The sequence below is a fragment of the Maribacter sp. 6B07 genome (assembly GCF_002700155.1).
Classification (GTDB): domain Bacteria; phylum Bacteroidota; class Bacteroidia; order Flavobacteriales; family Flavobacteriaceae; genus Maribacter; species Maribacter dokdonensis.
This window is the reverse complement of the sequence record NZ_PDUT01000001.1, coordinates 1239493-1297163: the sequence shown is the minus strand read 5'-3', so window position 1 is coordinate 1297163 and position 57671 is coordinate 1239493. Positions and strand designations below refer to the sequence as shown.

Sequence of the window (57671 nt, the reverse complement as noted above, 5' to 3'; positions counted from 1 at the left end):
AAATGGTAACCTCTCATCCAATCAAATCGTTTGGTTTCGTTATACGGATGTTTAAGGTCATTAACGAACCACATGTGACTGGCTTGGTTTGTAGTGTAGCCGGTTCTGTTTTGTTTTGGTTGTTGTGCTATGATTTCCTTAGTAGGTTCCCCAGCATTCGGGAAATCCCATGGGTCCATATTGGCGGTCTCATAGTCTTCAATATGTTTTACCATTCGACCTCTTTCCAAAACTAGTGTTTTAAGGCCGGCTTCACATAATTCTTTTGCGGCCCAACCACCACTAATTCCTGTTCCTACAACTATAGCGTCATAGGACTCCTGCTCTTCATTGTAATAAAATTTGCTCATAAAAGTTGTTTAATCTCTAAATTTATTAAATATTAAATTAATTCTATACATTTATTGTCCATTCTTCTTGCGAAATTCGCTAAAATATGCATCTTGCATATGCATAAAATCTAGACACGGTTTTACGCAAACGATTGAGATTATTATTCAAACAACAACAAACAACCAAAAATGAGAACAAACAAGTTTATTAAGATTACTACAGCAGTATGTGTTGGACTATTTGTATTAGGTACTTACTCCTGTAAAGACGCCAAGAAAGAAAAAGTGGCAGAACCTGAAGTAGTAGAAGAAACACGTAATGCCGAACCATTTTTTGATTTATCACTCGCGCAGTGGTCTATGCATAAAATGATTAGGGAAGATGGCGTAGATCCGTATTCTTTTGCCGAAAAAGCTAAAAATTGGGGTTTTACCGGATTAGAGTATGTTAGCCAATTGTACAATCCGGAACTTGAAAAAGCAAATTACTCTGAAGAGGCTATGGCAAATTTTGTTGCCAAATCTAATGCCGAAGCTGAAAAGCACGGAATGAAAAATGTGTTGATCATGATCGATGGCCAAGGTAATTTGGCGGTCAATGATGAAGCAGAAAGAAATGAAACCGTGGAAAAACATAAAAAATGGGTAGATGCAGCTGCAGCAATGGGTTGCCATGCCATTAGAGTAAATCTTAATGGTAGTACCGTGCCAGAAGAATGGATAAAAAATTCGGTAGACGGATTAACAAAATTAGCTACCTATGCAAAAACCAAGAATATTAATATTTTGGTAGAAAATCATGGCGGACTCTCTTCTAACGGTGAACTTCATGCGGAGGTAATGAAAACCGTAAATATGGATAATTGTGGAAGTCTACCTGATTTTGGTAATTTCTGCATAGAACGTAAGCCAGATAGTTGGGATTGCCTTAAAGAGTATGATAAATACAAGGGGGTTAAAGAACTTATGCCTTACGCAAAGGCAGTTAGTGCCAAATCAAATAATTTTGATACCGATGGGTATGATACTGGTATAGACTATGTACAAATGTTGCAGATTGTTAAAGACGCAGGTTATACAGGTTTTATTGGTGTAGAATATGAAGGTTCTGAAATTAGTGAAGAAGCTGGTATTATTGCTACTAGAGACTTATTGATAAAAGCCTCAAATGAAATAGAATAATTTTTATGGAATGATGTATGGAAGCTTTTTTTAATGAAATTTTCGACTATAATTTTCACTGTAATAAAAAATTGATCGAGCAATGTTCAGAGCTAGACGACGTACCGGCAAACGCGGTACGTTTGTTTAGCCATATTCTGAACGCGCACCATATATGGAATGCTAGATTGGTGGATAAGCCTAGCAAATTGCAGATTTGGCAAGAGCATGAGATAAAGGACTGGTCAGATATTCATTATGATAATCAGCGTACATCTTTTGAGATTATCTCCAATGCAGATAATTTTGAAAAGCGCATAGATTATGAGAATACGGAGGGTAGACTTTTTACAAATACCGTTCAGGATATTCTATTCCATATCATAAATCATTCTACCAATCACCGCGGTCAAATTGCTGTGGATTTTAGAAATAATGAGAAGAAGCCAATAGGTTTTGATTATGTTTATTATAGAAGATAGATGAAAAGTTTAGTTAGGGCACAGCTTTGCTTCATGATGTTTTTAGAGTTTTTTATTTGGGGTGCATGGTTTGTAACATTGGGCACTTTTTTAGGGAATAACTTAAAAGCAACAGATGGGGAAATAGCATTGGCATTTTCAACACAATCTTGGGGGGCTATTATAGCTCCCTTTGTTATAGGAATTATTGCGGACAGATATTTCAATGCGGAAAGAATCTTGGGAGTTTTACATATTCTAGGCGGGGTACTTATGTATTTCATGTACGGAACAACCGAATTTGATGATTTTTATATTTTGGTTTTAGGATATATGATTTTGTACATGCCTACATTGGCATTGGTGAACTCGGTCTCTTTCAATCAAATGAAAAACCCTGCCAAGGAATTCTCTTTGGTTCGTGTGTTTGGAACATTGGGTTGGGTAATAGCCGGCCTATCGATCAGCTATGTGTTTAATTGGGACCAAGGCATCAATATTGGAGATGGTCTGCTTAGAAATACATTTTTGATGACCGCAATTGCATCGGCCATACTAGGTGTTTTTAGTTTTACATTACCTAAAACACCACCAAGAGCGGCAACTACGGGTAAGATTAGTTTCAAAGAAATACTGGGTTTAGATTCCTTAACTCTGTTTAAGGACAAGAACTTCTTGATATTTTTTGTGTCATCGGTCTTAATATGTATTCCTTTGGCATTCTACTATCAGAACGCCAATCCTTTTTTGGTAGAGATAGGAATGAACAATCCTACCGGTAAAATGACATTGGGGCAAGTTTCTGAAATTGCCTTTATGCTTTTATTGCCCTATTTTTTCACCAAGTTCGGTTTTAAGAAAACTATTCTTGTTGCTATGGCCGCTTGGGTAGTACGTTATTTGCTCTTTGCCTTTGGAGATGTAAACGAGCTAAGCTTTATGCTGATAATCGGAATTGCATTACACGGAATCTGTTATGATTTTTTCTTTGTTTCAGGACAGATTTATACGGATAGCAAAGCTGGTGAAAAATTTAAAAGCTCTGCCCAAGGTCTAATTACATTGGCAACTTATGGGGTAGGTATGCTCATAGGTTTTTGGGTAGCAGGTAAAATATCTACTGCGTATGTAATAAATGATAAGGAACATATATGGCAAACCATTTGGATGTATCCGGCTGGTTTTGCATTAGTTGTTTTTATTTTGTTCGCTATTTTTTTCAAAACGGAGAAAATAGATTATCAATCTTAGATAAATTCTTTAATTTAAGCGCCAGAAATCAATAGCCCATTAGTACAAATAGCCTTTATTTTATAGATAAATGGCTTCAATATTTCAAAATAGATAATAGTAATCCAACAAATTTTAGTAAATATTATTTTCAATTTAAACAACAACAAAAATGCCAAAGAAAATACGATTAGGAATATTAGGTGGAGGAGGAGATTCACTTATAGGAGTTTTACATAGAGTAGCTTCTTTTATTAATGACAATTACCAAATTACAGGTGCTGTGTTCAATCCAGATCATGATGCCAGTATTGCATTTGCAAAGGAAATAGATGTACCCTTAAATAGAATATACAAAGATTTTGACACCCTTATAGAAGAGGAGTTGAAATTGCCTGAAGATGAGCGTATACAGGTATGCTCTGTTCTAACACCAAATTTCTTGCATTACCCAATGGCAAAGAAGTTATTGGACAATGGTTTTAGCGTTATTTGCGAAAAGCCAATGACCACAACGTTAGAAGAAGCAAAGGATTTACAAAAAGCACATGCCAAAGCAGGTACTGTTTTTGCTTTGACACATACGTATACCGGATACCCAATGGTACGTCAAATGCGTGAAATGATCAAAGCAGGTGCTTTGGGTAAAATACATAAGGTTGATGCCGTTTATTACCAAGGGTGGATCAATACCATTATACATGATAAAGAGAAAAGATCTTCAGTTTGGAGATTGGATCCTAAAAAAGCAGGTATTAGTTCTTGTATGGGTGATATAGGTGTTCATGCTTTTAATATGGTAGAATATACTACCGGATTAAAAGTTAAAGAGCTACTTTGTGATTTCAATTACCTATACGAAGACAATCAAATGGATGTTGATGGTACCGTACTTATTCGTATGGGAGATCATGTAAAAGGTGTTATTAGAGGTAGCCAGGTGGCCACAGGTGAGGAAAATGGTTTGGCTATTGCTATTTATGGTGAAAAAGGAGCATTTAGATGGGAGCAAGAACGACCTAATTTTTTATATAAATTAAGTGATACGGAACCTACGCAAGTTTATAAGCCTGGTCATGCCTATAACTCTGAATTATCATTAGACGGAACAAAATTGCCAGCAGGTCATCCTGAAGGTATATTTGATTCTATGGCAAATATTTACAAAGGTGTTGCAAAGGCCATTAGAGGAGAAGATTACAATGATGGCGAGTTCCCCACCATGGCAGATGGTGTTCGCGGTATGAATTTCATAGAAGCCACTGTAGAATCGCACAAAAGCGGTAATAATTGGGTAGCTCTAGAAAACTAATCCATTATATAGTAGAAAATAAAAGAGCCGCATTTTGCGGCTCTTTTTTATGTTGTAAAATGAAAAACTAGGAATGTACCATTTTAAATTCTTGACAGACAACGATCATACTTTCCTTAGGTTCCCTATTGAATTTTTGCAACTCTCTACTGAAAAGATCCCAATGGTATTTTTTCCAGTACTCTAACGTTTTATCCCCGTTTGCTTCAAGTTGGGCGTAAGCCGAATCAATACTAAAATAAGGTTTAATTGTAACTGCCGTGGTAGCAACTATGCATTGTGCTTCACCACTATAATTGGTTACCACAATGTAGTCTCCTATTTTAGGTAAGGGTTCATGACGGTTTTGTAGGCCTAACAAAGAATGTGTAATCGCTTTTTTAACACCGGTTTTAATTAAATTGGCATTCTCATTGGCGTTGGTTTCATTGTCGCCAAAATACATAGTTTTAGGCGTTTCGTGAAAAACGTCTTCCAAGTGGTTTTTTAAATAACTTCCCCACATGTTTCTTGCCGATGCATTCTCCATAGATTAATATTTTCTGTAATGTATAGTTTGTAGTAAACGCTATTCTTTATAATAAATTTCAGTATCAAGAAAATTTACCTTCTTTTAATTGTTCGGCTGCATGGTTTGCAGCTCTGGCAGTAAATGCCATATAGGTCAAAGATGGGTTTACACAACTAGACGAAGACATAAAAGCGCCATCCGTTACATACACATTAGGTACTAAATGTACTTGGTTGTTCTTGTTGATTATGGAGGTCTTTGCGCTGTGCCCCATTCTGGCGCCACCCATTTCGTGAATGCCCAAACCTGGTCCGCTAGACTCTTCATAAGAAGCTACATCTTTAAAGCCTGCAGCTTTGAACATGGTAACAATCTCTTTTTTGATGTCTTCACGCATATTATACTCGTTTTCTTTAAACTCTACATCAAAAGCTAGTTGAGGTAAACCCCATTTGTCCTTTTCGGTAGGGCTTAGGGTTACTCTATTATCATCATAGGGTAAAAATTCACCAAATCCCGTTACGCCAATGGTCCAGCGACCTGGTTTCAATACAGACTCCTTTAAGTCTTTACCATATGAAAGTTCTCCAATTTCTTTTGACCAATCTCCCCTGCTGGCCGTGCCTTGGTAGCCAAAACCTCGTAAATATCCATTCCGTTTTGTTTTTTCGTTCAAGTTTACAAAACGTGGTATGTAAAACCCGTTGGCTCGCCTTCCTTTATAGTATTTGTCTAGGTAGCCATCAACTTTTGCCGTAGCACCTAATTTATAATGGTGGTCCATGATTCCTCTTCCCAAAGCATCAGAATCGTTTCCTAATCCGTTCGGGAAGCGCTTGGATTTGGATTGTAATAGAATACCGACCGATGCCATTGCAGATGCGCATAGAAAAATCACCTTTGCCTTAAATTCAATTTTCTCATTTGTTTCTGCATCTATAATTTTTACGCCTGTTGCTTTTTTTGTATTATCATCATAGATAACCTCATACACTATAGAGTTTGGTCTAAGGGTCATATTTCCGGTTCGTTCCGCTGCCGGTAATGTTGATGAGTTACTACTGAAATAACCGCCAAATGGGCAGCCGCGCCAACAACGATCTCTGTTTTGGCAAGTACCACGACCTTCAAAAGTGGCATTGGGATCGGTAATGTGTGCAGCCCTACCTATGGTAATCAATCTTCCGTCTTCGAATTTTTCTGCAACGTTGTTTTTAAAATCCTCTTCTACACAATTTAATTTCATGGCAGGTTGAAAAATTCCGTCAGGTAACACATCTAACCCTAAGGCCTCACCGCTTACACCTATATATTCTTCAACTTTATCGTACCAAGGAGCAATATCCTTATATCTTACGGGCCAGTCTACGCCAATACCTTCTTTTTTGTTGGCTTCAAAATCAATATCGCTCCAACGGTAACTTTGTCGACCCCAGGTAAGTGATCTGCCGCCTACTTGATATCCACGTATCCAATCAAAACGTTTGGTCTCTACATAAGGGTGTTCCAGGTCATTGACAAAAAAATGTTTAGAATCTTCTGTAGGTGCCCAATTTACCCGTTTTTGAACATGGTATTTTTCTTCATCTTCTTTAGAAAGTTGACCTTTTAACGGGTAATCCCAAGGGTCATCATGCATGGTAGGATAGTCTTCAATATGCTTCACCATAGGGCCACGTTCCAAGACAAGTGTTTTTAAGCCCTTCTCTGTTAATTCCTTAGCGGCCCAGCCACCACTTATTCCTGTGCCGACCACGATTGCGTCGAATATTTCATCTTGATTCATGCTTCAATTTTTATCTTTTTCTGATGGTATTCCCTATATTTATAGCAAATCTTTAAAGTATTGAGAAGAACACTATTCAATTCTTAAATATAAGATAAATTGATGCATTTAATGTGTCTTTTTCAACAACTAAATCAAACAACAGACAGTAAATTTTTATGAAAACAATCAAAGGACCAGCCGTATTTTTGGCACAGTTTGTAGACAGCAAAGCCCCTTTCAACACCCTTGACGGAATGTGTAAATGGGCATCTGACCTTGGTTACAAAGGCATTCAGATTCCTACATGGGAAAGTTTCCTAATCGATTTGGACAAGGCGGCCGAAAGTCAGACCTATTGCGATGAGCTAAAGGGAAAAGTAAACTCATATGGCTTAGAAATCACAGAACTTTCAACACACCTGCAAGGTCAATTGGTAGCGGTACACCCTGCGTATGACCTTATGTTCGATTCTTTTGCGCCCGATAATGTACGTGGCAATGCAAAGGCAAGAACAGAGTGGGCAGTAGAAACGGTTAAAAAAGCCGCTACGGCCAGTAGAAGATTAGGGTTGAACGCACACGCAACTTTTTCTGGGTCGTTACTATGGCATACTATGCACCCATGGCCACAAAGACCAGCCGGTTTAGTGGAAATGGGTTTTGAAGAATTGGCAAATAGATGGTTGCCGATCTTAAATCATTTTGATAAAGAAGGTGTAGATGTATGTTATGAAATTCACCCGGGAGAAGATTTACACGATGGCGATACTTTTGAACGTTTTTTAGAGGCTACAGGAAATCATAAAAGGGTTAATATTCTTTATGATCCAAGCCATTTTGTATTGCAGCAGTTAGATTACATCACCTATATAGATCATTACCATGAATTTATAAAATCTTTTCATGTAAAGGATTCAGAATTTAACCCAACAGGTAAGAAAGGTGCGTTTGGTGGATTTAATGATTGGGGAGATAGAGCTGGTAGATATCGCTCTTTGGGTGATGGACAGATAGATTTCAAGACCATCTTTTCTAAGTTGACGCAATACGGATGTGATGTTTGGGCAGTAATGGAATGGGAATGCTGTATTAAGAGTCCGGAGCAAGGTGCTCGTGAAGGGGCTAAATTTATTTCGGACCATATTATTGAGGCTACTGAGAAGACCTTTGATGATTTTGCCGGTGCGGAAATAGATAAGGAAATGTTGAAGAAAATGTTAGGACTTTAAAAAAGAGGATAAATGAAGAAGTTATTGGTAAGTGCCACTTGTTTATTGGCAATGATGTCGTGTAAGCAAGAAAAGAAAGAAACGGTAAACGCTACAGTAGTAGAAGAAGTTGAAGTCGTTGAAAATGAATGGGAAGTACTGTTCGACGGTACTTCGCTAGATCAGTGGAAAGAGTTTAAGACTGACGGCGTAAGTGATGCATGGAAAATTGAAGGTGATGCCTTGGTATATACGCCACCAGCGGAAGGTGAAGAACAACAAAACCATGATTTGGTTACCAGAAAAGAGTATACCGATTTTGTTTTGACACTTAATTGGAAAATATCGGAAGCAGGTAATAGTGGTGTATTTTGGGGTGTAAGCGAAGATGAGAAATTTGGTACGGGTTATCAAACCGGTCCCGAAATTCAAATTTTAGATAACGATAAGCATCCAGATGCCAAAGCGGGTACAACGCACCAAGCATCAGCTTTGTATGATATGGTAGCCCCTGCCAAAGATGCAACCAAACCAGTAGGTGAATGGAATACGATGGTCATTACGGTGAACCATAAAGAGCATAAGGGTAGTGTTACTTTGAACGGTGAAGAAATGGTAACTTTTCCGGTAGCTAACGATGAATGGGACGCTATGGTTGCAAAATCTAAATTTGCCGGATGGGACGGATTTGGAAAGTATACCACTGGTAAAATTGGTTTGCAAGACCACCACAATGTAGTGTCTTTTAGAAATATTAAAATTAAACAACTTTAATAGCATTAGGTTATGAGAAAGAATAACACTTTAATGATGTTGGGGGCTATTTTGGTTTTGGTGTCTTGCCAAGAAAAAGTATCTACCGATGTTGTAGAAACTATGCAGGCTAAAGATAGTGTGATCGTTTATGATGAGTATATGGGCGAGGAGCCTACAAAACCCGAAGAAACTGAATTCTATGAACCCAAAGTGCCTGTTGTTAAACCTGGCGGGGTTGGGTCTGCCCCAAGTGATGCCATTGTGCTTTTTAATGGTACTGACTTAAATAATTGGATAAGTACAAATGATAGTACGGCTGCTAAATGGCACTTGAACAAAGATGGCAGTATGACGGTAAATGATAAGACCGGAAACATACAGACCAAGCAAAATTTTGGAGATGTACAATTGCATATAGAATGGAAATCTCCATTACCCGTACAGAGAGAAGGGCAAAATAGAGCCAATAGCGGTGTGTTTTTAAATGGTATTTATGAAGTACAGGTATTGGATCAAAATGATAACCCAACCTATGTAAATGGGCAAGTAGCTTCTATATACAAACAACACGTGCCATTGGCTATGGCTTCTGTGCCAACAGGGGAATGGAATACTTATGATATTATTTATCACGCACCGGTATTCAATAAAGATGGCGGTAAAATAAAATCTGGCGATATCACGGTAATACATAATGGCGTGTTGGTTCAAGACCATGTTGAACTAAAAGGTACTACGCCATATATTGGATGGCCAAAAAACCCACCACATGGCAAGGGACCTTTAATGTTACAAGATCATGGCGACGATAGTCGCGTAAGTTTCCGTAATATTTGGGTTAGGGAGCTATAAAACAAATAATTTATTATTGAGGAGTAAACAAGAGTTCGCTTTTGTTTACTCCTTCTTTACGTATGTATGGTAATAGGTTTTACATTAGATTTTTCAATTACCTTACCTTTGTCTTAATCTTAAAATGAATTTATGATTCAATCCATGACCGGTTTCGGTAAGCATGTAGTTCAGTTACCTAATAAAAAGATTACCGTTGAAATCAAATCACTTAACAGTAAGAGTATTGATTTAAATGCGCGTATGCCCTCCAGTTATCGTGAAAAAGAGTTAGAACTTAGAAAGTTGGTAGCTAATTCTTTGTTACGTGGAAAGGTGGATTTTAACTTGTACGTGGAACTTACCGGTAATGAAACCTCTACTCAGGTAAATGAAATAGCGGTTAAGCAATACATGAATCAATTAAAGAATATAGCTTCTGGTGATGATCTTAGATTATTGGAAATGGCATTGCGTTTTCCCGATGCCATGAAGACAGATAAGGAAGATATTGATGAAGAGGAGTATAAAGCCATAAAGGAAGCTTTAATAGGTGCTTTAAAAGAGATCAATGAATTTAGATCCGAAGAAGGCAGTGTTTTAGAAAAGGATTTTTTAGATAGAATAGCTTCTTTGGAAAAATTGTTGGAAGAGGTGATCGCAATTGACCCAGATAGACAGGCAACAATACGTGAGCGATTAGAAAAGGCGGTACAAGATATAAAAGCTGATGTTGATGCAAATAGGTTTGAGCAAGAGCTTATTTATTACCTAGAAAAATACGACATCACCGAAGAAAAAGTTCGGCTAGCCAATCACTTGGATTATTTTAGTAAAACATTACGTTCAAATGATAGTAATGGTAAAAAATTAGGGTTTATTTCTCAGGAAATAGGTCGTGAGATCAATACTATTGGGTCTAAGGCCAACTTTGCCCCAATGCAACAGCTTGTGGTGCAAATGAAAGATGAGCTAGAGAAAATCAAAGAACAAATGTTAAACGTATTATAGATGAAAGGCGGTAAACTAATCATTTTTTCTGCGCCATCGGGTAGTGGCAAAACTACCATTGTTCGGCATTTATTGGCGCAACCAGAGCTGAATTTGGCTTTTTCGGTCTCTGCGACGTCACGCCCAAGAAGGGGGAAAGAAAAAAATAAGGAGCATTATTATTTTATGTCGGTTTCAGAATTTAAGAATCATATTAAAAATGATGATTTTCTGGAGTGGGAAGAAGTTTACAGGGATAATTTCTATGGTACGCTTAAAAGTGAGGTAGAACGTTTATGGGCAGAAGGCAAGAACGTTATTTTTGATATTGATGTTGTTGGCGGATTACGTATTAAAAAGAAATTTCCTGAACAGACCTTGGCGGTTTTTGTAAAACCCCCTAGTGTTGATGAGCTTAAAATAAGGCTTAAGAAACGCAGTACCGAGAGTGAAGACAAAATTAACATGCGTATTGCAAAGGCATCGGTAGAATTGGCGACGGCACCTCAATTTGATAAGATTATTAAAAATTATGATCTTGATGTGGCTCTAAAAGAAGCGGTGGATCTAGTAGCAGATTTTGTTTCTGAAGACAAAGACTAGTATGTTATGAAGAAGGTAGGATTATACTTTGGTACCTTTAACCCTATTCATATTGGTCATTTAGTCATTGCGAACCATATGGTGGAGTTTTCTGATTTGGATGAGGTTTGGTTCGTAGTAACCCCACAAAGTCCGTTTAAGACCAAGAAAACGCTTTTAGATAACCATCAAAGATTCGAGATGGTATATGAAGCCACAAAAGAGTACGATAGGTTAAAACCTAGTAATATTGAATTTAACTTACCCCAACCGAATTACACGATAAATACACTTGTTCATTTGGGAGAAAAGTATCCAAATGGATATGAATTCTCGTTGATAATGGGTGAGGATAATTTAAAAGGGCTGCATAAATGGAAGAATTATGAGGCTATTTTAGATCTGCATAACATTTATGTGTACCCTAGAATTTCAGAAGGTGCTATAGAGCATCAATTTCAAGACCATGAAAAGATACATCGGGTAAATGCTCCTATTATGGAAATCTCTTCCACGTTTATACGAAAGGAACATAAAAACGGTAAAAACATTAAGCCATTATTACCACTAGAGGTTTGGAAATATATGGATGAAATGAATTTTTATAGATAGTACCCCAAGAATCCCAATTATTAACTCGCTGGCGCTATGTTTGCTGGAATTATATTTTTGGTTTTGGCGAATGCTAGGGAAAGTTGCCCGTCCTGAATATCGTCCAGTACCCATTGTCCATTAGTATATTCCATTACCCAAATTTTTTCTTCTTCATCAAATTTACTACTACCCTGAACAATCTTATGGGTGTCAATATCTTTTAGATAATCCATAATATTGGCAGTAATTAGAAAGGCAATTCTTGATCCTTCTAGACCTTCATCTTCTGAAATCTCAAGATATAATGGTTTAACAGATTTTATACCATCTACTTTACAAACATTCCTTAGGTTTTCTTTTTTCCATTCGTCCAAATGCACCAATTGCTGATTTTGCCAGTACCAATGACTAATGTAGCTAGAGGCTTCTTTTAAGTCTTGATTATTCCATGCGATATACACCCTATTGAAAATATTACGTACATTCTTATCTAAATTGAGCCAAGAGAAATCTTTATTTCTTTTGCCTAATTCCAATAATTCTTTTTTACAGTTTTTAACGGCAAAATATTCCCTGAAATAAACGTAGATAGTAAGAGGAAAAAATATAATTCCAATAATGCTTAAAAGTACTTTTCCCCACCAGGTCTTAAAAATTGCCTTCACCACAGTTCCGCCAGGTCCGGCATACATAGGGTCAATATCAAAAAGAACTAGGGTAATAACCAGTATCAGTAGTATATAATGACTTTTTCTCATGCTAAGAATGAATTAGGGTTCATTCAATAACTGAGAATATACTGAATTTAGTATATCACTATATAATTATAGTGAATTCGCTTTACGTAGGTTATCGGTAGCTAGGTATACATCACCTTTATTATAATACCATGCACGTACTTTAGGAATTTTAATGCCGTTTACCGTAATCATCTCTGAAAGTAGAATGTACTCGCCATCATTTTTACTTTCATCATGAAAGAACTGATATACCTCCATGGCGTAGGTTTTAGGGTCAAAGTAAAAATACCAAGTATCATTACCTACTTCTTTTTCATACGTGGCTTTTAATACTAAATACTCCTTTCCCTTAAAAGTCTTCTTAACTACGTTATTATCTATTATAGTACCCGGATCTTTCAATTTCATAGGAAGACCATATAGATAGGTATAATAGTTTTTCATCATCTTAGCGCGATCACAGCTAATATTCAAGCTATCCTTAATCTTTGGGAATATAGAAGTACTGCCGTTCAATTTCAATGTACATTCACCATTGTCCAATTCAGATTCAATAGTGTAATTGTCTTTTTTAACTGTAGATTTAAAATAGTTGTGAGGCAGCTTCATTTCAATAACAGTGCTACGTGGACTGCTTTTAGGGTTTTCCATTTCAATGAGCATTTTACCTTTAAAACTAGACCAGTTATTTTCTGGGTCATGATAGGCAATGGCGCGTTCTAATAACTGAGTTCCTGTAATTTCTTGAGCATAATTTAATACCCCGTGTAGCAAGAAAACGGATAGCAAAACATATTTCATAAAACGTGTTGTTTAAAGTGTATCTCCTTTAGTCTAATGTTGCCGGTTTAACATCGGCATCATGTTCCTTGTAATATAGCTCTAGAAGGTTCATGGTCGCCGTCATCAAATCTTTAGTCTCTAGTAAGATAGTAAAATATAGCGTAGTGTTTTTAGGACTGGATTCTTCTGACCTGGTGCGCTCAACCTGAAGGCTTATCTTTTGGGATACCAAATCATATAATTCTTGTTTGTTATTAAGAATGTTACCTATTTTCTCAAATGATCTTTCGTCAAAAGCATGATAGGTATTATCCAGAATTTCGGCAAGTTTAATATCTATTTGCTTCAGTTCCTTGATTTGATTATACTTTAATTTTTTATGGTTATTGTTAACGTGCTTGTGACTTACCTTACCAATATATTCCAATGATTGTGAAATATCTGTCAAGTGACCCATGGCATTTATATAGAAATTACTGGCACCTATATGTGCTTCTTCCAAATTTTTAATAAAATAGAAGGTGTGGTTTCTTAGATCTTCAATTTCGTTGGCCAATTTGGCGCCTTGCTTTTTGTTTTTATGAAGAGAGCTTAAGTCTTGTTTCGCAAGTCCGTTAATGGAGTTCGAGTATATTTTGTTGGCTCTTTTAACAACGTTTGCAATATTCTTGGCGCTTTCCTCAATAACCCCTTGAATAGAACTGCTTTCTGCACGTTGTAAGATTTCCTCTTCTTTGGTTTCCTTTAATTTTTTAGTGTGTGATAAGTAGTTCTTGCCAATTAAGATAAAGGCAAAAATCAATAAGGCTCCTATTGCCCAAATACCTCCTAAATGTATAACATAAGCAATGATCGCAGCCGCAACAAAAGCTACAATGGCGGTAAAGAACCATCCGCCTATAACATTAAGCACACCCGCAACTCTATATACCGCACTTTCCGATCCCCAAGCCCTATCTGCCAAAGATGTACCCATAGCAACCATAAACGTTACGTAGGTTGTAGATAATGGTAGTTTTAACGATGTAGCCAAAGAGATCAATACACTGGCAACCATTAGATTTACCGAAGCTCTAATTAGATCAAAAGCAGGCTGGTCTTTAGCTTTTGCTTTTTGGGCATATGAAGTTGGCTTAATAAATTGTTCGTTGATTCTATTTTGAATTGCTACGGGAATTAATCCGTTTAAATTTTCTGAAGCTTTAATGGAGAATTTAACAATTTGCCTAGACAGGTAATTGGGCTCAAAACGCTCTTCCCCTTCATCTTGTCTAGAAAGATCCACGCTAGTCTTTACAACATTTTTTGCTTTAGATGAAAACCATAGCGTAACCACCATTATTATACCAGATGCCAGTAAAAGATACGTTGGTGTCTGTACAGCGACCGCAAGTCCTTTCATATTGTATTCTGAAGCTAATTGACCAGATTCTGACCAACTTAAAAAAGATTCATAAGCAGCCAATGGAACCCCAATAAAGTTTACCAAATCGTTACCTGCAAACGCCATGGCCAGGGCAAAAGTTCCTAAAATGATAATTACAGTATAAATATTCCACTTCAGAAAAGTGGTTGCTGCCCAAGACAGTACAAACCATAAAGCGAAATTTCCTAAGAGAAATAATTCTGGATTTTCGGCAATGAACATAGCTGCCTCAGGACTAATGATCGAAGTGCCTTTAAGACCTTTGATCAATATGAAATATATAATCGCAGTGATGGCCATACCACCAAAGATTGCACCTACCCACTTTGGCTTTTCGTTGAATTTAAAGGATATTAAAACCCTTGTAAAAAATTGAACAATGGCACCAATGGTAAAAGCAATGACGACCGATAATAGGATTCCAATGATAATTTCGGTGGCCTTATCTGTATTTATATAGTCGGTTAAATGTGTAATATTACCATCGCCAGAATATATTTTAACAAGCGATATTGCTACGGCCGCACCCAATAGTTCAAAAACAATGGAAACTGTTGTTGATGTGGGCATACCAAGGGTATTGAAAAAATCCAATAATAATATATCCGTAATCATAACGGCCATAAAGACGATCATGATTTCTGCAAACACAAATTCTGACGGATTAAAGATTCCTTTTCTGGCAACTTCCATCATGCCACTAGATGATATTGCGCCAAAGGCTATACCAACACTGGCAACGATCATTATAGTTTTAAAGGAAATTGCTTTTGAACCTATTGCTGAATTTAAAAAGTTGACGGCATCATTACTAACACCTACAATTAAATCGGTTATGGCCAGTACGGCCAATGCAATAATCATGAATAAATATATGTTCTCGCCCATCAAAAAATTAAATAAGGAACAAAAATGATACTATAAATTATCATTCAGGTTAACATAAGGTTATGAAGTTAAAATCGTATTTCATGCAATGATGATTAATACTTTCAAAGAAACCAAGTTTTGTTGATGAAAATACTACTTTTCTTTTGAAATGGATTTTTAAAAGCACGTATTGGTCAATTTTTAAAGAATAAAAATCGATTAGAAAAATGTGCTAATATTACTTGGTCTTATTTACTGCCAACTCCAATGCGGTTTCCGTCTCGGCAGATGCGGAACTTACTTTAGTAGAAGAAGGCATTGGTAAACTTTTGGCATAAAGTGTTTCTAAAATTGTAGCCTGTTCCCCTTCTTTTACCAAAATCTCTAGACGCATAGGTTCGTATCCCATGAATTGAACAAGAATATTGTGCTTGCCAGGGGCAATATCATTGAATTCAAAGTTACCTCTAAAGTTGGTTTGTGTAGAAATAGTGGTATCGTCCAAAGATACGGAAGCCATTAATAAAGGCTCGTTATAGAACTCACCGTCCAAAATTTTACCTTTAATAGAGCTGGTCTCTTGTGCAAATGACAAGGAAGTTATCACTAGGGCAAATAGAACAAATACTTTTTTCATCGGTTGTTTAGATTCTCGCGCAAAGAAAGGCACTCAAGGTTAAGAAAATGTTACCTAAGAATTATGAATACGTATTTTAAAGGTTAAGATTCTAGTATATAATGACTTAGTTGTGTCATAATTCAAAAGCTAAAAAGTAGTAAATGCCGTATCTTGCGGCTTGTAAATAATGGGTTAAAATGAATTGGGAGCAATTACTTTCTTTACGCAGACAAGGCGATAAAAATAAACGATTAAGAAATGAACAAGATGAAACTAGGTTAGGGTTCGATGTTGATTATGATCGTATCATCTTTTCATCCGCTTTTAGAAGTCTTCAAGATAAGACCCAAGTTATTCCGCTATCTAAAACTGATTTCGTTCATACAAGACTGACCCATAGTTTAGAAGTATCTGTTGTTGGAAGAAGCTTAGGTAGGTTAGCGGGGAAAAAAATCATAGAGAAACATCCGCATTTAAAAGAAGTGCATGGTTACCAATTCAATGATTTTGGAGCTATAGTCGCTGCGGCCGCCTTGGCACATGATATTGGAAATCCTCCCTTTGGCCATAGTGGGGAAAAAGCAATAGGAGAATATTTTAAGACTGGAAACGGACTAAAATTTAAAGAACAGTTTACGGCGGTAGAATACCAAGATATTATCGACTTTGAAGGTAACGCAAACGGATTTAGATTATTGACCCAAGATAGGGCAGGAGTGTCCGGGGGTCTGCGTTTAAGCTATGCCACTTTAGGGGCATTTATGAAGTACCCTAAAGAATCTTTGCCCAAGAAACCTTCCAAACACATTTGCGATAAGAAATTTGGATTTTTTCAAAGTGAGAAAAGCATATTTGATGAAGTTGCCAAAGATTTAGGTTTACCTGCCAGAAGTCTAAACGGTTCCGTTGCTTATGGTAGGCACCCTTTAACCTTTTTGGTAGAAGCCGCAGATGACATTTGTTACACGATAATTGATTTTGAAGACGGTATTAATTTAGGTTTGATTTCTGAAGATTATGCTTTGGAATACCTGATAAAATTGGTTAAGGATACTATAAATACCAAGAAGTATAATTCATTGGAGTATATGGAAGATAGGCTTAGTTATCTGCGGGCCTTGGCTATAAACACCTTAATACAAGATGCTGTCTCTATATTCATAGAACATGAAGATAGTATTATGAACGGTACTTTTGAAGTATCCTTATTGGACAAAAGTAAATTTAAGGCCCAAATTGAAGATATCATTAGCTTAAGCGTTCAAAAAATATATCAATCGCAAGAAGTGGTAGAGAAAGAGATTGCCGGCTATACCATTATTTCAGATATTTTAGATGTGTATATTGATGCGCTTATCGGTAAAAAGTACAATACGGCATCTAATTATCACAAACTCATTTTAAGGACCTTACCGGGTTTTTACCAGCAAACAGACGCATCATTATATCAAATTGTTTTAAATACTTGTTGCTACGTGGCTAGTCTTTCTGATAGTGCCGCAGTGCATATGCATAATAAAATAAAAGGCAAGACTCTTTAGAAGCCGTATAGTAAACCTACGCCCAATACTTGCTTAAACTGTATTTTGGGTGTTCCAGGGTCAACAATGGTTCCGTTATCATTTTTGACTACGTCAAAAAGAATATCGTCATCATAGATCATTTGGGTGCCTAAGCTTGTACTAATAAATTTGTTCACCTTCATGTTCAGGGTTAATTCCCAATCAACATCAACGTTTCCAAAACTCTTAATATAATCGGTATAGAGGTTCAGCCTACTTTTCAACTCAATATTGTCGGCAATATTATAATTGAAATTATTGGTAATAAGAATACCAATTTCCAATAAGTGATTTTCCCCAGGAGTAATAACGTTGCCATCAGCATCTAATTCTGCTTCTTCCACACCAAAGGCACCATTATCTGCCAAGTCTTGATCTAAAACAAAAGTTGATTTTTGGGTTAAAGGAGATAGATACAGGTTAAATTTTTCGTCTTTGGTAATATATGATGTACCCGCACCAAATAGTAAGTAACCCGGAGCCATAAATCTTGATATAGGCGTATCTCTATCTGGGTACTTGTAACCGTTGGAAAATTGGGTATTAAAGTTTAATTGTACCGAGTAGAACCACCTGCTGGTATTGTCTTTTTTAAAGCCTAGATTAGAGGTTAATCTTATGACATCTTCGGTTTTTCTTAGTTTTTGCCCTTCTTGTGCATTTAAACCGTAGCGTAATTCTAAATTGTTTTCCCATTGAAAGTTACTGAACTTGTATTTTCTGGCAAATTTTAGAAATCCTAGACCACTTATGGCGTTATCACCACCGGCATTCCAATTCACAAAGGCTACTTCACTGATATTGATACCAAAACTATTTTCAGTTTCCCAGAAAGAAGGTACTCTAAAACGTTGAAATCCCTTTTGAAGTGTTTTGGTTTTTTTAAAATCTATGTTGGGTATCTGTAGGTTTACATCTTTTCTTGGAGAGTAAATTTTATCTACGGTCCTTCTGATTACAATGGTGTCTACCGCAATACTATCAATGGTTACACTGTCAACAATAATAGGTGCCGGTATAGTATCTTGACCATGAGAAAATTGGATCAACAAAAGAAATGCGGGTAGTAAAAGGTAATAAGGTTTAAAAGCGATTCTTTTCATAGAAACTGTTGTACATATTGTTTTACGGACATCTTATCTATTCCTGCTTCCTTGTAGAGTTTTTCTGTAGCTCCATGGGTGATATAGAAATCAGGAACTCCAAATATCTTAATTATTTTATGGATTCCAATATTATTTGCAAATTCTAACACTGCACTGCCAAATCCGCCAATCGCCGCGCCGTCCTCTAAGGTGATGATATGTTCAAATTTTGAAATTATTTCTTTTAATAACTTGTTGTCCAGAGGCTTTATAAAAGGAAAGTTGTAATGCGCTATAGCATCGGGTTGATTCAATTCTTCTATCATTTCAGATATCATATTGCCTATAGGTCCGGTGCTTAGAATAGCAATTTTATGTCCTTTCTTTAATGCTACGGCTTTACCTATGGGAAGTTTTTTCATAGGTAATTGCCAGTTCAACATTTTTCCCCTACCTCGTGGATATCTAATGGCAATTGGGTGGTCTAACCCTAACTGAGCGGTATACATTATATTTCTTAGCTCTTCTTCGTTCAATGGGGAAAAAATAGCAAGGTTAGGTATGCATCTTAAATAAGAGATATCATAAACACCATGGTGTGTTGGTCCGTCTTCGCCCACTAAACCTGCGCGATCCAAACAGAAAATTACAGGTAAATTTTGCAAGGCCACATCATGGATTACCTGGTCATATGCACGTTGTAAAAAGGTAGAGTAGATATTGCAGAAAACAACCATACCATCAGTGGCCATACCGGCAGCCAGGGTAACGGCATGCTGTTCGGCTATACCTACGTCGTAGGCTCTTTCTGGAATTGTGGCCATCATATATTTTAAAGAACTACCTGTTGGCATGGCAGGCGTAATACCCACAATTTTTTCATTTTTTAATGCCAGTTCCACTATGGTCTTTCCAAAAACATCTTGAAATTTTGGAGGTTCAAGAGCGGCATTTTTCCTTTGCAACTCTCCCGTTTGCTTGTTGAACTTACCAGGTGCATGGTAGGTTACTTGATTTTCCTCTGCTTTTTGCAGCCCTTTGCCCTTTGTAGTAATAACATGTAAAAGTTTAGGACCATCAACATGCTTTAAAATTTCCAATTCTTTGATTAAGGATGGCAAATCATGACCGTCTACCGGACCGGTATAATGGAAATTAAGGCATTCAAAAATGTTCTCTTCTTTAGCAGATCCGGTTTTTACATTGGTCAAGTATTTCTTCAATGCACCAACGCTTGGATCGATTCCCATGGCATTATCATTTAAAACAATCAACATATTGGCTTTGGTTTCTCCTGCATGGTTTAACCCCTCAAATGCCATGCCACTTGCAATGGATGCATCGCCAATTACTGCAATATGTTGCCTTTCTGGTTTTCCTTGTAGTTGTGCCGCCAATGCCATTCCCAATAATGCTGAAATAGAAGTTGAGCTATGTCCTGTACCAAAAGCATCAAACTCACTTTCTTTCATTTTTGGAAATCCACTAATACCACCAAATTGACGGTTGGTGTCAAAAATATCTTTTCTACCGGTCAGTATTTTATGTCCATATGCTTGGTGACCAACATCCCAGATAAGCTTGTCTATAGGGGTGTTGAATACATAGTGTAGTGCAATGGTCAATTCCACAACGCCTAAACTGGCACCTAAATGTCCTTCTTTTACAGAAACAATATCTATAATAAATTCACGTAGCTCAGTAGCCAATTGCCTTAAATTTTCCTGATTTAAAGGTTTTAGGTCTTTCGGTGAATTGATATGTTCTAGTATCGATTTCAAACTGTGGGTATAATGGACAAAAATACTTTTTTAAAAATGAAACTATCGTATTTTTGACCTTATGGTTTTACCTTACGATGATACTTATTTTATGAAAAGAGCCCTTCAAGAGGCCGAATATGCTCTTGAAGCTGGTGAAGTGCCCGTAGGTGCTGTAATTGTGGTGCAAGATAGAATTATTGCCAGAGCACATAATCTCACTGAAAAATTAAACGATGTTACCGCACATGCGGAAATGCAGGCAATAACATCTGCCGCTAATTTTCTTGGGGGAAAATACTTGAAAGATTGTACTTTATATGTAACCTTAGAGCCATGCCAAATGTGTGCAGGAGCCCTATATTGGAGCCAGATAGGTAGAATAGTTTATGGGGCTAAAGATATAGAGCGTGGTTGTGGTGCAATGGGTACTACCTTACACCCCAAAACCAAGATCATAGGTGGTATTTTAGAGGTGGAGTCGGCTAGTTTGTTGCAAGAGTTCTTTGCTAAAAAGAGAAAGTAAAACCTAGGTGCAAATTGAAAAACCACGCAAAAGCGTGGTTTATTGATGTTTTTGATAAAAAAGAAAATAAATTATAGTACCTGAACTTGTCCGGCAACCGTACCTTTTCTTCCTTCTTCTTCTTCATAGCTCACTCTATCACCTTCTCTAATTTCAGTGCCATGTAATGCGGTGGCATGAACAAAAATATCTTTTCCAGTTTCTTCATTGGTTATAAACCCATAACCTTTAGATTCGTTGTAAAATTTGACGGTACCAATCATTGTATTGAAATTTTAATATTATGATTCTAATTTAATATAATTTTGCGTTGATTGGTAGCGAATTGCCCTATTAATTTTTTGGAGAGTCTTGATTATCAGTGTTTCTAGGCTCTTTTCCTTGCATTTTTCTTACATTTTCATCTGTGAGCATATAATCTTTGAATTTTTTCCCTTTGCTCTCTTTGATTAAGAAGAGTGGCATTGCCAATAAAAACAATCCTAAGGTACCAGAGCCTATATATTTATGGGATAAAGCTTCTTGACTGTTATCTAAGGTGAATCCGTAAATAATCAATCCAAAGGAGATTACAACTATAAGGGAAATAAGGTATTTCATTTTATTACTTTTATCTTGAGCGACTGCTATTCTTTATTTGGTAAATCTTATTAATTCTCTTCTGTAGGCGGTCAATAGTTTAGATTTGGATACAAAGCCCATGTATTTTCCATTCTTTACAACGGGTAAATTCCACGCCCCACTATCCTGAAATTTTTGCATTACGATCTGCATGGTATCAATGCCGTAATAAATATGGTCCGGTGCTTTATGCGTAAAGGTTTCTACTTTTGTAGTGTTGTACAGTTTAGTATCGAACATGAACTCCCTAATATCGTCCAATAGGATAATACCTAAAAATTTTTGATGGGCATCTACCACGGGGAATATATTTCGGGTAGATTTTGCAACGGAATCATGTAACATTTCTCCCAATGTCATTTCTGGATGTACCGTTTTGAAATTGGTCTCTATCACGGTGTCTAGATCCATAAGGGTAAGTACGGCTTGATCTTTGTTATGGGTCAATAGTTCACCACTTTCTGCCAGCTCTCTGGTGTAAATGGTATAATCTACCGTGTTTTTTGTAATAATGTATGAGATAGATGCAGTAATCATTAACGGAACAAACAAGGCATAACCACCGGTTATTTCTGCAATAAGGAAAATAGCCGTTAAGGGTGCATGTTGTACACCGGCAATTAAGCCTGCCATGCCTATTAAGGTGAAATTACTTTCTGATACCGAAAAGCCCAAGCCTGAATTGTTGATCAGTTTAGCTACTACATTTCCTAAAGCGCTACCCATGACCATGGTGGGAATGAAAATTCCACCTGCCCCACCGGCCGCTAACGTAGTGGTCATTGCTACAGCTTTAAAAATGGTGATACCGAACAGTAATGCAATAACGATCCAAATATTATCAATGTAAGCGTCAAAAGGGGTTTTTCCCAAGGCATTAATATGGTCTCCTTTTAGCAAGTCGTTTATAAAGGAAAAACCTTCACCATATAACGGAGGTATAAAATAAAGCATAATTCCAATAGCCAAACCGCCTACTAAAAGTCTGTACTTTGGACTCTTTAATGGTTTAAACAAGTTGATAATGCCAAAATACATTTTAGTAAAATAGATCGATGCAATGGCGGTACCAACGCCTAAAACGATGTAGAATAGGGTGTCTTTTACTTGGAACGGTTCATTGATCGAGAAATTGAACAATACTTCATTGCCCATAAAGAAGTATGAGGTAAGTACGCCACTTATGGATGCCAGTAATAATGGTAACATTGATATCATCGTAAGATCTAGGCTAAATACTTCTACCGCAAAAATAATAGCCGCAATGGGCGATTGAAAAATAGATGATATTGCACCGGCCGATGCACAGGCAATTAGTAAGGACCTTGTCTTAGAGTTGATATGAAACAATCGGCCAAGGTTAGAACTTATTGCAGCGCCGGTTGCCACTGCAGGACCTAATAACCCCACCGAACCACCAAAACCAACAGTTAAAGGTGCAATGATCAATTGAGTGTATACTTGTTTAACATCTATATGACCTTTGTTTTTTGATAAGGAGAAAAGAATGGAAGAAACCGCATGTTTCAACTTCTCTTTGTGGACATATTTTACGTAGAGAAACACCAAGGTTAAACCTACGATTGGTAAAATGAAATATAATTGATTGCTAGAGAAAATAATTCCTTTCTCTAAGGATGCCTCAATAAAATAAGTAATATTCTTAAGTGTTACCGATGCTAAACCGGCCAATAAGCCAACAACAACACTTAAAATGTAAATAAAGGTCTTTTGTGAGATGTTCTTATATCTCCACTTATAAATACGCCTTAAGAAATTGTTTGTTTGTATGGGCATTGTATAACCATATCGTTAGTAGCCATCAAAGGTATTTAATTACTTGCTATGATTTTTGATTTAAGTTCTTCTAAATCTAATAAGTAAATTTGACGAAGTGTTTCAACATATGCTCTATTGTTATAATAGCCGTTGTTAAAATCTACAATGGCATCTTCGATCATGTTTAGAGCTGCCTTTTTATGACCTTCATTTAATAATAGTTTTGCTTTATAATACTTGGCATCTGCAGAGTTGGTGAAGTATTGTATGACTTTGTCAAAATTCTCATTTGCTTTTTCTTTGTTATCAGATTCGTAATAGGCTATACCTCTATAAAGAAACGCTTCTAATTCTACCCAATCTTCACCAGAATCTTCAGTTTCTTTGGTAATATGTTTATCCCAATAAGCAACTGAGTTATCATAGTCTTTTGCGCCTAAATATGCAATGCCACGCCAATAATCTACACTATGCCCTTGTGGATAATCTAAATATGGGGTTATCGTATCTGATGCATTAAAATCTGCGATAGCCTTTTCATAATCTCTATAAAACCATAAGTAGAGGTAACCTCGCCATGGAATTCGTTGTTCAGGATTTAATACTACCGCTTTGTTATATTGTGGAAGCCATTCATTGGGTAGACCTCGTTTTAAATCGGCTACAGAAAGTTCATAAACCCCAGGTTCAAAGGTTGGGTCTATTGAAACAGCTTCAGCAATACCATTTTGAAAAGCAACTGAGCCTTGCATATAGAAAGTAGCATCTTTAAACCTTTCTTCGGCTAGGGTTCTTGGTTCTTTTGCGTTGTCACTCTTTCCACAGGAAATAAATAACAAGAACGTAAAACTACTAAGGAATAATTTCGACCACTTTTCCATTTTCTATTCGGTATGAAACGTACATGTAATAATTACTAGAATCTTCTTGAAATTCAAGAGCATTCCAGTTTTGGGGCATTGCAGTAAAATTTAAAAGAGAATCTACCATTTTTGTATTTAATTCTTCTTCCTCTAAATCTAAATTCATTTGAATGATTTCAAACCAACCTGGATTTCCTTCGCAATTCACTAAAAAACGAAAATTTAAATACCCTGAATCATCAAAAGTATCTCCTAGGTAATATTTTGCCAAGTTTTTTCTGAACTGACTTTTGGTATTTGCGTAAGCATTTAAACCCGCTCCACTATACGTATGATAAATATTGCCATCATCACATAAAGAATAGACATCATTTAGTAATGCTTTCTCCTGATCAATATACCCTATATAGTTTTTATAAGGTTTGTCGGTGGTATCATAAGCTTTTTCGAACTTGTAGTAAAAATACCCAGCAAAAACACTTAATATGAGCAGAATGCCCAATAAACTAAACAATAAAATTTTTATCCATTTTTTCACAAAGTGAATTTAACAAAAAATACCTTACATGGATATTACTTCTTTTATTGTAAAAATTGAAGCCAGTGAAGAACAAAAAATCCTGCACTTGGGCAGGATTTTTAATTATGTAGGGAAATCAAGTACGGTTATTCTTGTATATCTAACTTTAAGTTCAATTCTTTTAATTGTTCGTCGTCAATTGCTGCAGGGGCATCAATCATGACATCTCTACCACTATTGTTCTTAGGGAATGCAATGAAATCACGTATGGTCTCCTGTCCGCCTAAAATAGCAACGAGTCTATCTAAACCAAATGCCAATCCGCCATGAGGTGGTGCTCCGTATTGGAATGCATCCATTAAGAATCCAAATTGTGCTTTTGCCTCCTCGGGAGTAAAACCTAAGTGCTTGAACATGGTTGCCTGTGTTTCTTTATCATGAATACGAATAGAACCACCGCCTATTTCATTACCATTCAATACTAAATCATAAGCATTGGCGCGAACAGCACCTGGATCGGTATCCAATAATTCTAATTGACCTGGTTTTGGCGATGTAAATGGGTGGTGCATGGCGTGGTAGTGACCCGTTTCTTCATCAAGTTCCAATAATGGGAAATCAACTACCCATAATGGAGCAAACTCGTTTGGCTTTCTCAACCCCAATCTGGTGGCTATTTCCATACGTAGCGCACTTAACTGTGTTCTTGTTTTATTGGCGTCGCCAGAAAGTACACAAATAAGGTCGCCTGGTTTAGCACCGGTTACCGCTGCCCATTTTGCTAAATCATCTTGGTCGTAAAATTTATCTACGGTAGATTTAAAGCTTCCGTCTTCATTACATTTTACGTACACCATTCCGTTAGCACCCACTTGTGGGCGTTTTACCCAATTTACCAAGGCATCTAATTCTTTTCTAGTGTAAGATGCTGCACCAGGTACCGCAATACCCACAACCAATTCAGCAGAATTGAATACGCCAAATTCTTTATGTTGTGTTACAGTATTTAATTCCCCGAACTCCATTCCAAAACGAATATCTGGCTTGTCGTTCCCATATTTAGACATGGCTTCATCATAGGTCATTCTTGGGAAAGAGTCTATTTCAACACCATTAACTTCTTTTAAAAGGTATTTGGTTAAGTTCTCAAATACATTAAGAATATCTTCTTGCTCTACAAATGCCATTTCGCAATCTATCTGTGTAAACTCCGGTTGCCTGTCTGCACGTAAATCTTCATCCCTGAAACACTTTACAATTTGAAAGTATTTATCTAAACCACCAACCATCAATAATTGTTTAAAGGTTTGCGGCGATTGTGGTAATGCATAGAACTGCCCTTCATTCATACGGCTAGGTACTACGAAATCCCTTGCACCTTCTGGAGTGGATTTTATTAAATACGGAGTTTCCACTTCTATAAAGCCTTCGCCAGATAAAAACTTACGAACTTCCATAGTTACCTTACTTCTAAAAATAAGGTTGTTTTGTACCGGTTTTCTACGGATGTCCAAATACCTGTACTTCATTCGCAGGTCTTCCCCACCATCGGTTTCGTTCTCAATGGTGAATGGTGGGGTCTTAGATTCGTTTAAAATGGTCAATTCAGAAACTAAAACTTCTATATTCCCTGTTGGAATGTTTGTATTTTTTGATGCTCTTTCAATAACCTCACCTTTTATTTGAATAACAAACTCTCTACCTAAGTTTCTTGCTTGCTCCAATAATTCTTTAGAAGTACGATCTTCATCAAGCACTAATTGTGTTATACCATAGCGATCACGAATATCTACCCAAACAACAAAACCTTTATCTCTTGTTTTGGAAACCCACCCAGAAAGGGTAACTGTGGTACCAATATGTGATTCTCTTAATTCCCCGCAGGAATGGCTTCTATACATAATACTTGCTTTAATGAAAGGGCAAATTTAAGAAGTCTATTTCATAGTAGGTCTATATTAAATGCAGGTTTTACTCGATGACCGGTTTTACGAAACAACCTTTGTAAATAAGGTTAATGTACTGATAAATAGTATTTTGTGGCTTCAATGTTAATTTAATGTTATGTAAAAGTTACCTAAACATTGATTAATTGCAAAATAATTGTATCTTTATACCGTTATCATACAAGAAATCAGTAATCAAAAAAAATATATAATTATGAAAAAGATACTAATTATTGCCGTAATGGCATTGTCGTTTGGAGCATACGCTCAAATTGATCCAGTTTTTGAAAAAGAAGGAGATAAAGTGAAAGCAACATACTTTCATGCTAATGGAGAGAAATCCCAAGAAGGTTATTTTGTAAATGAAAAGCTAGATGGGCAATGGAAAATGTTCAATGAAAAGGGAGAGAAAATAGCCATGGGTAACTATGATAGCGGTGTTAGAACCGGTAAGTGGTTGTTTTGGGAAGGTGATGTAAGAAGTGAAGTTAATTTTGACAACAATAGAATTGCAAGTGTTTCTAAAGCAAGCAAAAAAGACCCTGTTGTAAGCAACAAGTAAATCAACTAATTCAAATATAAAAGCCCGTATTCATTTGAATACGGGCTTTTTTTATATCAATTTTTAGAGATGCTTAAGCAGCACTTTCCAATTGCTCATTGTTATCTGTACTGTTACTTCCCCAGTTTCTAAATTTTATTTTTATACGGTATACAATATTGAATAACACCGGTACTATAATTAAGGTTAAGAAAGTGGCAACTAATAAACCAAAGATAACCGTCCACGCTAATGGCCCCCAGAATATTACGTTGTCTCCACCCATATAGATCTTAGGGTTAAATTCTGAGAACAGTGAAAAGAAATCTATATTTAGTCCTATTGCCAAAGGGATCAGACCAAGCACAGTTGTAATTGCCGTAAGAATTACAGGTCTTAATCTTGCCTTACCACCAACGATCATAGAATCTGTAGCATCTTCAATAGTCAATAGGTCGCTGTCGTCCATATCTAATCTAATCTTTTTACGGTCTATCAGTATCTGTGTGTAATCTAGGAGTACCACTCCATTGTTCACAACAATACCTGCCAGTGAGATAATACCCATCATGGTCATCATAATAACAAAAGACCATCCGGTGATCATTAACCCTCCAAATACACCAATAAAACTCAAGAAAATGGCGATCATAATGATCAATGGTTTGGAAATACCACCAAACTGGAATATTAAAATAAGCATGATCAATCCTAATCCTGAGAAAAAGGCACCTACTAAGAAGGCTTGTTGTTTTGCTTGTTCTTCCAGTTGACCGGTGTAATCTATTTTAACGGTTGACGGAGTACCATCAAAACTTTCCATTTCTCTTTGTATTTCCGCTACAATAGCACCAGCATCGGTAAAGCCAGGTTTTAATCCGGAGTAAATGGTAACTACACGTTTACCATCACGATGTTTAATGGCGCTAAAGCCCGAGGTATTTTTCTCTTTGGCTACGGCAGAAATTGGTATTTCTTTGATTTGACCATTAGATGGGTCCCTAAAAATGATGTTTTGATTGAACAAGGCACTTTTATTATATCTAAGATCTTCGTTGAATCTAACGTTGATGTCATAATCTTCGCCATCTTCTTTATATACGCCTGCTTTTTCACCAAAAATGGAACGTCTTAATTGATTACCTACCTGACCAACGGCCACACCAAGTTCACCGGCTTTTTCACGATCAACTATTACTTGCATGGCAGGTTTGCCCTTGTTCACATCAATTTTTAACTCCTCTATACCTGCAATATTTTTGGTGTTGATGAAGTTTTTAATGTCTTCGGCAGTATTAATGAGCTCATCATAATCGCTACCCTCAAGCTCAATATTAATAGGGAAACCAGCTGGCGGACCATTGGCATCTTTTTCTACGGAAATGGCAACACCAGGGTAAATACCTTGTAATGCTGCTTGTACACGAGCCCTGATGTCTTCTGTATTCAGACCTTCCCTATATTTGTACTCACTAAAGTTTACGGTTACTTTACCCTTATGTGGCATTTCTGCCGAAGAACCACCATCTGTTAATGGGTTACCGGCACCTTCACCAACGACCGATACCGCTGAGGCCATCATAAAGTTTTCCCCGTTCTTTTTGTATTTAGGGTCATCCATTATGGCGTATACTTGATCTTCTACCTCTTTGGTAATTTCATTGGTTTTTTCAATAGAGGTTCCTTCAGGATACTCTACATACACATAGATTTCATTCGGTTTGTTGTCCGGAAAAAACTCAATTTTAGTACGTCCACTACCAACCGACATGCCAAATAACATAAATACACCGATTAACATAAAAAAGGTAATACCAAAATACCAGTATACATTACTACCTCTAAGGGCGTGCTTTAGACGTTTTTCATACCAATTTTCAAAACGAACCATGGTTTTACGCTGAAATTGTATGGCCGCACCTTTAATTACATATTTATATACCCAGAACATGATACCGGTTAAGATCAATACAGATCCTAAGCCTCTCATAGCACCACCAAATATTAAGATCAAAGCTCCCAATACCCCCAAAATAATACTCATACGAATAAGCTGCTTTAGGGTCAGTTCTTTTTCATCGGTACTCATAAATTTAGAAACCAACATAGAGTTCATGAAAATGGCAACGAACAATGAGGATCCCAATACAACAGAAAGTGTGATAGGGAAATAAATCATAAACTGCCCAAAAATACCTGGCCATAATCCTAACGGTACAAATGCCGCTACTGTTGTTGCGGTAGAAATGATAATAGGGTAGGCTATTTCACCAATTCCCTTTTTAGCAGCTTCGGTTCTAGAAAGACCTTCGTCCATTAATCGGTAAACATTTTCTACCACTACAATACCGTTATCTACCAACATACCAAGCCCCATGATCATACCAAATAAGATCATGGTATTTAGCGTATAACCAAGCCATGACAATATTACGAAAGACATGAACATTGACATAGGTATGGCAAAACCAACGAATAGGGCATTTCTAAATCCTAAGAAGAACATTAAAACGGTTACAACTAAAATGATCCCGAATATGATGTTGTTCACTAAATCGTCTACCTGGTTCAAAGTTCTAGTAGAAGAATCATTGGCAATAGAAATATTAAGATCTGGCGGAAAATAATCAGCTTCTTCCTTCTTGACCAATTCTTTGATTTTGTCTGCGGCAGATATCGCATTTCTACCAGCTCTCTTCTTTACATCGAGCATGACTACATTCTTACCAAACTCACGGGCGTAGGTGGTTTTATCCTTAGCATGAAAATTAACGGATGCAATATCCTTAAGGTACACGGCGCCATTCTCAGACTTGACCACAAAATTGTTCAATTCTTTTGGATCTTCTACTTCGCCTAAAATACGAATGGTACGTCTTTGACCAACTGTTTTCAGGTTACCAGCCGACATTGTCATATTACCATTGCTAATGGCATTGATAACATCTTGAAAACTAATTTTAGCGGCCATCATCTTATATATGTCCACGCCAATTTCTACTTCTAGATCTTGGGCACCACGTATATCGGCCTGTTTAATTTCTGGAAGGTCTTCAACTTCATCTTGTAGGTATTCTGCAAATTCCTTCAGTTTTTCTACAGGATAATCTCCCGTAAAATTGATGTTCATGATGGGAACTTCTTCAGAGAAATTTAAATCGAAAACATTTGGTTCTACCTTAGCTCCGTTGAATGTTGGCCAGTCTTCACTAGCCTTTTCACTATCAACTTCGTCCTTAACCTTTTGTTTGGCTTGTTCTACGGTTATATCCTCATCGAATTCTACGGTTAAAATAGCGTAATCTTCTTGAGAGGTTGACGTAATCTCTACTACGTTACTTACGTTCTTTAATCTATCTTCTAAAGGGTCTGTAATCAGTTTTTCAATATCCTCGGCAGTGTTGCCAGGGTAGGGTGTACTAATATAAATTTTGGTTTCTATGATTTCAGGAAAATCTTCTCTGGGCATAGCCATATAAGCACTGAAACCTAACCAAAGAAAAATGGCGATCATGACATAAATAACCGAGGGGTTATCTATGGACCATGATGAAAGACCGAATTCCTTATCGGCGTTCTTTTTTACTTTACTCATCGATCTTTATTTTTTAATTTTAACTTTTTGACCATCCTTGACGCTTCTTGCGCCTTCTTTGATAATATGGTCTCCGTCGTTTAATCCTGTTAAGACCTCTATAGCTGCACCTTGGGTTTTACCTGTGGTGATTATGGTTCTTTTTACGATTGATTCTCCATCTGCATTTGGTTCATCTGCAACAAATACATACTGTTCTCCATCGGCATTTTCAGAGATTATACTTGTTGGTATCAAAATTGCATCTTCGCTGGTGTAATCATTAATGTTCACTTTTGCCGAAAGATTAGGTTTAATTTTACCTTCTTTGTTCGGTACCGGTATTTCAGCTTCAAAAGAACGGTTAGACGGATTGATGAAATTACCCGTTTCCCTGATCTTAGTAACAACGCTATCACCTAGTATAGGAAAATAGACCAAAGCTTCCTTTCCTTTTGTAACATTGCCTAAATAGGCTTCTGGCACTTCTACTTCAATATACATATCAGACAAGTTAACTATGCGAAATACCTCAGATCCCTGTCCTGGTGCAACCACAGTACCTTGGTCTTTAATTACATTGTCTATGATTCCTGAAAATGGAGCTCTGATCGTAGACTTGCCTAACTGGCTTTGCGCTTGTGATACCATGTTTTCGGCCGCTTCATAATTCGTTTTTGCCTGTAGGTACTGAATTTCCGATCCAATATTCTGATTCCAAAGACGTTCTTGACGTTCAAAAGTTGTTTTGGCTAAAGATGCCTGTGTCTTTAATTGGTTTAATTGACTTGACATTCCGCCATCATCTATGGTTGCAAGAACTTGTCCCTTGCTTACACGGTCCCCTTCTTTAACGTATACCCTTTGTAAGGTACCTGCCATTTCTGGGTAGATCAGTACATTCTGTTTGGTACTTACATCTCCTTGCAATTCCAGATAGTGATTAAATATTTCCTTTTTGGCTGTTAATGTATTTACTAAAGGTAACTTCTCTTCATTGCCCAAAATGGCAATTGCAGAGTCCAAAGATTTTAGTTGGGCATCTATCAGTTTTTGCTGGGTAGTTATTTCATTTTTTTTGGCTCTTATGGCCTCAAGGTTTTGTCCCGAAATAATTTCAGCTACCGATTGATCTTCACCACCACATGAGTAAAGGCTTATGACGGCTATTAATAAAATAGGTAATTTCTTCATGATCGTTTTTTTTATGATTGATTATTTAGGATTTTGTATTTAGTATAATTTCTAGATCCGTTTTTTTATTGATAACCTCAACCATTGACTGTAAAAACTCTTGTTGAGTGGTATATAGTTGGGTTTGTGCTTGGCGCAACTCAAAACTGGTAGCCAATCCTTCTTTGTATTTAATTTGATTTTTGTTTTCTATACGCTCAGAAAGTAATAGGTTTTGTTTTGCCGTTTCATAATTGTTAATGGCTAACGTATAGTCGTTCTTGGCGTTCTCTAACTGCAATCTAATCTGTTGTTCTGCTTCCGTTAATTGTGTTTTTGCCTTTTCTAACGCAATTTTTGCACGTTGTGTACTGGCACTACGCTTTAAAGAACTGAATATTGGTATGTTTAGATCAAAGCCCAATATGGAAGAATCAAACCATTCTGGGTCTCCACTAAAGAAATCAAAACTTTCTGAATAGGAAGAACTACCGTAGTTTACAAAAGCGTTTAAAGTGGGTAGGGCTCTACTTCTAGATAATTTCCATTCGTAATAACGTTGCTCGTTTAAGTTTTCGGCAAGTTTATAATCTACATTGTCGCTGATATTAAAAGCTGTACTTAGTATGCTAAGATCCATTTTAGAAACGGTAAGGTCTTCTAGTTTTTCTTGTAATTGCGTTGGTGCATTTAAGTCTAAACCTAAACTAACATTGAGCATTTGTAAGGTAATCTCTTTTAGTCTAAGTGCATTCTGTAATCGATTTTCAATAGAAGATAACGTAATTTGCAATTGATCAACACTTTCCTCATCTCCTAACCCGTTTTCGTACAATTTGGTTGTTTCATAAAGGTTTTTTTCAAGGTTCGCCTTATTCTTTTCTAAAATCTTTACCGATTCTTCTGCCAATAAAACGTTGCCGTAGGCTTCAACTACTTGTTTTCTAACATCTAGCTCTGTTTTTTCTTTATTATTGGCACTATAGCTCAAAAAGGCTTTTGTTGCCTGAACACCAACGATGTATGACCCATCAAAAATTTGTTGGGTTAAGGTTGCCGTAGCAGTCAAAGATTGGGGTTGGGAAAATACTACCGGAATAAACTCACCTGCCGCACCCCCAACAAGCTCTGCTGGCAAAAGGGTAACGGGTTGTTTTAACTGGTTTTGATACCCAACTGATCCGTTTATTTGAGGTAAGCCACCCGCAATAGTTTCCCATTTTTGCTTTTGGGCATCTATGATGTCCCTATTGGCGTTTATAGCGGCGTAGTTGTTTTCTAAAGCAAATTGAATTGCCTCATCTAAGGTAAAAGAATACGTCTGTTCTTGTGATAGACCTAAGTTTAGACTTAGAACAGTGATTAAGATTACTAATTGATTTCGCATTTATTCTTGATTTGAATTGATGATGTTATTTAATATGGTTTTCCCTTTAGGAGTAACTATACCTCGTATATGATATTCCAAAAATGAATCCATAAGTTCAGATATAGGAAAAAGGTCTAAAGGAAAAATGTTCTGATCTTTAATGGTATTCATTCCGCTAAAATATATTCGGGCTACAAATTCAGGATTTACATTATCTCTAAAAAGCCCTTGAGCTAACCCTCTTTCTACATTTAAAAGCACACACTTATGCATTTTTTCAAATTGCATAAGTTTTAGCGATTTATGGATTTTAGGGTAGTATTTCATTAATTGGTATTGAGGAGAGCTTTTTTCGTTGTTCAAATGGGACATTACAAATCTTTTGATCTCATATAATTCTTCAATAGCATTCTTTTCCATAGCTATTATTAGATCTATACCCTCACTTAAAACACAAAACTTAGTCATAACGCAATCTTCAACAAGCGAAGTCTTATTTTCATATTCGCTGTAGATCGTTTTTTTGGACATGCCTATTTCATTGGCAATATCATCCATTGTTATACTTTTAAAACCGCGTTCCAAGAATAGCTGTGATGCCGTATTCCGTATTTTTTCTTTCATAACGAGTGCAAATATACATCAGGAAACTTTAGAAACTGTAAAAGTTTCCAAAGTTTTACAATTTGTTAATGTCGTTTAGAAACTTCATCCGTTGTTTATAGATTCATTACGTGCCACGTATTCTTTATAAGCTTGTTCGCCTTCATTCTTCCAGAATTCATCATAGTGTTTCCACTTGGAAAAATCTGTTCTCATAGGTTTGCATGGATCAAATTTTGAAAATCTCTTGTGTTTATCCTTTTTCTTTTTTTTGTTGTTAGGACCATCACCACCACCAAAACCAAAGATTATTTTAGATAATAGTAGTATGCCAAGAGCTTTCCAGTAATCTATTTGCGGTAATCCAAAAATATCTGGCATAAGCCAATTCCATAAACGCATAACAATGTAGCCTACTAAAAAGACTATAATGATCCCTAGTAAAATATACATGAGAATTTTGAACGCTTTATAAACATAATATTGAGCTGATTTTTCCATGGTTTTTTCCAAATTAGATTTCATAATGCTATTTTTTAATTTTCTATTTTTTTAAGAAGTATTGAAAGTGCCCTATGTCTTCTAGACATTAGTGTGCCTTGAGGTATACCGGTTTCCATTGAAATTTCTTTGTAGCTGTAATTTTCAAAATCAACTGCAACTATGATATCCCTATAGACAGGCTTTAATTCTTCTATGGCAATCTTTAGTTTTTCTTGTATTAGTGCAGGGTATTCATTTGAAGATTGATCATAGAATAAATAGGTAAAATCTGTCCAGAGTTGCTCCAGTTGCTCTTGGTCATCAAACCGTGTTCTTTTGGTACGTAATATATCTGTAATCTTATTTTTGACGGCATTATACACATAACCACCAATGTTATGTATTGGTAAGGCGTCTATAGGTCTAGAGAAAATACGTAAAGCAACATCTTGTATAATATCTTCGGCATCACTTTCTGATGTTTGTTTAATTTTAGATTGAATGTAGCGCTTGATCGAGCTATATTCTTCTTCAAAAAAACTATTCAGGTTTGTGTTATCTTTTTGGTCAGATGCCATTCAAGAGCTTTTTCAATTGGTCTTCACTTATAAAGACGCAGAATTTGAAACCTATTGCATTTTTAAGGAATTTTTTTAAAAATTAATTTTGTAAAATGTGTAAAGATAATATAATCAGCTGTTTAACTTCTCTTGTTGCGGTATAGATATAGGACTGTAATTATTAAAAATAGAGCACCAATGAAGTACCAAAAATTGAATAAGGGCTTTTTGGGTTGGGCTGTTTCTACAATTTCTAATAATTGATTGGCTTTAATATTGGTAATAATTTGAGTGTTGCCACCAGACCAGTTTACTATGACGGAATCTATTTTGGTGGTTGTACCCAGGCCAACATGTGCAATGACCGAGTTTTGAGAAATATGACTAGACCCACCGCCATCTATTTCCCTAATGAATTTTTTACCGTTCGCAATTACCGTTACCCTAGAACCAATACCATTGCTTTCTGCTTGTACGCCCTTTAAAGCTATTTTTAACCAATTTCCTCTTGCAGTGTCGTTTCTAAATAAGCGGGTGGTTGACGCAATAGGATAGTTTAGAATAGGTTTTTGATTTACGACCAGTAAATCCATGTCTCCATCATTGTCCATATCAAAAATTACCGAACCTCTACCAATACCATAATCGTTAATAGTAAGTTCACGTCCCTTTTCGGTATACGTATTGGCATTGTTCTCAAAATAGAAATTGCCCATTGGGGTGCAGTTGGGGTTTAAATCACCATTGGAAACAAAAAGGTCTAAATCTTCGTCATGATCAAAATCGGCAAAATTGGCGCCCCAGCTTATGGCTAAATTGTAGGTGCCCAATTCTTTAGCCTTATCTACAAACGGATTACCATTGCCTTGGTTTTCCATAAGCATATTGAATTTAATGTTGGTAACATAATAGTCCATCCATCCATCCCCATTGTAATCACCAACAGCCGCTCCCATAGCGTTGATCTTTAAATCCATTTTGGTTTGCTGGCTTACGTCCTCAAAGCGATCATTAGGATATTCATTTTGGTACAGGAAGTTGGGCACTGCTTTGTAACCAAAATCTTGGTTCACCAATAAGTCTTGGTCTTGATCATTGTCGAAGTCGGTGAAAACACCACCAAACCCAAAACCTTTATGACCTAAGCCATAGTCATCATACACATTTTTAAAGCTTTTACCTTCATTGTTTTTTAGTAAATAACTTCTTGCGGTTTGGTTTGCACTAACTATAGTTGCGTCTTTTATAATACCTAGTTTTCCGGTAAATTCTTGGAAGTAATTGCCAACAAAAAGATCTGGGTATCCGTCGGCATCTATGTCTCCAAAACTTGGACCTGTACTAAAAGAGTTGAATTCTTCTAAACCATATGCTTTTGTAACGTCGGTAAACGTGGCATTTCCATTATTTAGAAACAATAGATTTTTTGCCCTAGGTATTACATTTTTACCATCTGTAGTTGTGATTGTTGTAATGAACAAATCTCTAAACCCATCTTTATTGATGTCTGCACTGACCACACCTTGGGTAACATACTCATTGGTAACCTCTAGACCAGAGCCTTTAAAAACGTCTTCAAACGTACCATTTCCTTTATTTAGATATAATCTGTCCGCTTGTATACCGCTAGTGATATAAAGATCTTCAAAGCCATCGTTATTAAAGTCGAAAACGGTTACACCGCCACCAAATGTTCCTTCATATACTTCGTATTGGTGTTCAATACCTGCATGCTCTGTAACATCAACAAAAGTTTCTTGTGCGTTAATTAGGCATCCGCAGAAAAAAAGTACTGCCAAAAAATATGTGGGCGTTATAGTGGTGTTATTTTTCATTTGTATTCTTCCATTGAAGGGTGTAAACATTTTTTGCGATTTCCACTCCTTTTTCTAATCCTACCTCGTTGTCAAGTTGAGTATGTATACCGCCATAAAATCTAGAATCTGCAGTTTCTTGTGCAGCTTCCCAAAAGGTGTCAAAAGAACGAACGACAAAATCGGTTTCTTTTAACTCATCTCGTTCTCTTCCTTCGTGTGCCCTATCGGTAAAAGTGAATTCCTTGCCAAAATTATGTTCTAATATAGTTGCGGCAGCGGCGGCTTGTATTGCATGTCCAGATGGAAATGAAGGAAATGGCGGGTCTGGCCAAAAAGATTCCCATTCTTCATCAATGTACTTTGGGATAAAGGTATTAGGTCTTTCCGTAAAGAAAAGATATTTCCATTTCCAACAATTAATAAAAGCGTCTGCCACGGCCATGCCTACTTGGGCATACACTTGGGTGCTTTCTATAAGTGAAAGATCATGCCCATCTACTGCCAACGTAGCAAAATAGTACGAGTGACCAGGCGGTGTAAAGCTAACGTCAGGGTCATCTCCCCACCAAATGGCAGCTTCCTTTTCTAATTGGGTCAATTCTAAATCTTTTAGATAAACATTTTCAAATTGTTGGTAGTAGGCAGACCCTGGAAGTGTGTCATAAGGTATCATTTGTGGATCCTCAATTGTTTTATTGATAGGAGCAAAGGTTCTATTTTCGCCCCAATGTGGGTGTAATGGATGATGGCTAAAAGACTGTGCGAACAATGGTGGTTTCCATGCTCCCGGTCTGTCTGGATGAACCATAGATTTGTCAAAATTGTATAAGTATCCTCTATGACCTCCATCTGTTTTACTCCATTCAAAAATTACTTTTGCAACAGATTTGCCATATTCTATAGAGCGCTTCACCGTTTCTGGAGCAACACTTGTTTTAAATTGATCGTAAACAACCTGTTCAAGGGAATCTATTTTTTGGATATTTTCATCTGATGTTTGAACATAAATATTCTTCAATATTTCTGACTGACCTGCATTAAGAGATAGTATCCAATTATATTCTTTGTCCGTATCTATTGTTGGTAACATGGTTAGACCAGTAACCTGATTGTTCATTGTACTATATTCTTTATAACCTGGTACTATAGATTCATACATGGTTAAACCGGTGTAACCAAATGCTCTTGAGGCAAATGTAGGGGAGTTAGATGGGGTATATTGGGTAATGTACAAAGTCATATTGGCCCATTCCGTAGCAACATCTTTTTCACTCATATTTGGTTGTTCTTCTGTAGAACAAGCTGTAATCATTAAAAGTAGTGATAGTAAGAGCGTACTGCCAAGTATGTTTTTATTATAAATGGTCATTGTTGTTTATAAAGCTATTTTGTTAGTTGATATGTTTGTATTGACTTGCCGTAGTTGGTAAGTATTAGTTTATCGTCAATGATAATACCTCTGGTATTACTTCCTTTTATGGATAGACCAGATTTAGATTGGGAAATGTACTTATAATTGGCATTTTCATCACCTAAAAGTAATGTACCATAGTTGGCATCGAATTTACCTATACGTAACTTATAATAATCATTGTTGCCAAGAAGTAGCAGGTCTAAATCACCATCTTGGTTAAAATCTTCCGCAATAATTTCTGAAACCGGGGAAAATTGAGCTTGTAATGGCAAGTGAACTTTTGTAAACTTTTCATCTGTTGAACTTAAAAACAAGGATGTTTCTTGGTGTGTTGCAGTTAATTTTTTCGCCTTTTTCAATTCAGTATCATTAAAAATGTCTGTTATCTGCGCATCAGCGTATTTTTCATAACTGTTAAATTTCTGTCTTTTACTCGATAGTTGCCCTAACAGTTCATCTCTGGTAACATATGGATAACTATTACCGTCAATGTAAAAATTTAGAATGGGATCAATAGAACCGTTATTGTCAAAATCTGAATAATACAATTCAGCCGGAGTGTCTTTGTCTATTGTGAATTGCGTATTGGTACCAATATTTCCGGCAATAATATCTTGTTTGCCGTCTTTATTTAAATCTTCAACAAGAACGCTGCTCCAGAACCCATTTAAATCACTTTCAAAAAACTGGTCTGTTCCATTGATCAATTTGCCATTTTTAGTCAAGAAAATAGTTATGGGCATCCATTCACCAACTATGATTAAATCTTCTATAGTGTCACCATCCATGTCTGCCCAAGTGGCATCGGTAACCATACCAGGATATTGTAAGTTGGGTTGAATTTCATTGGTCTTGTCTACATAACTTCCTTTACCGTCATTGATAAGAATATAACTTCTTGGTATTTCAGGAAAGCGACCAGGAACATTATAACCACCGATAAATATATCTAAGTGCGAATCATTGTTTATATCTGAAAATGAAACCGATCCGGTGCTTATGGTCATTTGTGGTAATGAATTATGAGCCTTTCTAAAATTCCCTTTCCCATTGCCCAAATAGAGCCTGTCCTGTAATAGAGGGTCATTAGCGGTTAGGTTATGATATCCGCCACTTGCCATATAAATATCTAGATGACCATCATTATTAACATCAAGTACTGCAATATCAGTATCAAAATGAGCCTTGTCTAGGTCAAAATCTGCGTTTGGTTTTTTATTGAAGTTTTTATTGCTACTTTGAAGATATATGGCGGTAGGTTGATCAACGCCGCCACCAATGACAATATCTTCTAACCCATCATTGTTTAAATCTGCTTTAGCAATAGGAGGACTACTATGAGATAATTGTTTTATTAAGAGCGACTGTCGTTTAAAATCATTTACAGAAGATGGTTTGTGCTCGAAATTAACGGAATTGCGTACAGTTGAAAACAACGTTTTACTTTTCTTTTGAGCCAATTCCAAGGTTTGGGCATTGGATTCATTCAGCTCAATTGTTCTATTCGCTGAAAGTGCTTCAATAGTCTCCGTTTTTCCAGAGTTCCAAGTTACTTTTAAAGAATCTACGGTAGTTATGTCGCCTAATCCAAAATGTAAAATCGATGATACGGTCGAAAGATATCCCCTGGTTGGCATTTGCTCAAGTACTTGGGTTTTTCCTTTGGCGTAGATACTGATTTTTGATCCAATACCATGTGTGTTTTTTTGGTTTCCTTTTAACTGAATGTTTAAGAAATTGCCATTGCCTTTTTGGGTGTTATTCCTATAAATAAATGCCGGTTTGTTAATGTTATTAATAACGAGGTCTAGATCACCATCATTATCTAAATCAGTATATATGGCACCATTGCTGTTGGCAGGTTGGGCTATACCTGCTTCTTGAGATTGATCATTGAAGTGGACGCCATCTTTATTGGTATAATAGAAATTGGTCAGGTTAGATGCTGGCATTTCTTTTATAAGTTCTAAAACATCTTGCCGTTGTAGTCTGCCTTTGGATTGTACGAAACTGTCCATGTAATTGATGAAATCCAAATTGGTGTAATCCCTAAAATATCCGTTGGTAATGAATAGATCTTTAAATCCGTCATTGTCAAAATCAGCAAAAAGTGGAGCCCAGCTCCAATCTGTATTTGAGATACCGGCTAGTTGACCTATTTCACTAAATGAATTGTCGCCATTGTTCAACTGAAGCATATTTCGCATATATTGATGATGAAAACCACTTCTAATATTTAGATCAAATTTTTCATAATTATCTGGCGATAAAAGTAATTTTTGGCGCTTATTATCTTTAGGCAACATGTCTAAAGTGAAAATATCCTGCAGGCCATCATTATTGATATCGGCTACATTATTGCCCATAGAAAAATGACTTGTATGCCCCATTTGATCACCTAGTTGGTCTGTAAATGTGCCATTTTTATTATTGATATAGAGATAATCTGGTACAGTATAATCATTAGAAACATAGAAGTCTTGCCAACCATCATTGTTAATGTCACTAATACCTATACCTAATCCATAGGTTAGTGCAGAACCACTAATACCTGCTTTTTTGGTTATATCATAAAATTTCTCATTTTTTTGCTCAAACAACCTAATACCTTGATAAGGGTCATCTTTTTTTAAAAACTGTTTAGTGCTTACTTCATTTAAAACAGGTAAAGATTTTGGATTGTGGTTTAGTAAAAGCATATCTAGATCACCGTCTTTATCATAGTCAAAGAAATATCCTTGATTGCTAAAAGCAGCGCTGGCCAAATCATATTCTTCCGCTTGTTCTTTGAAAATTGGTACGTTGTTGGCATCATTCCCTTGATTGATGAAAAGTTGATTTTTACGCTTTACATCTGGTAAGGCCCCTGAATAACATAGATACAGATCCAATTTACCATCTCCGTTTACATCTGCAGAGGTTATGCCTGTTTTCCAAGGTCCAGGTCTACCGGCGACTTTAGAAATTGTAGTAACATCTTTAAATGTGAAATTGCCTTCATTTAAATAGAATTTATTTTCACCCATGTTAGAGGTGAAATATAAGTCTTGAAGACCATCGTTATTAAAATCCCCTGTAGCTACACCACCGCCGTTATATAGGTATTCGTAAACCAATACGTTGGCATTTAACCCTTCCTTTAAGGTGTTTTGAAAAGTTACTTTCGTTTCATGTTCGGATAAAAGAGTGAATAGGGTGGGTTCTTCAATTATGTTAATTGTTGAAGAGGTTTCATCTTTTTTAACTTTCTCTGTACAGCTTTGATGTAATAAGAAAATTATAAGAATATAGAAGATTAGATTTTTTGTCATTTGTTTAAAAGTAAAAGATCTATTCCAAAAAGGAATAGATCTTTAATTTAACTCAATTTAAACTAAACTAATAACCTGGATTCTGAATCAAAAGGTTATTTCTATTGATTTCATCTCTACTTATAGGCATGAAATACATTTTATCGTCCCAAGTTCTGGTTTCATTATCATTATTGTCTACAACGGTATAGGTGTAATCATATACAGATGTGTCATACTGATAAGGAGTTCTTGGTGTTGCACCAGCTTTAAGGGTAGCTGTTACTTTCATAACCTTAATGCCCCTGCCCAAAGTTTGATCAGCGATCATCCATCTTCGTGCATCATGGTATCTGTGTTCTTCATATGCCAATTCAACTCTTCTTTCATTGATGTAATCCTCTAAAAGCTCAGTTCCAGATGAGGTAAGTGCCGGCATACCTGCTCTAAAACGAATCTTGTTCAGCCAGTTTCTCGCTTCACCTTCATCGCCTAGTGCAATAGAAGCTTCTACATAGTTCAATATTATTTCGGTATATCTAATAAATGGCCATGGTACAACTTGTGCACTAGATTGATTGTCCACTAAAGATGGGTCTGGATCAATGAACTTTCGTACATAATAACCGGTTCTACTTCCGTTCCAGTTTTCAATGGGTGAATCTCTCATATCAACACCAGGTATTATTCCACCGCTACCATCTGCATATGTACCTGTCTGTATTTCATCATAAGGATCTATTGAGGCAACGTCATCTGGCCTTGGTTTCCATGCTGCTCCATCATAAAGAATAGTTGCGGCCATTCTTGGGTCTCTATTCTCATATGGTGCAGCCGCGTGTTCTTCATTGCTCCAGTCGAAATCAGAACCGTCCATCATTTGATAGTCGTCTACCAATTGTTGAATAGGTGTGTTACCTGCCCAGTTATGATATCCGTTAGGTCCATTGTTGATCCCTTGGTGAATTCCACCTAAAGGCCAATTACTTTCTTGTGTAAATAGAGGCGAATGTGTTCTTTCAAATAATAGTTCTGATCTTGCAGCAGCATCACCAACGGCACTTCCACCTCCCATAGCAATAGAGATGTATGTTTCAGTCGCTTCTTCTGCACTTGCAGGTTCGGTTAAATCTAACTTGTAACCAGTGGTCGCATCTAAAACGGCCTTGGCAGCGGTCTTTGCAGCGTTCCATCTTGCATCTCTGTCCCCAGAAGTATATGCAACCAGTTCTAAATTTGAATATCCACCCAATGTTGCCGACTTAGCGCTCGCTGTAGGTCCGTCGCGCAAATCACTGGCGGCATATGTCAATACACGAGATTTTAACCCCATAGCACTTAACATAGATGCTCTACCTGGTGTAACCTCTTTGCCTTCCAGTAATGAAATGGCTTTGTCAAGGTCACTGGTTACAAAATCTACATTTTCAGCATAAGTACCTCTAGCTATAGAGTAGTCATCATCTAAGCCGTAAGGGGCATCAATTAATGGTGCGCCACCGTAATAGCGCATTAATTGATGGTAATAATACGCTCTTAGAAAATGTGCTTCACCCATTAACCTGTCTTTCAATGTTTGATCATCAAAAGTTGAATTTGGTAATTCTTGTAAAGCTATATTCGCTTTTCGTATTGCTAAATATAATTCGTTCCATTGTGGAATGATATTCACGTTACCCGTACCCGACGGGGAAAGTGAACCTTCTGTAATAACGTTTACTCCTCTACCAGAGTGTGTAAACATTGCTTCGTCCGTTAATGAAGCCAAACCTTCTTCTTCAAACCCTCCATAGCCAAGGGATGCATAGACGTTGAATACGAATGCTTGTGCCAACGCACCGTCTGCCCAAGTGGCATCTGCCGAGATTGAATCTAATGGCTGCGTTTCTAAAAAATCTTCATTACACGAAATAGGTACTAACGCTAACGTCAGTAGGCCTAAGAGTACTAATTTTCCTTTTTTCATGATTTTTTTTTAAAATGTTAAACTAAAACCTGTGTTAATAATAGTCTGTTGTGGATAAAACTGACCGTCATTACTTGTCGATTCAGGATCATATATATCTTGAGCCGCCCATGTAGCCAAGTTTAGACCACTCATATATATTTTAAATTTAGATAGACCAAATTGCTCAATCAATTCTGAAGGAAAGTTGTATGCCAATTGAACATTTTTAAGTCTTAGGTAATCTTTACTAAATAAGTTGTAGGTATTATTGCCATAATCACCACCTGTATAGTAGGTGTCTCCACGACTGGCAAGTCTTGGATGAACGCTACTTGGGTTGTCTGGACTCCATCTGTTGTCAAAGCTGTACTTTAAAAAGTTACCTATGTCACCAGATTCTGTTTGGATAAATAATTTAGCCCCTGTAGCTCCTTGTAATAATACAGAAAGATCAAAGTTCTTGTATGAAGCGTTAAACGTAACACCAAAGTTAAAGTTAGGGTTGATGCTATTTTTTAACCTTACTTGATCTAAGTCGTTAATGGCACCATCTCCGTTGATATCTTTAAATTTCATATCACCTGGCTCTAATGTTGGCTTAACAGCACTATAATCTAGTGGATTGGAATCAATGGCAGCTTGGTCAATAAATACACCATCGGACTCGTAGACTAAATATGAGCCAATAGGCTTACCTTCTTGTAATTGGTAACTTGGAGCACCAGGAATTTCATCTAGGAACTCAACTGTATTTTGTGCGTAACCTCCGTTTACACCAACATCCCATTTAAAACCATCAAAGCTACCACCAAAATAATTCAACGCAAATTCAAAACCTTCGTTATTTACTTTACCTGCATTTACAGGAGGTAAAAGGTCTGAAATACCAGAAGAACCTGGGGTAGAACCTGTTTTTTGAATTAGAATTTGATCACGTTTGTTCAAGAAGTATTCAAGGGTGAAACTCATTTTTCCGTCCAATACAATACCGTCTAAACCAATATTATAATTCTTAGCTCGTTCCCATGTAAAGCTAGGATTAGCCAAGAGGTTTTCAAATAAAGTCGTTTGTACTTGACCATTTATTGGGTATTGACCAAATTCGTAAATAGATTGGTAAGCATATTCTTGTAATTCATCATCGGTTATTTCACCGTCACCGTTGGTGTCAAATGAAACTTGATCATTACCCATTTCACCGTAAGAACCCCTTAACTTTAAGTAGCTAATAGAGTCAACGTTGAACCAATCTTCATTATTAATGTTCCAACCAACTAACAATCCTGGGAAGAACCCAAAACGATCATTACCTGGGAAAATATATGAACCATCATATCTCCAGATGAACTCGGCTAAGTATTTTTCTTTAAAGTTATACTGGGCACGGCCATAGTAACCTAAACGTGTTCTGTTGTAACCGAAACCATCCGTTTCTTGTGCAATTTCACCACCTACTCCTAACTGGTCAACAGCGGTAGAAAGGTAGTTTCTTCTAAATGCTGAGAAAAACTCCCCTTGAAAATTCTCACGGGTAACACCGGCCAATAAGTTAATGGTGTGGTCATCACCAATTGTTTTGTCATAACTTAATAAACCGGTTAGGTTAGTGTTTAGTACATTATTAGATGATTGTAATAATCTTGCATCTGTAAAGTTGGAACGTATAGATCCGCTTAGTTCCGGTACACCGGTAGCAATATAGTTTGCACGGTCAAGAGAATAAAGAGTCCATGGTGTTTGCCATAGTTTTCTACGTAACTGGCTTTGGTCAACACCTGCCAATAATGTCAGTTTAAGACCTTCTACCCATGGGTTGGTAATATCCAAAGAACCTGTAAATTGTAGGTAATCTGTTGGTTGTTTGTCATACCCTGTAGCATTCGTTGTAACTACCACCGGTTGTTGACCATTTTCAATATCAGGTCCTGGTAATCCATTTGGCCATATTGCAGGTTCATTTGGTCTACCTCTCATCAACATTCTAAAGATAGCACCTGCACCTTCAGTAGGGAAGGTTCTATCTTCCTTTCTATATCCCATACTTAGTTTAGTAGACAGGTATTCATTAATTCTAGCATCGGTATTGATTCTAAAGTTATACTGTTGGTATCTGTTGGCCGAGTTTTTATATATAGCGCCTTGATCTGCATAACCTACAGATGCGTAATATTTAAGATCTTCACTACCACCGCTTATGGATAGGTTATGTCTTTGTTGTTCCGCCCAATCTTGAAAAGTGGCACCAAACCAATCCGTATCAGGATATAACCATGGATCAGCATTGGTTCTATGATTATTGATTGTTTCTGGACTAAATGCAGCGTTTACGGTTTCTGCAGGATCGCTACCTGGTATAGTATAACTACCTGAGGTTTGAAAAGCGGTATTTGCAGCTCCCCATTGTGATGAAGGAATATTACTGTTATAAATCGCCAATTCATTCATTATAGTTTGATACTCTACCGCACTTGCCATTTCTGGTACTCTTGTAGGTCTGGTTATACCAAAATCAGCCTTATAATTTATTTGCATTTTGCCGACTTTACCGGTTTTGGTAGTAACGATTATTGCTCCGTTGGCCGCTCTAGCTCCATAAATTGCAGCTGATGCATCTTTAAGTACAGAGATATTGGCAATATCATCTGGGTTAATACGACCTATACCACCATCTCTATCTGGAATACCATCAATAACGATCAAAGGTTGGTTGTTTCCTAATGTATTGGTTCCACGAATACTTATGTTCGATTCGTCATTACCAGGCTCCCCACTGGTCTGTACGATTACTACCCCGGGCAATCTACCTGCCAAGGAATTCGATACACTTATGGCCGGTGAACTTTCTAGTACCGGACCCTGTACTGCGGTTACCGCACCTGTTACGGTCGCTTTTTTCTGAGTACCGTAACCAACGACAACAACTTCGTCTAGGTTGGCAACGTCCTCTTCTAAAGATACATTGATGGTACTTTGATTGTTTACCGGTACCACTACAGCCTTGAATCCAATGTAGCTGAATCGTAAACTGGTACTTCCATCATCTACGGTAATTGTAAAGTTACCGTCAAAATCCGCTTGTACTCCTGTTGTAGGGTTGTTGGCATCAATGACCGAAACACCTGGCAACGGCATGTTGTCTGAAGCTGAAGTAACAGTTCCAGAAACGGTTGTCTGTGCGTGGAGACCCATAAAGAGAAATCCACTAAAAAATAAAATCATCGTTAAGCTTACATGATTCCGAATCATGGAAAACTTAGAAAAGTCTGTTTGATAATTCATAAAGTTAGTTCTTACAGTTGTTAGTTAATTATGTTGACGTAGGCGTTATAGTCTCTTTAGGGAGCGTTTTTGAGATGAAGAGACTATGATACACTATGCTACTGTGAACAAATATAAAATAAAATGTTAATTTAATAAATATTAACATGTTATTTTTTAGAATTTTCATTTATGGCTTAAAATATTATCAAATACATATTATTTGCTATTTTATCTAAAAAATCTGTATTTGCGTGTTTGGAGGCTTTTTCGGCTTACAAACCATTTTTTACATACAATTTGTTGTGTTAGGTACACTATAATTCAGGGGCTATTTTTTGATATCTTTTTTTAAATTGTATATTGACGCCTGCAAATTTCATTTATTATTTATGCCGGTTATTAGTAAAATTCTAAACCTTACCCACAATAATAACCTTACAAAACATGAACAATTGGTTCAAGGAGTAATTGAATCTATTGAAGATGGACAATTGACTATTGGTGATCAGTTACCCTCTATAAACACTATGGTTGAGGAAATAGGCTATGCAAGAAAAACTATTTTTAAGGCATATGAGGAGCTTAAGAATAGAGGCTTAATAGAGTCTAGGCAATTAAAGGGTTATTTTGTGATTAGCCAAGCTACCAATATTACCAAAAGAATGGCTTTGCTATTATTTGCTTTTCAGAGTTATCAAGAGGAATTTTATAAAACCTTTCGTAAAGAAATGGGAAGAAGGTTTCAAATAGATGTTTTTTTCCATCATAATAACCTCACTGTTTTTAAGACCATAATTTCTAATATCAATGGTAAATATGGCATGTATGTTATTGCTCCAATACAAAATGAAAAGGTTGCAACATTATTAAAGAATATTGAACCCAAAAAATTATTGTTGGTAGATAGGTATTTAAATTTGGGACCAGGGTATTCTTATATCTCCCAAGAATTTGAAGAGGTCATTTATACATCTTTGGTAAGGTTACTGCCAGAAATAAAAAAGTATAATAAGATTATTTTGTACTTCAACGAAGAGAGCGATTTTTCTCCTATATCTATAAAAAACGCGTTTCAAAAATTCATAGATGAGTTTGAGGTCAATGGTTCTGTCAAGAATAATTATACTATTGGGTCTGCTAAAAAAGGCAATTTATATTTTGCGTTAGGAGATACCATACTTTGGCAAATTCTAAGAGATTCGGTTAGAAATAAATATAAAATTGGGGAGGATATCGGTATTCTGTCCCAAAACGATAATGTTTCAAAAGAAATTGTGTTTGGTGGAATTACTACTATTTCCACCGATTTTAACGAAATGGCAAAAAGAGCGGCATTGCATTTAAAAGGTGATACAGTTACAAAATTAATTATGCCCTCTAGACTGATCAAGAGGTCTTCTTTATAATTAGTAAGTAGCGTAAAAGTTCATATTTGACAGCTTTTTTAAATTAGGGATTCATCTGTAAAGTTTTATTTCTTCTCACTTAAAAAGGGGGCTTATTCAACCATTTTTGTTCTATTTTTGTGCAAAATTGCAAAGAATGCATACTATTAGTGAATATCGAGATGAGTTTATTGCGTATTTAGACTCTATGAAGATTACAAAAGAGCCTAGAAACCTGTATGAGCCTATCACATATATTCTAGGTTTAGGCGGCAAAAGGTTAAGACCGGTATTGGTTTTAATGACTGCTGAAATTTTTAATACCGATTTTAGAAAAGCTTTAGATGCTGCCGTTGCTGTTGAGGTCTTTCATAATTTTTCTTTGGTTCATGATGATATTATGGACGATGCACCGGTACGTAGGGGTAAAACTACGGTACATGAAAAATGGGATATTAATACGGGTATTCTGTCTGGTGATGCCATGTTGATAATGGCCTATCAACTTTTTGAAAATTATGAGCCTAATGTTTTTAGAGATTTGGCCAAGTTGTTTAGTAAAACGGCACTTGAAGTTTGTGAAGGTCAACAATACGATGTAGATTTTGAAACTAGGGATGATGTGATGTTGCCCGAGTATCTTAAAATGATAGAATACAAAACTGCCGTCTTAGTTGCAGCTGCGTTAAAAATGGGCGCTATAGTTGCAGGTGCACCAGATGAAGCACAGCAACAGATGTACAATTTTGGACTAAACCTTGGTATAGCTTTTCAATTACAAGATGATTTTTTAGATGTTTTTGGTGATCCTAAAACCTTTGGTAAGCAGGTTGGTGGTGATATTATTGAAAACAAAAAGACCTACCTATATCTTAAAGCTTTAAATTCTGGATCAGAAGTAATCGCTAAAGAATTAGAGCATTTATATTCTATTCACCCAAAAGAGGCCGAAGCTAAAATTAACGCAGTGCGTTCTATATTTGAAAAGACAAAAGCGGATCAAGCTACTAAAACTGCCATTGCAGATTACACGGCTAAAGCTTTTGATGTTCTTGATGATATGGATATTAATCCTGAAAATAAAGAACTGCTAAGACAGTTTGGGGAAAACTTAATGAATAGAACGGTTTAGAAAATTCGTTTTATCAATGCTTTGATAAACGGTTGTTTAGGGCAAGAGTTGATATATTCCAAATCTTCTATGAGACTTGTTTTTTCATCTAAAAACTTAAAAACCTTTTGTGGTGGTAATGCTTTAAAGATAGATTCGAATATTACATGCCCATTGGCATTGTCATTGTAAAGTACATCTAAAAAGAGCATGTCATAAAACCAAAATTTGCCTTTCAATTTTAATTTTTTCAGAGGTTTCCCCTCTTTAATGAATGCTATCAATTTTGGTATTTTGTTTGCCGTACTCATAAAAGTATAACCTGTGCTGGGTTTGGCCCAACCCCCTGCGGTACCTATATAGCGTATTCTGTTGGTATGGTGCTCCCTAAAGTCATACGCTGTCATAGGTATACTGCCAAATTCTCTTTCTATAATCTCATATTCCTGGCATTGAAACCGTTGTAAAATATAGTCTTCTATGGCTTCTTCATACTCAGGTGTTGGCAATAGCTTTTCTGAAAACAAAGTGTATTCTATTAATGCGGTATCATTGGAGTAGGGCAGTACATACATAAATCTTGTATTGCCTTTTTGAGGTATGGAAAAATCCATATATGTGACTTCCTCGGTATTGAAAATAGGTTTGTTGACCTTTATTACCCAGCCTATAAAATGCTGCTGTAATACGGGATATTTTGTTTGCTGGGTAGCCATTTTATAATCAAAAAGGCTATTGAATATATACTTGCCGGTATAGGTGTTGTTTACTGCTTTAACCGCAACTTGGTCTTCAGTTTCGGAGATACCCACCACGGTGTCTTGCACAAATGTTATATTGCTAGTTGCCTTTACCTTTTTTAGGTAATGATCATAGAAGTCGATACCTCTTATCATTTTATAAGAATATGGGTCGATTTTGATTCTTTTGGCAACATCTTCTCCTTGAAAATGAATGGAATTCCACTTCTTATGGATAATCTCTTCAAATTGATCGTTACCTTTTTCCCAAAAACACCACGTTCTGTCGTTGCTATTTTTTAGTACTTTGTCAAGCAGTAAAATCTTTTTTTGATCAAAAAACGAATCGTTGGCCATAGCATCTGCCAACAATAGACCAGATGCGCCTGCGCCAATGATAATGTAATCGAATTCGTTCATGAATTTTTCAGATTGTTCTCAGCTTTTTTAAGGTCTAGCACTTCAAAAGTACAAAATAGCATGTGTCTTTAATACTTAATTCAATGTATAACGTAGCCCAATAAAAGAACGGATTCCTTGATTTGGTCCATAGACGTAAGATGGGTCAAATGTTAATGCGTTCGGGTTATTGGGTGTGGCAACCGCATTGCCATTTGCATCAAAGGTAACTTCTTTGTCAAAAGGATCGTTGGCACGGGCAATGATAAAGGGGTTCCCTCGGTTGGGTGTCCAGTCCAGTAAATTTTTAACTCCTCCATAAATTTCAAAATTCTTTATCCCATCATAAGATAGTTGTATATTTTGAATACTCCACGCGGGTGAAAAATCTCGCCTGGGATCACTTTCCCCTAAGGTTGGTAATCGCATAGGGCCATATAAATTACCCGTATAATCTATCTTTAAATTCCATGGCCTAATTTGGTACCCAACACTCCAATTGGCGGAATACCTTTCTGTTAAAATTTGACGTTGCGTAACCCCATTTTCAGTATTGCTCACGTTCTGTAATGTTCCTCCGATCATAAATTGTAAACCATTGTACATGGTTATATCTATGTTTGCACTTATTCCCTTTGAAATTGATTTTCCTTCTAAATTGTCATATATAATTTGGTTGGGGTTGGTGTCGTAATCAGGGATTATAACATTTTGGAAATAGGTGTAAAATACTGAAGCATCTAAACTTACAAACGTGCCATTATCACCGTAAATTTTCTTCAGAAAGTTAAGATTTACATTAAATGATTCTTCCGGTTCCAGTTCTTCTGCAATAATGACATCTCTAGAACCGGTAAGTGCTGCATGATCTTCTGTGAATAGATTTACCACTCTAAAACCGGTACCCGCATTTAAGCGAATAATGTCATTTTCGGTAAACTTAAAACGATAGGCCGCTCTTGGCGTAAAGATATTGCCGTGGCGGTTGTCATAATCATATCTGCCCCCTAGGAGAAGGGAATGTTTTTTATTGAACGCTATCTCATCCTGTAAAAAAATACTCGGTATAATTACTTCATCGGGCTCATTACCATTCGTGTTCGCGGTAGCTGGCGTATTGTCGTCATAATAATTATAACGTAATGCAGTACCTGCTAAAAGGCTATGTTTTCCTATGTTTTTATCCCATGTTAACTGGGTAAAACCAATACGTTGATCTGCCAAATAAGGAACATCGCCATAAACGGAATTTTGTTTGTGGTCATTATAGGAAAAGGAAAGCATCATTTGCTCTTCTACCGGCAACTGGTACTTGCCTAAAACTTCCCATCTACGGGTGTAAATACTTTCCCCATAAATTTCATCACCGCCTCTAAATTCTGGAGTCCATTGCAGTTCACCTCCCCATCTATCTTCATAAAAAAACCTTCCTGCCAAAGAAAGGATTCTGGAGTCTTTTCTTTCAAAATTCCATTTTTGAAAAACAGATATGCGATCTTGTAATGTAAGATCGGTAAAATTATCTCCATTATTGTCAATAGGGTTATCGTACTTAAAATAATTGGCACCTAAGAGAACATTGGCTTTTTTGCCAACATTAAACTTAGTTCCTATGTCTAAATTAAATTCTCCCCAACCGGTTACAAAACTATCTGCAAAAAAATCTGGGGCAGATAAGTTGTTCTTTGTAATAATATTAATGAGTCCGCCAACGGCTTCACTTCCATATAATGTAGAAGCTGGGCCTTTAACCACTTCAACTTGTTCTATAAGTGAATTGGGAATTCCTGAGAGTCCGTATACAGTTCCCAAACCACTAACTATGGGCATGCCATCTATTAAGACTAGGGTGTACGGACCTTCTAGTCCATTAATATGAATATCACCTGTATTACAAACATTACAGTTTATTTGTGGTCTTACTCCGTTTACATTCTGTAATGCTTCAAAAATACTTGGTGTTGGGTTCTTTTTAAAAAAGGTAGGTGTATATACTTCTACCGGTACTGGACTTTCTAATCTACTAACAGGTTTTAGAGTGCCTGTAACTACCATTTCATCAAGAGATTCGGTTGATGGTTTTAGGTCAATATTTACAATTTGGTCTTCATCTTCGGAAACGGAGATCGATTTACGAAATTGTTCAAAACCTATATTGGAAGCAATGATAATGTAATCGCCAGAAGGAATATTTTTAAGTAAGTATTGACCGTTTTCGTCTGACGCAGTGCCAATTTGAGTGCCTTTCAAATAAATATTTACATAGGCTTCAGGAAATCCATTTGAAGATATGGTTCCAGATATGGTAGCTTTTTGAGCATTTACAGTTGTAAAAGCTAAAATAGAGCAAGCGAAAAATAATATTTTAAACATCTAAAATTAAATTTAGACAAATCTAAAAAATTGTTTTTAGGTATAAAAATGTATTTTTGTGTTAATATTGCTTTTCAAATGACATTATCAGAAGAAGATTACATAAAGGCCATTTATCACCTAAGTGATTTTAACAGCAAATCTGTTGCAACAAATGCCATTGCAGAACAGATGAAGACAAAACCTTCTTCTGTAACCGATATGGTAAAAAAGTTGTCTGAGAAATCTTTGGTGAACTATAAGAAATACCAAGGTGTCTCACTATCGGAAAAAGGCAGGTTGGTTGCCCTTTCCATTATTAGAAAACATCGTTTATGGGAGGTTTTTTTGGTAGATAAACTTAATTTTTCTTGGGATGAGGTTCATGTGGTTGCAGAGCAATTGGAACACATAAAAAGTGATGCTTTAATTGATAAGTTAGACGCCCATTTAGGATACCCTAAAGTAGATCCGCATGGCGATCCTATTCCTAACAAAGATGGTGTGTTTACAAAATCCGTAAAGAAGTTGATCAGTGATTTGCCGGTGGGTAGTCAAGGGGTTTGTGTTGGCGTCAACGATTCTTCCGCGGCATTTTTAAAGTTTTTGGACAAGAATAAAATTGCCTTGGGCGATACCTTTAAAATATTGGAAATTGAAGAGTTTGATGGTTCCGTTACCATCTCCACCAGGTCGGGCTCCATTAGAATATCAAAACAGATTGCAACAAATTTATTTTTGGAGATTGTAGATGAAGAGTAGCATATTAATTATATGAATTATGGATGAAATTATAGCGTATTTTGAATCAATAGATCCCGTACTGGCAGCATTTTATGCTACATTGTTTACTTGGGGCCTCACAGCAGCGGGCGCAGCACTGGTTTTTCTTTTTAAAACAATGAACCGTGCTGTTTTAGACGGAATGTTAGGGTTTACTGGCGGCGTAATGGTAGCGGCCAGTTTTTGGAGCTTACTGGCGCCAGGTATAGAAATGAGCCCAGGTGAAGGGTTTGTGAAAGTTATACCGGCAGGAGTAGGTTTTTTGCTAGGTGCTTTGTTCATTTTTGGGTTGGATAAAGTATTGCCCCATTTACATATTAATTTTAAGGAAGACGAGGCAGAAGGTGTTAAAACACCTTGGCGTAGAACAACCTTACTTACGTTGGCCATCACATTACATAACATACCGGAAGGTTTAGCGGTTGGTGTACTTTTTGGGGGAGTGGCCGCTGGTTTTGATGGCGCCTCTATTGGTGGTGCCGTTGCTTTGGCCTTAGGTATTGGTCTGCAAAACTTTCCGGAAGGTTTTGCCGTTGCCATGCCGTTACGTAGGCATGGACTGAGCAGGACAAAAAGTTTTATGTTCGGTCAGGCTTCCGCATTGGTAGAGCCTGTTGCGGCAGTACTAGGGGCGTGGGCCGTGCTTACTTTTCAACCTATACTGCCATATGCGCTTTCTTTTGCGGCCGGCGCAATGATCTTTGTGGTCGTAGAGGAAGTTATACCAGAAACACAGCAAGATAAGTACACTGATATTGCTACCATGGGCTTCATTGGTGGCTTCATCATCATGATGACCCTAGATGTTGGTTTAGGTTAATAATTTAATTTGAATTTTACCGTTTAAGGCAATAGTATGGTTAACTTGATACTTTAAACCTTTATGCATTTTACCAAGAAAAATTGGGTATGGACAGTGGTGTTGATTCTAACAGTAATCTGTTGCGCGTTCATTTTAATACTTCATTTAAAAAATTGGGTAAGTAATAGTGACAATAGCCTAGGAATTCGTTCCGGGTTTTATAATGTTGAAATTCCATTAAATGAACTAGATAGTGTAGTGTTGGTTGAAAGAATACCGCCAATGGAGCGTTTGCACGGTTTTTCTGCGCTGGAAAAAGAGAAAGGTGTCTTTAGGGAGTTTAAAGATTCTTTGACAGACAAGAAAGTTCATGTATTTGTAGATAATATTGAACAACATAAAGTTAAGTTGGTCTATAAAGACTCTACTTACGTATATTTTAATCTAAAAGACTCGGTCCAAACTTTACAATTGTTTCAGAAACTCAGCGGAAAAATAGGGGCATTGAGCGCGCCTAATTAAATTGTAGGTTTAAAATAATATGGCATGATAAAAGGGAATCTATTGGTACTATTTGTTTTAGGATTGATGTCTACAGGTCTATTTGCTCAGCATAATATTAGTTTAAATATTGATGGGGTTACCTCTGAAGAAGGTAATATCTGTTTTGCCGTTTATACTGATGAAAGTTCCTTTTTAAAGTTTGATAAGGTATATAAATCCGGTTCTGAAAAGGCCGTTAAGGGTAAGACGGTTTTTGATATTGAAAACTTGCCCGATGGTGAGTATGCCATTGCTATATTTCATGATGCTAACGGAAATAATAATTTAGATACCAACATGTTGGGTATTCCAAAAGAGCAAATAGCATTCTCTAAAGGAAAAATGAAAATGTTTGGTCCGCCAAAATATACCGAGTGTGCCTTTATTCTAGATTCAAATATGCAAATGAATATCAGTTTGCAGTAAATGCTAATAGCTTGTAATTTTGATAACTCCGTTGGCTCCCTGAGTACCATAACCAGCAGCATCTGCACCCGATAAAATAACTATTTTCTTCACATTATAGCTATCTATTAACTCGTTGATCGAATGAAAAGAATTTCCAATTATCTGATTGTTTAAAACGTACAAAGGTTCTTGACTGCCACCAGAGGCAAAGGAATTACTGGTCTTATTGATTATAGGTATATTGTTTTGCAAGACTATGCCACTCTTTTGGCGTATACGTTGTAGTAGAGAAACGTTCGCCCTGTTTTTTTCTCTCAATTCCACATCTAAAGAAGATGTACCGTTATTGGCATTACTTGTGTTTTTTGATGATCCGCAGCCGGTCATTATCAAAAGCATAAAACCATAGACAGTAATAAACTTTTTCATTTTTTGATAATTAGTTTTATGTAAGGTATACAATTAAATGGATGCCATTATCTTTGAAAGAAAAATTTTATGGTATTAGTTGCGCAATTGGTAGGAGCCTTATTAGGATTATTAGCAGTAGTATTTGGGGCATTTGGTGCACATTTGTTAAAGAAAACGTTTACTGAAGATCAACTGAATAGTTTTGAAACAGGAGTAAAATATCAAATGTACCACGCACTTTTACTATTGATGTTAAGTTTCAACCTTAATCTAGAAACTGGTCTAGAAAAGGCAATTATCTATTGCATCATCATTGGAATCATTCTTTTTTCCTTTAGTATTTACGGATTGTGTATATCTGCATCCAAAGGAAATAAAATAAAAATACTGGGTCCTATTACTCCAATTGGAGGTTTGCTTTTGGTAACGGGTTGGGGGCTTTTGTTCTATAATATAGTTAAGAACTATATTTAATCAATGGTGGTTGACTTAAACTCTTTTATTGCTGTATTGGGTTCCATAATGGCGTAGCCTTCCCAAAAATTAGGATCGTATTTAGGCATATATGTCGGTGATACGGCATTGTTTTCTGTAAAACCATCAAAGGTAGCTTGGTCTATTTGATCAGATTCAAAAATGATCAATTCATTCTTAACAACATTTATAAAGACAAAATCCATATCGCCAGATAGCTCATTTTGTTTGTTTTTGCCTTTTACGATTTTATTCTTTTCAATGATTTTTAATGGTCTTCTAACACCAATACGTTCACCTACTTCAGACTCATAATAGCGTAGGCCGTAATGGTCAAATGCATCTTTTTGATAAATGACTTTTCCTTTAGATAAATAGGTATTTGTTGAAATCCCTAAAAGACTGAATTTTTTAACAGGCTTTACATTGCTATAGTCTATTTGCAGTACGGCAAAATCATCTGCATTTATATATAGTGTTCCTTCAAAATCTGCTGATCCACTTGGTTTAAAAGAGATGACGTAAACGGCATCATTACCTAAATATGTGAATTCTTGCAATGTATAATCATACTTTCTGGATTTTACTATAAAGTTTAGATCATTGTCTTCTTGCGTGGGTAAATTATTGAAGATATTGTTCAATTGACTTTTTTTCCAATTGGCGTAGTTTTTCTGTTGCAGCTCTTTATCTTTCTTCTTTTTCTCTAGCTGTTCGTTGGCAGCGGCTACATCTGTAGAGTCAATATCTTCTTCAAGAAATTCGCTAACCTCCTCGGCATCTATTTTAGTACCGAACAAACCGGATTTTATCTTGAAATAAGATCCTTCTTTAACATTTTCACGAAGTATTTCATTGAATTTTTCCTCTAATTTTTCAGCATCAAGTTCCTTGCTTTTATCAAATAGTTTGGAGGCTTTTAAAAGATTTAACTTTAATAAATCTTCATGTGGGTTGCCGTATAGATCGCCAACAATTTCAGAATAATAACTGTTGTCCTTGGGTACAGTGGTTATAACACTATCTAGAAATTGTTGGTTTAGTATATCTATGGATGATTTTTTGACTTTAAAATCACTTTTTGTCCATCTATCAAAGTTAGATGACCTATGGAACAATCGTTTTTTAGTGAGGTCGGTCTTATAGTTTTTGTCTAGATTTTCAACTACAAAATCTATTATTTCGTCAGCAGTATAATTTTTATTGGATACTATAACCTCTCTTAGTTCAATGGCTTTGGGTACGAGTAATATTCTAGAGCTTGTAAACTCTGAAATAGGTTTGGCAAGGGTTTCATAACCCATTGAGGAAATAATGAGAGAGTCAGATTCTTGTATAGTTTCGTTCAAGATAAAATTGAAATTGCCCTCTTCATTGGTAATGACTCCTTTTTC

At 36.5% G+C, this 57671-nt stretch carries 50 protein-coding genes (2 of these 50 only partly in view); 20 read left to right on the top strand and 30 right to left on the bottom strand.

The genetic code is table 11. From position 1 onward, the window contains the following. Positions 1-350 carry the 5' end (the start) of a GMC family oxidoreductase gene (locus CSC80_RS05425; protein ID WP_099190325.1) on the bottom strand. 1360 nt of this gene lie to the left of the window's left edge, so the window shows 350 of its 1710 coding nt (coding positions 1-350); its start codon is at positions 348-350; its stop codon lies off the left edge, out of view. 171 nt (positions 351-521) lie between these two features. On the opposite strand from CSC80_RS05425, the gene CSC80_RS05420 reads away from it, so the two are divergent. From CSC80_RS05420 to CSC80_RS05405, 4 genes are all read left to right on the top strand, one after another. Then, positions 522-1514, top strand: a complete 993-nt coding sequence (locus CSC80_RS05420) for a sugar phosphate isomerase/epimerase family protein (RefSeq protein ID WP_099190323.1) — start codon at positions 522-524, stop codon at positions 1512-1514. Between the two features lie 17 nt (positions 1515-1531). After that, positions 1532-1975: a DinB family protein gene (locus tag CSC80_RS05415; RefSeq protein WP_058104400.1), complete on the top strand. Its 444-nt coding sequence runs from the start codon at positions 1532-1534 to the stop codon at positions 1973-1975. Continuing rightward, complete coding sequence (locus tag CSC80_RS05410; protein WP_099190321.1) at positions 1976-3205, top strand: nucleoside permease; 1230 nt, start codon at positions 1976-1978, stop codon at positions 3203-3205. It begins immediately after the preceding gene. A 151-nt stretch (positions 3206-3356) separates the two neighbouring features. Next, positions 3357-4496, top strand: a complete 1140-nt coding sequence (locus CSC80_RS05405) for a Gfo/Idh/MocA family oxidoreductase (protein WP_058104398.1) — start codon at positions 3357-3359, stop codon at positions 4494-4496. A 67-nt stretch (positions 4497-4563) separates the two neighbouring features. Here the strand turns inward: CSC80_RS05405 and CSC80_RS05400 are convergent, their stop codons facing one another. Both CSC80_RS05400 and CSC80_RS05395 read right to left on the bottom strand, forming a co-directional pair. Continuing rightward, on the bottom strand, positions 4564-5025 hold the full coding sequence (locus tag CSC80_RS05400) for an ASCH domain-containing protein (RefSeq protein WP_099190319.1): 462 nt from the start codon (positions 5023-5025) through the stop codon (positions 4564-4566). A 64-nt stretch (positions 5026-5089) separates the two neighbouring features. After that, positions 5090-6793 (bottom strand): GMC family oxidoreductase, encoded by a 1704-nt coding sequence (locus CSC80_RS05395; RefSeq protein ID WP_099190317.1) that lies wholly within the window; start codon positions 6791-6793, stop codon positions 5090-5092. Positions 6794-6951: 158 nt separating this feature from the next. On the opposite strand from CSC80_RS05395, the gene CSC80_RS05390 reads away from it, so the two are divergent. From CSC80_RS05390 to nadD, 6 genes are all read left to right on the top strand, one after another. Beyond that, a complete protein-coding gene (locus CSC80_RS05390) occupies positions 6952-8004 on the top strand; it encodes a sugar phosphate isomerase/epimerase (protein WP_058104395.1) in 1053 nt (350 codons plus the stop codon). Between the two features lie 12 nt (positions 8005-8016). After that, positions 8017-8757 carry a DUF1080 domain-containing protein gene (locus CSC80_RS05385; protein WP_099190315.1) on the top strand — a complete coding sequence of 247 codons (741 nt, stop codon included), beginning with the start codon at positions 8017-8019 and terminating at the stop codon, positions 8755-8757. Between the two features lie 12 nt (positions 8758-8769). After that, positions 8770-9591 carry a DUF1080 domain-containing protein gene (locus CSC80_RS05380; RefSeq protein WP_091607637.1) on the top strand — a complete coding sequence of 274 codons (822 nt, stop codon included), beginning with the start codon at positions 8770-8772 and terminating at the stop codon, positions 9589-9591. A gap of 132 nt (positions 9592-9723) precedes the next feature. Then, positions 9724-10581: a YicC/YloC family endoribonuclease gene (locus CSC80_RS05375; protein WP_091607635.1), complete on the top strand. Its 858-nt coding sequence runs from the start codon at positions 9724-9726 to the stop codon at positions 10579-10581. Next, complete coding sequence (gmk, locus tag CSC80_RS05370) at positions 10582-11163, top strand: guanylate kinase (protein WP_071340976.1); 582 nt, start codon at positions 10582-10584, stop codon at positions 11161-11163. A gap of 6 nt (positions 11164-11169) precedes the next feature. Then, complete coding sequence (gene nadD, locus CSC80_RS05365; protein WP_099190313.1) at positions 11170-11754, top strand: nicotinate (nicotinamide) nucleotide adenylyltransferase; 585 nt, start codon at positions 11170-11172, stop codon at positions 11752-11754. 20 nt (positions 11755-11774) lie between these two features. Here the strand turns inward: nadD and CSC80_RS05360 are convergent, their stop codons facing one another. The 4 genes from CSC80_RS05360 to CSC80_RS05345 form a co-directional block, all read right to left on the bottom strand. Continuing rightward, positions 11775-12494 carry a hypothetical protein gene (locus CSC80_RS05360; protein ID WP_071340978.1) on the bottom strand — a complete coding sequence of 240 codons (720 nt, stop codon included), beginning with the start codon at positions 12492-12494 and terminating at the stop codon, positions 11775-11777. A 66-nt stretch (positions 12495-12560) separates the two neighbouring features. After that, entirely contained in the window at positions 12561-13277 is a 717-nt protein-coding gene (locus tag CSC80_RS05355) for a DUF6503 family protein (protein ID WP_091607632.1), read from the bottom strand. 28 nt (positions 13278-13305) lie between these two features. After that, a complete protein-coding gene (locus CSC80_RS05350) occupies positions 13306-15573 on the bottom strand; it encodes an inorganic phosphate transporter (RefSeq protein ID WP_058104387.1) in 2268 nt (755 codons plus the stop codon). Between the two features lie 220 nt (positions 15574-15793). Further along, positions 15794-16192 carry a carboxypeptidase-like regulatory domain-containing protein gene (locus tag CSC80_RS05345; protein WP_099190311.1) on the bottom strand — a complete coding sequence of 133 codons (399 nt, stop codon included), beginning with the start codon at positions 16190-16192 and terminating at the stop codon, positions 15794-15796. 179 nt (positions 16193-16371) lie between these two features. Here CSC80_RS05345 and CSC80_RS05340 point away from each other — a divergent pair, with 179 nt between their 5' ends. After that, on the top strand, positions 16372-17715 hold the full coding sequence (locus tag CSC80_RS05340; RefSeq protein WP_099190309.1) for a deoxyguanosinetriphosphate triphosphohydrolase: 1344 nt from the start codon (positions 16372-16374) through the stop codon (positions 17713-17715). Here CSC80_RS05340 and CSC80_RS05335 read toward each other — a convergent pair. Beyond that, positions 17712-18839, bottom strand: coding sequence for a DUF3078 domain-containing protein (locus CSC80_RS05335; protein ID WP_099190307.1), 1128 nt, complete (start codon positions 18837-18839; stop codon positions 17712-17714). The genes CSC80_RS05340 and CSC80_RS05335 overlap by 4 nt on opposite strands. Further along, entirely contained in the window at positions 18836-20602 is a 1767-nt protein-coding gene (locus tag CSC80_RS05330) for a 1-deoxy-D-xylulose-5-phosphate synthase (RefSeq protein WP_099190305.1), read from the bottom strand. The genes CSC80_RS05335 and CSC80_RS05330 overlap by 4 nt, the downstream gene beginning before the upstream one ends. A gap of 61 nt (positions 20603-20663) precedes the next feature. On the opposite strand from CSC80_RS05330, the gene CSC80_RS05325 reads away from it, so the two are divergent. Beyond that, on the top strand, positions 20664-21107 hold the full coding sequence (locus CSC80_RS05325) for a nucleoside deaminase (RefSeq protein ID WP_058104382.1): 444 nt from the start codon (positions 20664-20666) through the stop codon (positions 21105-21107). Positions 21108-21178: 71 nt separating this feature from the next. Here CSC80_RS05325 and CSC80_RS05320 read toward each other — a convergent pair whose 3' ends face one another. From CSC80_RS05320 to aspS, 6 genes are all read right to left on the bottom strand, one after another. Then, positions 21179-21370 carry a cold-shock protein gene (locus CSC80_RS05320; protein ID WP_058104381.1) on the bottom strand — a complete coding sequence of 64 codons (192 nt, stop codon included), beginning with the start codon at positions 21368-21370 and terminating at the stop codon, positions 21179-21181. 70 nt (positions 21371-21440) lie between these two features. Next, positions 21441-21707: a hypothetical protein gene (locus tag CSC80_RS05315; RefSeq protein ID WP_071340984.1), complete on the bottom strand. Its 267-nt coding sequence runs from the start codon at positions 21705-21707 to the stop codon at positions 21441-21443. A 33-nt stretch (positions 21708-21740) separates the two neighbouring features. Further along, the gene (locus CSC80_RS05310; protein WP_058104379.1) at positions 21741-23525 is read right to left on the bottom strand and encodes a chloride channel protein; all 1785 of its coding nucleotides are present in this window, start codon (positions 23523-23525) and stop codon (positions 21741-21743) included. Between the two features lie 35 nt (positions 23526-23560). Continuing rightward, the gene (locus CSC80_RS05305) at positions 23561-24388 is read right to left on the bottom strand and encodes a tetratricopeptide repeat protein (protein WP_074671195.1); all 828 of its coding nucleotides are present in this window, start codon (positions 24386-24388) and stop codon (positions 23561-23563) included. Further along, the gene (locus CSC80_RS05300) at positions 24360-24908 is read right to left on the bottom strand and encodes a hypothetical protein (protein ID WP_099190303.1); all 549 of its coding nucleotides are present in this window, start codon (positions 24906-24908) and stop codon (positions 24360-24362) included. Before CSC80_RS05300 ends, CSC80_RS05305 begins: the two co-directional genes overlap by 29 nt. Positions 24909-25036: 128 nt before the next feature. After that, entirely contained in the window at positions 25037-26791 is a 1755-nt protein-coding gene (gene aspS / locus CSC80_RS05295) for an aspartate--tRNA ligase (RefSeq protein ID WP_099190301.1), read from the bottom strand. 259 nt (positions 26792-27050) lie between these two features. On the opposite strand from aspS, the gene CSC80_RS05290 reads away from it, so the two are divergent. Further along, the gene (locus tag CSC80_RS05290) at positions 27051-27398 is read left to right on the top strand and encodes a hypothetical protein (protein WP_058105101.1); all 348 of its coding nucleotides are present in this window, start codon (positions 27051-27053) and stop codon (positions 27396-27398) included. Positions 27399-27471: 73 nt separating this feature from the next. Here CSC80_RS05290 and CSC80_RS05285 read toward each other — a convergent pair whose 3' ends face one another. From CSC80_RS05285 to CSC80_RS05235, 11 genes are all read right to left on the bottom strand, one after another. Beyond that, complete coding sequence (locus CSC80_RS05285; protein ID WP_058104375.1) at positions 27472-30972, bottom strand: efflux RND transporter permease subunit; 3501 nt, start codon at positions 30970-30972, stop codon at positions 27472-27474. A 6-nt stretch (positions 30973-30978) separates the two neighbouring features. Beyond that, entirely contained in the window at positions 30979-32145 is a 1167-nt protein-coding gene (locus CSC80_RS05280) for an efflux RND transporter periplasmic adaptor subunit (protein WP_091607603.1), read from the bottom strand. A gap of 25 nt (positions 32146-32170) precedes the next feature. Next, the gene (locus CSC80_RS05275; RefSeq protein WP_074671214.1) at positions 32171-33511 is read right to left on the bottom strand and encodes a TolC family protein; all 1341 of its coding nucleotides are present in this window, start codon (positions 33509-33511) and stop codon (positions 32171-32173) included. Then, positions 33512-34117, bottom strand: a complete 606-nt coding sequence (locus tag CSC80_RS05270) for a TetR/AcrR family transcriptional regulator (protein WP_099190300.1) — start codon at positions 34115-34117, stop codon at positions 33512-33514. An 84-nt stretch (positions 34118-34201) separates the two neighbouring features. After that, positions 34202-34621, bottom strand: a complete 420-nt coding sequence (locus CSC80_RS05265) for a hypothetical protein (protein ID WP_074671217.1) — start codon at positions 34619-34621, stop codon at positions 34202-34204. An 11-nt stretch (positions 34622-34632) separates the two neighbouring features. Beyond that, on the bottom strand, positions 34633-35157 hold the full coding sequence (locus CSC80_RS05260) for an RNA polymerase sigma factor (protein ID WP_058104370.1): 525 nt from the start codon (positions 35155-35157) through the stop codon (positions 34633-34635). Between the two features lie 122 nt (positions 35158-35279). Next, entirely contained in the window at positions 35280-36974 is a 1695-nt protein-coding gene (locus CSC80_RS05255; RefSeq protein ID WP_099190298.1) for a CRTAC1 family protein, read from the bottom strand. Further along, entirely contained in the window at positions 36964-38325 is a 1362-nt protein-coding gene (locus tag CSC80_RS05250) for a phosphatase PAP2 family protein (RefSeq protein WP_099190296.1), read from the bottom strand. Before CSC80_RS05250 ends, CSC80_RS05255 begins: the two co-directional genes overlap by 11 nt. A 14-nt stretch (positions 38326-38339) precedes the next feature. Then, complete coding sequence (locus CSC80_RS05245; RefSeq protein WP_099190294.1) at positions 38340-41681, bottom strand: VCBS repeat-containing protein; 3342 nt, start codon at positions 41679-41681, stop codon at positions 38340-38342. A gap of 67 nt (positions 41682-41748) precedes the next feature. Further along, a complete protein-coding gene (locus CSC80_RS05240; protein WP_099190292.1) occupies positions 41749-43626 on the bottom strand; it encodes a RagB/SusD family nutrient uptake outer membrane protein in 1878 nt (625 codons plus the stop codon). Between the two features lie 9 nt (positions 43627-43635). Continuing rightward, entirely contained in the window at positions 43636-46827 is a 3192-nt protein-coding gene (locus tag CSC80_RS05235) for a TonB-dependent receptor (protein WP_236973326.1), read from the bottom strand. A gap of 431 nt (positions 46828-47258) precedes the next feature. Here CSC80_RS05235 and CSC80_RS05230 point away from each other — a divergent pair, with 431 nt between their 5' ends. Together CSC80_RS05230 and CSC80_RS05225 are read left to right on the top strand one after the other, a co-directional pair. Next, positions 47259-48275 (top strand): GntR family transcriptional regulator, encoded by a 1017-nt coding sequence (locus tag CSC80_RS05230; RefSeq protein ID WP_099190288.1) that lies wholly within the window; start codon positions 47259-47261, stop codon positions 48273-48275. 136 nt (positions 48276-48411) lie between these two features. Further along, positions 48412-49386, top strand: coding sequence for a polyprenyl synthetase family protein (locus CSC80_RS05225; RefSeq protein ID WP_099190286.1), 975 nt, complete (start codon positions 48412-48414; stop codon positions 49384-49386). Here the strand turns inward: CSC80_RS05225 and CSC80_RS05220 are convergent. Together CSC80_RS05220 and CSC80_RS05215 are read right to left on the bottom strand one after the other, a co-directional pair. Further along, a complete protein-coding gene (locus tag CSC80_RS05220) occupies positions 49383-50525 on the bottom strand; it encodes a lycopene cyclase family protein (protein WP_099190283.1) in 1143 nt (380 codons plus the stop codon). The two genes, CSC80_RS05225 and CSC80_RS05220, sit on opposite strands and share 4 nt — an antisense overlap. A 75-nt stretch (positions 50526-50600) precedes the next feature. Then, on the bottom strand, positions 50601-52877 hold the full coding sequence (locus tag CSC80_RS05215; RefSeq protein ID WP_099190281.1) for a TonB-dependent receptor: 2277 nt from the start codon (positions 52875-52877) through the stop codon (positions 50601-50603). A 78-nt stretch (positions 52878-52955) separates the two neighbouring features. Here CSC80_RS05215 and CSC80_RS05210 point away from each other — a divergent pair, with 78 nt between their 5' ends. The 4 genes from CSC80_RS05210 (at position 52956) to CSC80_RS05195 (ending at position 55410) form a co-directional block, all read left to right on the top strand. Continuing rightward, a complete protein-coding gene (locus CSC80_RS05210; protein WP_058105099.1) occupies positions 52956-53618 on the top strand; it encodes a metal-dependent transcriptional regulator in 663 nt (220 codons plus the stop codon). Between the two features lie 19 nt (positions 53619-53637). Continuing rightward, the gene (locus CSC80_RS05205) at positions 53638-54459 is read left to right on the top strand and encodes a ZIP family metal transporter (RefSeq protein ID WP_058104361.1); all 822 of its coding nucleotides are present in this window, start codon (positions 53638-53640) and stop codon (positions 54457-54459) included. A 63-nt stretch (positions 54460-54522) separates the two neighbouring features. Next, on the top strand, positions 54523-54963 hold the full coding sequence (locus tag CSC80_RS05200; protein WP_099190279.1) for a hypothetical protein: 441 nt from the start codon (positions 54523-54525) through the stop codon (positions 54961-54963). 24 nt (positions 54964-54987) lie between these two features. Further along, positions 54988-55410 (top strand): DUF2141 domain-containing protein, encoded by a 423-nt coding sequence (locus CSC80_RS05195; RefSeq protein ID WP_071341003.1) that lies wholly within the window; start codon positions 54988-54990, stop codon positions 55408-55410. A 3-nt stretch (positions 55411-55413) separates the two neighbouring features. Here CSC80_RS05195 and CSC80_RS05190 read toward each other — a convergent pair whose 3' ends face one another. Then, positions 55414-55821, bottom strand: coding sequence for a TonB-dependent receptor plug domain-containing protein (locus CSC80_RS05190; protein WP_099190277.1), 408 nt, complete (start codon positions 55819-55821; stop codon positions 55414-55416). Between the two features lie 69 nt (positions 55822-55890). Between CSC80_RS05190 and CSC80_RS05185 the strand changes: the two genes are divergently transcribed. Then, the gene (locus CSC80_RS05185) at positions 55891-56277 is read left to right on the top strand and encodes a DUF423 domain-containing protein (protein WP_058104357.1); all 387 of its coding nucleotides are present in this window, start codon (positions 55891-55893) and stop codon (positions 56275-56277) included. Here CSC80_RS05185 and CSC80_RS05180 read toward each other — a convergent pair. Beyond that, positions 56274-57671, bottom strand: partial view of a carboxypeptidase-like regulatory domain-containing protein gene (locus tag CSC80_RS05180; RefSeq protein ID WP_099190275.1) — the 3' portion only. 141 nt of this gene lie beyond the right edge of the window; only the last 1398 of its 1539 coding nucleotides appear in the window; the start codon falls outside the window, past its right edge; it ends in the stop codon at positions 56274-56276. The genes CSC80_RS05185 and CSC80_RS05180 overlap by 4 nt on opposite strands.

What these genes read in the sequence shown, in the direction of transcription:
- CSC80_RS05250 (WP_099190296.1), bottom strand. Translation starts at nt 38,325, where the DNA reads ATGACCATTTATAATAAAAACATACTTGGCAGTACGCTCTTACTATCA.
- CSC80_RS05270 (WP_099190300.1), bottom strand. Translation starts at nt 34,117, where the DNA reads ATGAAAGAAAAAATACGGAATACGGCATCACAGCTATTCTTGGAACGC.
- CSC80_RS05345 (WP_099190311.1), bottom strand. Translation starts at nt 16,192, where the DNA reads ATGAAAAAAGTATTTGTTCTATTTGCCCTAGTGATAACTTCCTTGTCA.
- gmk (WP_071340976.1), top strand. Translation starts at nt 10,582, where the DNA reads ATGAAAGGCGGTAAACTAATCATTTTTTCTGCGCCATCGGGTAGTGGC.
- CSC80_RS05320 (WP_058104381.1), bottom strand. Translation starts at nt 21,370, where the DNA reads ATGATTGGTACCGTCAAATTTTACAACGAATCTAAAGGTTATGGGTTT.
- CSC80_RS05245 (WP_099190294.1), bottom strand. Translation starts at nt 41,681, where the DNA reads ATGACAAAAAATCTAATCTTCTATATTCTTATAATTTTCTTATTACAT.
- aspS (WP_099190301.1), bottom strand. Translation starts at nt 26,791, where the DNA reads ATGTATAGAAGCCATTCCTGCGGGGAATTAAGAGAATCACATATTGGT.
- CSC80_RS05375 (WP_091607635.1), top strand. Translation starts at nt 9,724, where the DNA reads ATGATTCAATCCATGACCGGTTTCGGTAAGCATGTAGTTCAGTTACCT.
- CSC80_RS05350 (WP_058104387.1), bottom strand. Translation starts at nt 15,573, where the DNA reads ATGGGCGAGAACATATATTTATTCATGATTATTGCATTGGCCGTACTG.
- CSC80_RS05185 (WP_058104357.1), top strand. Translation starts at nt 55,891, where the DNA reads ATGGTATTAGTTGCGCAATTGGTAGGAGCCTTATTAGGATTATTAGCA.
- CSC80_RS05380 (WP_091607637.1), top strand. Translation starts at nt 8,770, where the DNA reads ATGAGAAAGAATAACACTTTAATGATGTTGGGGGCTATTTTGGTTTTG.
- CSC80_RS05420 (WP_099190323.1), top strand. Translation starts at nt 522, where the DNA reads ATGAGAACAAACAAGTTTATTAAGATTACTACAGCAGTATGTGTTGGA.
- CSC80_RS05390 (WP_058104395.1), top strand. Translation starts at nt 6,952, where the DNA reads ATGAAAACAATCAAAGGACCAGCCGTATTTTTGGCACAGTTTGTAGAC.
- CSC80_RS05360 (WP_071340978.1), bottom strand. Translation starts at nt 12,494, where the DNA reads ATGAGAAAAAGTCATTATATACTACTGATACTGGTTATTACCCTAGTT.
- nadD (WP_099190313.1), top strand. Translation starts at nt 11,170, where the DNA reads ATGAAGAAGGTAGGATTATACTTTGGTACCTTTAACCCTATTCATATT.
- CSC80_RS05310 (WP_058104379.1), bottom strand. Translation starts at nt 23,525, where the DNA reads ATGCCCATACAAACAAACAATTTCTTAAGGCGTATTTATAAGTGGAGA.
- CSC80_RS05255 (WP_099190298.1), bottom strand. Translation starts at nt 36,974, where the DNA reads ATGAAAAATAACACCACTATAACGCCCACATATTTTTTGGCAGTACTT.
- CSC80_RS05205 (WP_058104361.1), top strand. Translation starts at nt 53,638, where the DNA reads ATGGATGAAATTATAGCGTATTTTGAATCAATAGATCCCGTACTGGCA.
- CSC80_RS05215 (WP_099190281.1), bottom strand. Translation starts at nt 52,877, where the DNA reads ATGTTTAAAATATTATTTTTCGCTTGCTCTATTTTAGCTTTTACAACT.
- CSC80_RS05325 (WP_058104382.1), top strand. Translation starts at nt 20,664, where the DNA reads ATGGTTTTACCTTACGATGATACTTATTTTATGAAAAGAGCCCTTCAA.
- CSC80_RS05220 (WP_099190283.1), bottom strand. Translation starts at nt 50,525, where the DNA reads ATGAACGAATTCGATTACATTATCATTGGCGCAGGCGCATCTGGTCTA.
- CSC80_RS05210 (WP_058105099.1), top strand. Translation starts at nt 52,956, where the DNA reads ATGACATTATCAGAAGAAGATTACATAAAGGCCATTTATCACCTAAGT.
- CSC80_RS05235 (WP_236973326.1), bottom strand. Translation starts at nt 46,827, where the DNA reads ATGATTTTATTTTTTAGTGGATTTCTCTTTATGGGTCTCCACGCACAG.
- CSC80_RS05335 (WP_099190307.1), bottom strand. Translation starts at nt 18,839, where the DNA reads ATGAAAAGAATCGCTTTTAAACCTTATTACCTTTTACTACCCGCATTT.
- CSC80_RS05410 (WP_099190321.1), top strand. Translation starts at nt 1,976, where the DNA reads ATGAAAAGTTTAGTTAGGGCACAGCTTTGCTTCATGATGTTTTTAGAG.
- CSC80_RS05305 (WP_074671195.1), bottom strand. Translation starts at nt 24,388, where the DNA reads ATGGAAAAGTGGTCGAAATTATTCCTTAGTAGTTTTACGTTCTTGTTA.
- CSC80_RS05285 (WP_058104375.1), bottom strand. Translation starts at nt 30,972, where the DNA reads ATGAGTAAAGTAAAAAAGAACGCCGATAAGGAATTCGGTCTTTCATCA.
- CSC80_RS05240 (WP_099190292.1), bottom strand. Translation starts at nt 43,626, where the DNA reads ATGAAAAAAGGAAAATTAGTACTCTTAGGCCTACTGACGTTAGCGTTA.
- CSC80_RS05225 (WP_099190286.1), top strand. Translation starts at nt 48,412, where the DNA reads ATGCATACTATTAGTGAATATCGAGATGAGTTTATTGCGTATTTAGAC.
- CSC80_RS05275 (WP_074671214.1), bottom strand. Translation starts at nt 33,511, where the DNA reads ATGCGAAATCAATTAGTAATCTTAATCACTGTTCTAAGTCTAAACTTA.
- CSC80_RS05265 (WP_074671217.1), bottom strand. Translation starts at nt 34,621, where the DNA reads ATGAAATCTAATTTGGAAAAAACCATGGAAAAATCAGCTCAATATTAT.
- CSC80_RS05415 (WP_058104400.1), top strand. Translation starts at nt 1,532, where the DNA reads ATGGAAGCTTTTTTTAATGAAATTTTCGACTATAATTTTCACTGTAAT.
- CSC80_RS05400 (WP_099190319.1), bottom strand. Translation starts at nt 5,025, where the DNA reads ATGGAGAATGCATCGGCAAGAAACATGTGGGGAAGTTATTTAAAAAAC.
- CSC80_RS05200 (WP_099190279.1), top strand. Translation starts at nt 54,523, where the DNA reads ATGCATTTTACCAAGAAAAATTGGGTATGGACAGTGGTGTTGATTCTA.
- CSC80_RS05230 (WP_099190288.1), top strand. Translation starts at nt 47,259, where the DNA reads ATGCCGGTTATTAGTAAAATTCTAAACCTTACCCACAATAATAACCTT.
- CSC80_RS05355 (WP_091607632.1), bottom strand. Translation starts at nt 13,277, where the DNA reads ATGAAATATGTTTTGCTATCCGTTTTCTTGCTACACGGGGTATTAAAT.
- CSC80_RS05195 (WP_071341003.1), top strand. Translation starts at nt 54,988, where the DNA reads ATGATAAAAGGGAATCTATTGGTACTATTTGTTTTAGGATTGATGTCT.
- CSC80_RS05385 (WP_099190315.1), top strand. Translation starts at nt 8,017, where the DNA reads ATGAAGAAGTTATTGGTAAGTGCCACTTGTTTATTGGCAATGATGTCG.
- CSC80_RS05340 (WP_099190309.1), top strand. Translation starts at nt 16,372, where the DNA reads ATGAATTGGGAGCAATTACTTTCTTTACGCAGACAAGGCGATAAAAAT.
- CSC80_RS05190 (WP_099190277.1), bottom strand. Translation starts at nt 55,821, where the DNA reads ATGAAAAAGTTTATTACTGTCTATGGTTTTATGCTTTTGATAATGACC.
- CSC80_RS05280 (WP_091607603.1), bottom strand. Translation starts at nt 32,145, where the DNA reads ATGAAGAAATTACCTATTTTATTAATAGCCGTCATAAGCCTTTACTCA.
- CSC80_RS05260 (WP_058104370.1), bottom strand. Translation starts at nt 35,157, where the DNA reads ATGGCATCTGACCAAAAAGATAACACAAACCTGAATAGTTTTTTTGAA.
- CSC80_RS05405 (WP_058104398.1), top strand. Translation starts at nt 3,357, where the DNA reads ATGCCAAAGAAAATACGATTAGGAATATTAGGTGGAGGAGGAGATTCA.
- CSC80_RS05315 (WP_071340984.1), bottom strand. Translation starts at nt 21,707, where the DNA reads ATGAAATACCTTATTTCCCTTATAGTTGTAATCTCCTTTGGATTGATT.
- CSC80_RS05290 (WP_058105101.1), top strand. Translation starts at nt 27,051, where the DNA reads ATGAAAAAGATACTAATTATTGCCGTAATGGCATTGTCGTTTGGAGCA.
- CSC80_RS05395 (WP_099190317.1), bottom strand. Translation starts at nt 6,793, where the DNA reads ATGAATCAAGATGAAATATTCGACGCAATCGTGGTCGGCACAGGAATA.